Consider the following 43,565-nt stretch of genomic DNA (forward strand, 5'->3'; position numbering starts at 1 on the left):
ATTAAAACAGGGAAATCGCTCAAAAGATGTTTTCTTGTAGTCCATAACTTTCCCCTCTGACCTACAGTTCGTTCTAGGATTAAATGAGCCTTATAATACCATAAAAAAAGCCTTACAAGATTTCTTGTAAGGCTTTTTTGCTCCCCCTCTTGGGCTCGAACCAAGGACCCTCTGATTAACAGTCAGATGCTCTAACCAACTGAGCTAAGGAGGAAGGTATTTTATACCTACCTAAAGGTTACACGGTAAAGCTTTTGCTTTGCTCCCCCTCTTGGACTCGAACCAAGGACCCTCTGATTAACAGTCAGATGCTCTAACCAACTGAGCTAAGGAGGAAGGTGTGTTACCTTTATTGCGTTGCAAATATAGTGTGTTTTCTGCTTTTTACAAATCTTTTATGCAAAAAAACTGACTTTTTTCAGCTTTCTCCTTTAAGGGTAGGCAATCCTAAGCGATAACGAGTTGCTATCAAACGAATTACAAAAACAGAGGCCGCTGTAGAAACTTGAACAATTTTTGAATCTAACCCTATTGCTGCAAGGATATAGTAAATAAACACGCCAAATATACAAGCCAAGGCATACCATTCTTGTCTAAAAATGGCGGGGATTTCATTAATCAAGATATCGCGAATCATTCCGCCTACTACCCCTGTAATCGTAGCCATAATAACGACCACCCAAAACGGATAGCCTAGAGCCAGTGTTTTTTCTGCTCCAACCACCACAAACAACCCCAATCCAATACTATCAAACCAAAGAAATGTATTGTTTAAGCGGATGAGTTTTTGGGGAAACATAATCACAAGCATCATTGCAATGACGGTACACCAAACATAGACACTGGTTAGCATCCAGAAAGGAGTAACCCCTAACAACAAATCCCGAAGTGTACCACCACCCGTTGAAGTAACAAACCCTACCACAAAGGCGCCAAACCAATCAACACTTTTTGCAGAAGCCAATCGAATTCCTGAGATTGCAAAAGCAATCGTACCAAAAAACTCAATGATATCCACAAATGCAATTCCCGTCCAAAACGTGACAAAAGTGTGTATTAACTCATTCATAGACGATCCAATATACTTTATTTAATAACAACTGTTTTTTTATTTACGAAGGCAAGTAAACCTTCTTCAGACATCTCTCTGCCGATTCCAGAAAATTTGGTTCCACCAAAAGGCACACGAGGATCAGAAATAACCATTTCATTAATAAATACGGCACCGTCATCAAAATGATGTATCCACTGTTTTAACTCCTCCTTGTCTTTGCCAAAAATAGAAACGCCTAATCCAAAACGAGAATCATTACTCAATGCAACAGCTTCTTCCATCGCATCAAACCCCACAACAACTGCCAAGGGACCAAATGTTTCTTGTGTAAAAGCAGGCATTTGATTCGTAACATCCGTTAATACCGTTGGCTCAAACCAATTTTGATCTCTTTTTCCACCACAAACAATACGCGCACCTAACTGCACGGACTCGTTTAATACGGTTTCTAGCTCAATTGCGAGATCTTCTCTAGCCATCAACCCTATTCTAGTATCCAAGTCCATTAAATTGCCCTGCTTCATTTTTTTGGCTTCTTTTGCCAAACGACTCGTAAATTCTTCTTTAATCGAATGATGAACCAAAAATCGTTTGGCAGCAATACAACTTTGTCCTGTATTTTGAAAACGAGCCAATAAAGCAAGGGGGATAACCTTATCTAGATTAACATCCTGAGTTACAATAAAAGCATTGCTCCCTCCTAATTCTAAGAGTACGGGCTTAATTAAACTACCTGCTTTTTGAGCCACTGCACTCCCTGCAGGCTCACTTCCTGTGAGCGAAACCCCTTTTATAGCGGGATGCTCAATGACTTCTTCTACTTCTTTTCCAGGAATAGAAAGACTAAAATAGACCGTATCAAATCCCTCTACATCAAAACAAGAGGCCAACGCCTGAGCAGATAATGGAACATTACTCGCGTGTTTTAAAACCACCGTATTCCCGGCTAACAAAGTTGGAATTGCAAATCGAAATACTTGCCAAAAAGGAAAATTCCAAGGCATAACACCCAGAATTACCCCCAGAGGATCATGTACAATATACGTTTCTGACCATTTGGTTTGAATATGACGTCCTTCCAAGATAGTTTTACCTTCTTCGATATAATAATCAATCAGTGTTGCACATTTTTCTACTTCAGCTATCGATTGACTAATTGGCTTATACATATCCTGCGTAATCATCATCCCGTATCGTTCTTTATTACTCAAAAGTTTATCTTTTACTTTTTTGAGATACGCGATGCGAGTATCAATCGAGACAGTACGCCAATTTGAATAAGCTACTTCGGCTTTTTCTATAATACTTTCTACTTCCTTTTTCATATCAAACTAATTTTTTGTCTTATAAATTTACAACATCGGCTAAACTAATCTTAGTAATCCTTAAAAAAAGGAGCTTTTTTTTTAAAAAACACGATGAGGAATATCAATACCAACTCCTTATACCATCAATATAACACGTATCTTTGTAGTAATCAAATTCTGTAATATAATGAATAAAACAGTCAAACTATTGGGATTGGGATTAGTTCTCTTTGCACTGAGTCTCCTTTTAAAAGCCTTTCATATAATCAACAACACCGTGAGTAATGCTGTAATTTTACTAAGTTTTGTTTTTATCATTATATCGCTCTACCATCTCGTTTTCACTAGGTTGCGAAAAAAGTAAAAGGAATAAAAAGAGCGATTGAACCTGTACTTATCTATTCGTTTTCGCTATTTTACTCACAAAAAAAAACAGCAGCAAACAAAGGTTCACTACTGTTTTTCTTATTTTTTATTCGCGTATTTATAGCGAGTATCAGAAATTCTGATGCTTTTACTTCTTTAAAACGTTGCTTAGGTTTTCAAGCATCACTTCAGTCATGGCAGATAAATCGTATTGGTGTTTCCAATTCCAATCTTGCTGTGCGCTGCTATCATCAATACTTGCCGGCCAGCTATCCGCAATCGCTTGACGGAAATCAGGTTCATATTCGATTGTAAAATCAGGAATATGCTTGGTAATTTCTGCGGCAATTTCTTCTGGTGTAAATGAAATACCTCCTAAGTTATACGAAGAGCGAATCTTTACAGCTTCTTTTGGCGCTTGCATAATTCCTACCGTCGCATCTAAAGCATCATCCATATACATCATTGGCAAGCCTGTTTTTTCAGATAAAAAACAGTTATAGTGCTTATCTTCAATCGCTTTATAGAAAATATCCACCGCATAATCTGTCGTTCCACCACCTGGAGGAGTTGTCCAAGAAATTAACCCTGGATAACGAATACTGCGTACATCTACACCGTATTTATTAAAATAATATTCGCACCAACGTTCGCCCGTTTGTTTTGAAATACCATATACGGTACTTGGTTCCATAACGGTATATTGAGGTGTATTTTCTCTAGGGGTAGTTGGACCAAATACAGCAATAGAAGAAGGCCAAAATATTTTTTTAATTTTTCCTTCTTTGGCTAAGTTTAAAACGTGAAATAACGAATTCATATTCAACTCCCATGCAAAAGCAGGATTTTTTTCTGCCGTAGCAGAAAGCAAAGCAGCCATTAAATAAACCTCTTCTACTTGGTATTTTTCAATTACATGAGCCACGGCGTCGAACTCCATTGCATTGACGATTTCAAAAGGTCCTGAGCTCATTAAAGCTTCATTTCCCTCTCTAATATCTGAAGCTATAACATTCTCATTACCATAGATATTACGCAACTTTAATGTAAGCTCTGAGCCAATTTGCCCACATGCTCCAATAATTAATATTTTGGTTCCCATTAATTTTGTATTTAGTTGCACAAATATAGCCGTTGCCAGACAATAAATCAACGTAAAAATGGACAATTCTAAAACAGAATAAATAAAATAGTGGCGCCTTGACCCAAAAATGAATTGAAATTCGCTATGGTTTATCGCAAAGCAACTCAAATAAATTCAATAACATTCGTAAATTTGGGCTTTGAAATTCAAGCATATGAAAAACATTTGGATGATTCTACTCCTAGTAGTTGGTTTGAGTCTTACGTCTTGTAAAAAGGAAATTGACCAAAGTCAAATAGAACAAACAAAAATTCAACAATACAACGATAGTGTATTTACCCATTTAATGAAAGAATGGAAATTTAAGATTCCTAAACCATCCAAAGAATTAGCTCCTATTTTAGAAGAATGGAAAGCATGGACGACACTTATGAATGAATTAAAGTTGCGTCCAGTATCGACAATTGGTGCTTTTCAAAAAAAAGCAACTACCCTAACTGAAGTTGCACAAAATCTAACCTATCAAGGCTATCCAATCCAATTAGATACACCTGATATCAAAGCGAGGTATTCTACCTTGCTTACTTCTTTTCAAAATCTAGAAATGTTTATTGATTTAGACCCTGTAGATATAAAGCAAGTCGACAAATGGTTAAACAATATTCAACTTAGTTTAGATGATATCGTTCGAATGATGGAAGAAAATCTTGTCCGTCAAAATTATGTCAAAGAAGAGGGAGAAGATACCATGTTGGAAGATATGCAGGAATTTAGAAACGAAATGCGAAGAGCTAATCCCGAAGAAGAAGAATAATTTATGGAAATAAAGAAGCATTTTAATGAGGCTGTACAAACGCACAAGGTTGTACACGATTTATTAAATAGTAGACAACCTATACTTTTCAAAGGTCTTATTGGATCAGCCTTATCCTTTCAAATGGAAAGTCTATTCCGACAAACTGAACTTCCTTTCTTACTCGTTTTTAATGACAAGGAAGAAGCGGCTTATTACCTCAATGATTTAGAGCACTTTATCAACAAACAAGATGTGCTATTTTATCCAGGCTCTTATCGCCGTCCTTATCAAATAGAAGAAACAGACAATGCAAATGTACTCTTGCGTGCAGAGGTTTTAAATCGAATTAGTTCTCGAAAAAAACCAGCAATTATCATTTCCTATGCGGAAGCCATTTTTGAGAAAGTGGTCACTAAAAAGGTATTAGAAAAAAACACCCTAAAAGTACAGGTTGGCGATCAACTATCTATTGATTTTGTCAATGAGACTCTCTTTGAATACAACTTCAAACGCGTTGATTTTGTGGCTGAACCCGGTGAATTTTCTGTACGAGGTGGTATTATAGATGTTTTCTCTTTTTCCAATGACCAGCCCTACAGACTTGAATTTTTTGGGGATGAAATAGACAGCATTCGAACTTTTGATGTAGAAACCCAATTATCAGTGGACAAGCAAAAAAAAATCACGATTATTCCGAATGTAGAAAATAAATTTACAGCAGAAACAAGAGAGAGTTTTTTAGCCTACATTCCAGAAAAAACGGTGATTCTTGCTCAAAATACGGCATTTATTGTGGATCAATTGAATCACAATTTTGATAAAGCACGTACTATTTTTGAAAAATTAAACAAGGAACTTAAATATTCCAATCCTAGTGAAATGTTTTTAAACGGTACTGATTTTTTACATCAAATACCGCTTTTTAACTTCATTGAACTAACTGAAACCAAACATATTACTCCTACCAAGCAGTATGTGTTTCACACAAAACCTCAACCGTCATTTAACAAACAGTTTGATTTATTAGTTCGCAATTTAAATGACAATTCAGACAACGGGTATACCAACTATCTTTTTTGTGCAAATGAAAATCAAGCGCGTCGTTTTAAGGAGATTTTCGATGCGATGCGCGATGAAAATAAGCAGCAAGTCGTACAACAATATCAAACACTTGTGCTACCTATTTACGAAGGTTTTATTGATGATGAAAAACAAATTGCTTGTTATACCGATCACCAAATTTTTGAACGTTACCACAAGTTCACACTAAAAAATGGGTATACCAAAAAGCAAACCATCACCCTCAAAGAGATTAATTCATTAGGAGTTGGAGATTATGTAACGCATATTGACCACGGGATTGGAAAATTCGGTGGATTACAAAAAATTCAGGTCGAAGGAAAAACCCAAGAAGCCATTAAGCTGGTGTATGCCGATAATGATATTGTCTATGTAAGCATTCACGCTTTGCACAAAATTGCCAAATACACAGGCAAAGATGGGGCAATACCCAAAATTCATAAGTTAGGTTCTTCGGCGTGGAAAAATTTAAAATCAAAAACCAAAGCGCGTGTCAAGCACATTGCGTTCAACTTGATTCAACTGTACGCCAAGAGACGAACTCAAAAAGGTTTTCCATGTGCACCAGATAGCTATTTACAGCATGAGCTCGAAAGCTCCTTTATTTATGAAGATACACCCGATCAATTAAAAGCAACTCAAGAGGTAAAAGCAGATATGGAACTCGATCGTCCTATGGATCGCTTGGTTTGTGGTGATGTTGGTTTTGGAAAAACAGAGGTAGCCATACGTGCTGCTTTTAAAATGGTTGACAATGGCAAACAAGTAGCCATTCTTGTACCTACGACCATCTTGGCCTTTCAACATTTTAAAACCTTTACTGAACGTTTGAAAGACATGCCCGTTCGTGTGAGCTACATCAATCGCTTTAGAACAACGAAGCAAAAAAATGAAATTATAAAAGATTTAGAATCGGGTCAAATAGATATCCTTATTGGAACACATCAATTAGTCAATAAAAATTTTGTATTCAAAGACTTAGGCCTATTAATTATCGATGAAGAACAGAAATTTGGTGTTGCTGTAAAAGATAAATTAAAAATACTTTCTGAGAATGTAGATACGTTGACCCTAACTGCAACGCCAATTCCTAGAACCCTTCAATTTTCATTGATGGCTGCTCGCGATTTGTCAGTTATCACCACTCCTCCACCAAATCGCTATCCTATTGAAACCAATGTGGTAGGATTTAATGAAGAAATCATTCGCGATGCGGTTGCTTATGAGATTGAACGCGGTGGACAGGTGTATTTCGTCAACAATCGCATTGAAAATATTCGTGAAGTTGCTGGGATGATTCAACGACTTGTACCAGATGCTAAGGTTGGTGTTGGCCATGGACAAATGGAAGGAAAAAAACTGGAAGAGTTGATGTTAGCTTTTATGGATGGTGAATTTGATGTGCTTGTAGCTACCACCATTATTGAAAGTGGTTTGGACGTACCGAATGCCAATACGATTCTAATTAACAACGCCAATAATTTTGGCTTGTCTGATTTACACCAAATGCGTGGTCGTGTAGGCCGAAGTAATAAAAAAGCATTCTGTTATTTTATCTGCCCGCCTTATTCGGCTATGACAGACGAAGCCCGCAAGCGAATACAGGCTTTAGAGCAATTTAGCGATTTAGGCAGTGGCTTTAACATTGCAATGAAAGACTTAGAAATTCGAGGGGCTGGTGATATTCTAGGTGGGGAACAAAGCGGTTTCATCAATGAAATTGGTTTTGATACCTACCAAAAAATCATGCAAGAGGCTATCGAGGAATTGAAAGAAAACGAGTTTAAAGAGCTTTATACCGAAGACACAAAAGAAGAAAATAGAGTCTTTGTTCGCGATTGTCAAATCGATACGGATTTTGAGATTTTATTCCCTGATGAATATGTCAATAATATCACAGAGCGCTTGAATTTATATAATGAATTAAGTACAATCACGACGGAAGTTGCTTTGAAAGCCTACGAACAGCGACTGATTGATCGCTTTGGACCACTTCCAAGGCAGGCTATTGCCCTTTTAGACAGTTTGCGTATCAAATGGCATGCTACAAACCTAGGCATTGAAAAAGTCTTCTTAAAACAAGGGAAAATGGTTTGTTATTTTATTGGGGATCAAACATCCGGTTTCTATACCTCTCCAAAGTTCAGACAAGTCCTAACTTTTGTTCAACAAAGTTCGCATTTGTGCAAAATGAGGGAAAAAGAAACAAAAAACGGACTGCGTTTGATGTTGTCTTTTGAACAGGTGAAATCGATTAAAAAAGCTTTAGAATATTTGTCCAATATTGATGAATAAAATACCCCTATAACGAAGGGAATAAATAGGTGCTTTCCTCCTTTTTATCCACATAAAAAAAGCGATAACTGATTTAGTTATCGCTTTTTTTTATTTATTTTCATTCGATTAATACCCGAATAAATCTTCTAAAGTTAATTCTTTGATGGTACCGAATTTTTTAACGGCTTCCCAATCTAAGTTTTCTTTTTTACCTAATAAACCAACATTGAATGTTTTTCCTTTTACATATTGGTTAAAGAAGTGAACTAAATCCGTCATTTTCATTTCTTGCGTTTGCTTGTAAATGTCTTTGTTGATATCGTAGTTAATCCCTCTTTCTTGTAAAGACAACCAGTAATAGAAAATTTGCGCTTTCGTATAGCGTTGGGTTGCGATGTTTTTCAAAGCTGAATTCTTCGCATTCTCAAACTGATTTTGAGCTTGCGGCATATCATTCATTAATTCCATCATGGCATCAACCGCTTGTGGCAATTTATTAGCTTGCGTTCCAACATAAGCCATTACGTAGTTGTATTTATCTAATTTACCTGCATTTGCATAATACGCATACGCGGAATACGCCAATGATTTAGACTCTCTAATTTCTTGGAAAACAACAGAAGCCATTCCTCCTCCAAAGTAGCTGTTAAATACACTTGATGTTGCTAATAAATCTTTATTGAATTTCGATTCTCTACCGCGGTAAGAAATCTCAGCTTGTACCATATCATAGGGCGCAAAGTAAACCGTTCCATCTGTTGCTGGTTCAGCATACTCTTTCTTAACTGGAACCGCTTTACCTTTTCCTAAATTGTGATCGGCTACAATTGCTTTTTTCACTTTAGCTATATCATTTCCATAGTAAAATGCTTCTTGATTATAGTCAAAGAAAGTATGTAATAAACCTACTAATTCCGTTGGTTTAATCGCTTTCAATTCCGCTTCACTCAAAATATCTTTAAATCTACTCAATTGATTTCCAGATACAATGTAGCTATTTAAGGCACGTTGAATTCCACCTTTGCTTGTTTTAGCATCAAAGCGAGACTTCAAAATTTGGTCTACCAAATTATCGTATGCTTCTTGATCTGCTTTAGCATCCTTTAATAAATGCTCCAATAATTTAATACCTGCAGGTATATTTTCTTTTAATCCAGAAATAGTGATATACGATTTATCCGTTCCTGTATTCAAAGAATAGTCAATACCCAATTTGTAAAACTCTTTGCGAATATCCGCTGCAAAATATGTATTTGTTCCGATATAATCTAAATAACCTAAAGCTAAGCTCAGTTTTTTATCGTGATCTGACCCTATAGGTGTAAGATACGTTACAGTTGCTAAATCATTTGTTACGTTATCAATACTATATAAAGTAGTTTTGATTTTACCGATTTGCTCTCTTTTTAAAGCTTTTGTAAAATCAACAAATTCAGGTTGAATATCTTTTACTGCAACTTTATTTAAGGCTTTATAAAATTCTGATTCGCTATCTCTATTTAAATCAATAGGCGTAATTCCAGGATTTTCAACGCGAACTAAGTCTTTATTTTCTCCTTGACGTTTGTAAATAATTGCATAGTTATCTTTGTAATGTTCATTGGCAAAGCGAATGATATCTGCCTTGGTGATTTTTTCCATGCGGTCAATTTCACTTACAGCTTCTTCCCATGATCTACCTTGAATAAAGGTCTGATACATTTCCGTTGCCATAGCATCGTTATCTTCCAAGGCTTTCATTGAATTCTTTCTCAATTCATTGATAACTGCTTGCAATAACCACTCGTCAAATTCTCCTTTTTTGATTTTGTCGATTTGCTCTAGTAAGATATCTCTCACCTCATCCAAAGTTTGCCCTTCGTTTGGCATACCTGTTAATTGGTGTACAGAATAATCTTTCATAATCATGGGTGAACTACCCGCATAAAGTGCTCTTTGCTTTTGATTGATATCTAAATCAATCAAACCTGCTTGACCATTGCTCAATAGCATATCAATCATAGCAACATACAAAGCATCCGATGTTTTAGCTCCCCCTAAACGAAAGCCCATTTCTACGCGTTCTGCTTGTGGACTGAAAACCTCTCCTACTTTAATTCCTTGGATAGGTTGTTCAACCGCTACATATTCTTTCGGTTGAGTTCCTTTTTGCATTGCCCCAAAATATTGGTTCACCAACTGAATCGTCTCATCAAACTGAATATCTCCAACTAAAACAACGGCAATATTATTTGGTACATAATATTGGTCGAAATAATTGTGAATCGCCACCATAGAAGGATTTTTCAGATGTTCTGAAGTACCAATAGTCGTTTGTGTTCCGTAGTGTGTTGTTGGAAACAACAAAGCCATCATTTTTTCATGTGATGCCCAATAATCGTTATCCTGACCACGGTTAAACTCTTCATAAACAGCTTCTAATTCCGTATGGAATAAACGCAATACTAATTGTGAAAAACGCTCTTTCTCAATGATTAAGAATTTTTCTAATTCATTGGATGGAATTACGTTTTTATATACCGTTTCCTCAAACCACGTATGTGCATTTGTACCAGATGCTCCAATAGAAGCTACGGATTTATCATATTCATTAGCTACTGCATACTGAGACGCTTCCTTAGAAATTTCATCAATCCTTTTATAAATTGCCTTTTTCTTCTCTGGATTTGTTTCATTTTTATGTTGCTCATACAAGTCAGAAATCTTTTTGATTAACGCTTGTTCGACTTCCCAATTAACCGTTCCTAATTTAGATGTCCCTTTGAATAACATATGTTCTAAATAGTGCGCTAATCCCGTACTATCTTCTGGATCATTGTTAGAACCCGTACGCACAGGAATGTACGTTTGAATTCTAGGTTCATCGTGATTTTGTGCTAAATAAACCTTTAAACCGTTGTTTAACGTATAAATTCTAGCCTTAGCCGGATCGTTTTCTACATATTCATAGCTAAATCCATGGGCATCTGTTTTTGTAAGCGTTTTATATTGAGCGTGTAGTACTCCACTCATTGAGAATATAAAACCAAACAACAAGTATCTTTTTTTCATAAATAGAAAATTTTGTATGCCCAAAGCTAAACATAATTCTCATTTTACAAGCAAAAATAACGTATGGATAAAAAAGAAAACGCCTTTAGTTTTTCACTAAAGACGTCTCTATTTTCTTATTCTTGAATAGCTTCTTGAATTGGTGTTCCAATATTGCCATTTGGAAATTCTATTTTTAGGATTTGCGCAAGGGTTGGTGCAATATCCGTCATATGGGTTTGACGGGTAATTTTTCCAGGTTTAACTCCCCATCCCATGAATACCGCAGGAATATGAGCATCATAGGAGTTCCAGCTTCCATGTGTCGTTCCCTTTCCATCCTTACTTCCACTAAACCACTGTGGTTCTAGTATAATTTGAATGGCTCCACTTCGTTTGTAGTTGTATCCATTTACAATGCGCTCTCTTAGTATTTTAGGTACTGCTGCTCCAGCTGCATTCTTCATATCCACGACAAAAGCTACACCTTCAACTTTTTTGACCATTTTAATTGTGGCAGCTATAATTGCATCTTCATCTAAGTTATTAGCTGCAATGGCGTCATAATTAAAGTGAACTTGATAATTGGCCAAACTTCTCACAAGATCTGCTGTTCCAAATTTACTCGCCAATTGTTCATTTAAATCTTTGCGAATTGTTTTGGTTTCAAAATAGCCTGAATTTCCTTTTTGATCAGCAAAGAACTTCGGATTGTGCGCTGCTCCGTGGTCTGCACTTAAGAACAACGTGTAATTGCCTTTTCCAATAGTTTCATCTAAATAAGTCAAGAAATCCGCAATATCGCGATCTAAACGCAAATAGGTATCTTCTATTTCGATTGAATTAACAGCAAATTGATGACCAACATAATCGGTTGAGGATAAACTAATTGCTAAGAAATCCGTAACATTCAGTGGATTATTTCCCAATTTTTCACTTTCAATCGCGCGTTTAGCAAAATCAAGCGTTAAAGTATTTCCTTGGGGTATGCTCTTAATTAATTCGTATCCATTTTCTTTCTTTAACTTTACTAAATCACGAGGAAAAGTTGGTGCTTTCTCACCTTTAAACGTCTCTTCATATAGATTGTCATCCGCTGTACTCAACGCATACGTATTTAGTGGGTATAAGGTATTCCAACCTTGTTTGTAATATTTATCAACCCATTTCTCTTTGTTGAATCCTTTTACCCATTTCGGTAATTCCTTCATATAAAATGTACTCGTAATCCAATCTCCTGTACTCCCATCCAACCAATAAGCCGCATTGGCGAAATGACCTGCAGGCAAAATTCCACCTCTATCTTTTATGGCAATTCCAATTACTTTTGATTGAAAATTCGTAGCGAGTTTTAATTGATCGGTAACGGTAGATACCAATAAATTTTTCGGCGATTGTTGCCCAACTTTCCCTTCTCCACCAACTGCCTGTACACTATCATCTTGAGTACAATACATATTTTGTCCAGTTGCTTGGATGATGAAATCATTCCCTGCTATACCGTGAATGGCTGGGACACTTCCTGTATAAATTGTACTATGTCCAATTGCAGTATAGGTTGGAACATAGTCTATCAGTGTATTTTCACTTGAGAAACCTTCATTCAACAAACGTTTAAATCCATTGTCACTATATCGATCCGCATAACGATATAAGTAATCCCATCGCATTTGATCAACAACAAGACCAACAACCAATTTTGGTTTTTCTAATTTTTCACTGGCGAAAATCGCGAATGAAAACAAGCAGCTTATTGCTGTAATAATCGTTGACTTAAAATTCATTTTACTTATTTTTTGGGTGTTATTTTAGTAATTAATAGGTTCTAACAAAGCTATTAAAGTCCTTCAACATAGAAAACACCTTCTGTCTTAAAGTTTGTTAGCATATTAGACCTCCTAAAAATTTCATTTTGACAAATAAAGTCTATTTGAATTAATTTCATATTATCTAAGTATTAAATATCTATAATTCTTCCTTTTAGTTCAAAATAGATTATTTAGTTAGTTTTAACCTCTGCTTCACCTTTTCCTCGGAATAACTTATCTTTGTACTCTCTTGAGCAAGTTAAACGTCTCTCCTATATCATGAATATTGAACAAATTCTCACTGCTATTTATCCCCTACCAGAACCTTCGCTTAGTGCGTTAAAAGATTTATGTAGTGAGTTGCACTTACCTAAGGGTGAGATTTTGCTTCAAGCAGACCGGATAGAACACAGTATTTACTTTATCAAACAGGGTGTAGTTCGCGCTTTTTCAACGCATGAAGAAGGAGAAATTACCTTTTGGTTTGGTGAAGAAGGCAGTACGATTTTATCCATGAAAAACTATGTAGAAAATCAAAGAAGTTATGAAAACATTGAATTGCTTGTGGATTGTGAACTTTATCAAGTGAATTTCAATGAACTTAGTCGCTACTACTTAACGGATATCCACATTGCTAATTTCGGAAGAAAATTAGCTGAAAAAGAATTGCTTCGCGTAGAAAAACGCATCATCACAAGGGATTTGCTTTCCGCTACGGAGCGTTATAAAGATTTAATAACGAATAACCCGACCCTTATTCAACGGGTACCACTCAAGTATATCGCCTCTTATTTAGGTATTACTCAAGTAAGCTTGAGTAGAATACGCAAAGATATGTATTAATTATTGCTGTTTATCGTTTCGAAATTTAGATTAAAACCCTTCAACAAGCACAAATCTTTCCTTATCTTTAGGCTCATTCTAACCACACAACATGAATAAGATTAAAGTTGTTGCATTTGATGCAGACGATACGCTTTGGATAAATGAACCTTATTTTAAAGAAGCTGAACAACAATTTTGTATATTGATGGAAGACTACTTAACTCATCAAAGTATTTCACAAATTCTTTTTAAAACTCAAGTAGATAATCTTCCGCTTTATGGCTATGGCATTAAAGGTTTTACGCTTTCTATGATTGAAGCAGCTGAAATCATATCCAAAGGAACCTTAAATGTAAAAATTATTGATAAAATCATCCAAATAGGAAAAGTACTGCTGACAAAACCTGTTGAACTGATTGACGATGTAGAGAATATTCTCCAAGAATTACAAACAAAATATCGATTGGTTGTTGCCACAAAAGGCGATTTAAAAGATCAGCATCGCAAACTACACAAATCGGGTTTGGGTCCTTATTTTCATCATATTGAAGTAATGACTGACAAAGAAAAAATCGATTATGAAAAATTGCTAAAACGCTTAGATGTTCAACCGAATGAGTTTATTATGATTGGTAATTCTTTGCGCTCGGATGTATTGCCTGTCTTAGAATTAGGAGGGTATGCGGTGCATGTACCTTTTCATACTACTTGGTTACATGAACACATTGATCATCCTATTATTCACGAGAATTTTAAATCCATCCAAAAATTATCAGAAGTTAAACAGATTCTACTCTAATTTATTTTTGCTGTTCTTTCACAAATTTAAAAATACACAAACGATGAAAACAAAAATCTTTGTCTTAGCAACCTTCTTACTTTCAGGTTATTTCTTCACTAGCTGTAAGCAGAATGCCAATGAAGCACCTACACCTGCTCCAACTGAAACGCCTCAAGAAACGAATGTAGTAAAAGAAGAATCCATCAACCGCAATTTCGCTTCGGAAGGATATGCTAATAGAGAAAAGGGAGAAGATTGGGTAAAAATCAACATTAAAAGTCTAAAAGAGGATAAAGTAATGATTCATGTAACTTCTAGAGAAGATATTAAAAAACCTACTTGTTCCTTAGAAACTGAAGCTACTAAAGTAAAAGAAAACGTGTATCAAGCCCTTCTACAGGATATCAAAGTAAACTTTTTCATAGAGCATGAAGCGTTAACTATCGATACGGAAAATGAAGGAGATAGAAGTCTTTTATCTTACTACTGTTCCGGTGGTGGGTCATTAAAAGGAACCTATAAATCAATTGATTAAATAAAAACAAGGGACTGTATATTTCAGTCCCTTGTTTCTCTTTCATAAGCAATTCAATTCTTTTTCTAAAAACGATATCCTAGATAAATACCTATATTTTGATTGTAGATTTTAAAGTCAGTAGCTCCTGTATTTTCTTCTACACCAAACGTATTGGAGTTATCAAAAATGGACGCAAATCCTCTGGTATATTGTGCCCCTAGGATTAAACCAAATTTAAACTGATACTCTATACCTGCAGTTATTCCATAATCCATTTTTTGTAAATACTTACTATCTTCCTGATCATCTTCTGTTGAACCAAAAATACCGTGATTTTTATAGGTTTTCCCCTCTTCATCTACCGCAGTAATCGAAGAATACAGCAACATATTGATATACGGCCCTGCATAAACTTGTAATCCCCCTAGTTGAAAAGTAGGACTAATAGGATTTAGACGCAGACTGTGCATTTCTAAAGTTGCATTGAAGATGTGATCCTCTCCTTCCCGTTTGAAATCTGCTCCATAATTTTGGTAATACAGCTCGTGTTTTAGTCCGAAGTATTTACCTAGGCTATTGTCTACACTCACCCCTACAAAAAAGTGATCGCGTTGATTTACTTTACCATCTACGGCTAAATAATTTACGTCATCTCCTTTTAAGGTTGATTGTAGCCATCCTGCTTTTATACTAAACGAAGTTCTTCCCTTTAGATCTTCACTAAAGTCCTGCGCTCTCATTGAAAGCCCAGTTAATACTAGTATACTGAATATAATGTGTTTCATATTGCGCTTCTTAAAAATCAATATCCCAAATACCCACTGCTTTTTCTAGCTCTACCAATGATTCGGCATAACCGAACAACGTTTCGGCATACGCTTGTTGGGTTTCATTATACGTACGTTGAGCTTCGAGTACTTCCAATAAACTACTTGCACCTCGTTGGTAACTGTATTTTATTCCTTCAAAAACTTGTTTGGCTTCTTCCAGCATGCCCGTTTCAAAGCGTTGTATTTGTTTTTGTTTGGTCAAATAGTTTCGATACGCTTGAGCAATTTCTTTTTCTAATTCCAATTCAATCATCTCATACTCCAACTCTGCTTGTCGTTCTTCATATAAGGCTGTTTTTAAACCCGCCTCTCGTCGATTTGAAAATTTTAAAGGAACCGATATGCCTGCTTTTACAACCGTATTTCCAGGGGTAGGTGCCACAGCATTTTTGACAAAAGAATTATTTTCAACCCCCATATTTAATCCTAAATCCACCACGCGCTCTGCTCTAGCTAAGGCAACTTGCCTTCCAGCAACCACCTTATTTTGTTGTGCAACTAAATAATCTGCTCGATTATTTTGCGCTGTAACAATTAAATCGTCCAAATAAAATAAGCGAACAAATTGACTAAAGTCCCCTTCGGGTTCATACACCACTTCGTTTCTTCTTGTACTGATGATGTGTCGAATTTCCATCAAACTGTTTTCCCAAGTATCATCGGCATCTTGCAAATCATTCAACATCGATTTAGCTTCTAACTTACTTTGGATCGCATCTACTTTGCTAATCTGTCCTAAAGAATAGCGAATGCTGTCTGATTTAGCTACTTGTCGCATAGATTCATACGAATCTTTCTGAATATCATATAGCATTTTATTTTGCATCGCTTCTAAAAAAGCAACCGTCGATTCTGCGCGTAGGGTATGGAAGAACTCTTGTAATTCTAGTTCTGCCAAAACTTTTTGATCATGCGCTAAGTTTTTTCTAGCTTTCCGCTTTCCTCCTAGTTCTAAATCCCAGGATAATTCTGCTTCAAAGCCATAGCCCATTTGCAATCGTTTTTGCTGATTATCCGCCCATCCAAAACTCAATTCGGGATCAGGAAACGCTTTTGCTGCTTGCACTTCTGCTTCTGCAATATTAATATTGTATTTTTCAGCAGCATAACTCAGGTTATTTTCTACCATCTTAGATAGAAACTCCTTATAGGTAAGTGAACTTTTAGTTACAGTGGGCTCTGTATGCCCCCCTTGAGCATACAAAGCATTTCCACAAATCATAGCAATAACACTTACACTTATATATATTTTTAGACTCTTCATTTCAAGGCTAGTTTTCTTCTGTTTCTTCTACTTTTACAAAATCACTGTTTTTTCCCCATTTACGCTCTACTAAATAGTATAAAGCAGGTAATACGAAAAGCGTTAAAATGGTAGCGAATAATAATCCATAGACAATAACCGTTGCTAATGGACGCTGAACATCCGATCCAATTCCAGTTGCCATAGAGGCAGGAAATAAACCTAAGATTGCTACAGTGGCCGTCATTAATACAGGTCTAAATCGCTGTTCCGCTCCAACTAATACTGCTTCTAATAAAGCATGTCCTTTTTTCCTTAATTCATTGATATGAGAAATCATAATTACTCCATTCTGTATGGCTACCCCAAATAGGGCAATAAATCCAACGGCTGAAGATACATTTAAGGACATTCCTCTGACGTTTAAAGCTAGCATACCTCCGAATAGTGCTAAAGGAACCACAACCATCAATAAACCTGCTTGTCGGAATTGACCGAAGGCACCGTATAATAAAACAAACATCAAGCACAACGTAAGTGGAACAATAATAGCTAGACGGTTATACGCACGGTGTTGATTTTCAAACTGTCCCCCCCACTCGATGTGGAATCTATTGTGATCATAAGTAATATTCTCTTCAATTTTTTGTTGTGCTTCTTTTAAGAGAGAACCTAAATCGCGATTACGAACATTCAATTTTACAGTTAAATGACGTCGGTTCATTTCTCGGGTAATGGTACTTTCTCCTGTACTGGTTTTTACATCGGCTACTTGCGAAAGTGGGATTTTAGCTCCTGTGCTAGAGGTTAACATGAGGTTTGCTATTTTCTCAGGTGTATTTCTACTTTCTTCCGTATAACGTGCACTGATATCATATACTTTATTGCCAATAAATATTTGAGAAATTGCTTTTCCTCCAATTGCAACTTCAATTAATTCAGCTACATCTGAAACATTTAAGCCATACTGCGCAATTTTATCTCTATTGGCATGAATTTGTAGTTGAGGTAAAGGCGGTTCCTGATCAATGGCTAAATCTACGGCTCCCTCTACCGTTTTTAGTGTACCTAAAACCTCATTGGCTATACGTCTGGTTTCATGAAAATCCTCTCCATATACTTTCACCACTAATTCACTATGTGCACCAGAAATTTTATCCATCACACCGTCAATCATCGGTTGTGCAAATCCCACTGTAAATCCGGGTAAAGATTCATATTCAGCGGCTAATTCTTCAATTAAATCATCTTTTGTTTTCCCTCTAGGCCATTCCTTATAGGGTTTAATTCCGATGGAACACTCAAAGTGAGAAGGCGTAAAAGGATCTGTACCGTCATCATTTCTTCCCGCCTGAACCATCATATAAGTCACTTCCTCATATTTCATGGTTCTTGCTCGAAGTGTATCGCTCATCTCTTTTGATTTTTCCAAAGAAATACCCGGAGGCAAAGTCACTTGTAACCAAATTGACCCTTCATCTAAAGGTGGTAAAAAGTCTTTCCCTACGTGGTTTGTCAGTCCAATCGTTATAGCTAATATGAGGGCAAGTGGCAAGAAAACTTGTTTCGGCTTTTTCATAATCTTTTCAATGCGCTTATGATAGTGCCTTGTCAATTTTTCTAACCATTTATTGTGGTATATTTTTCTTGGTTTTTTATATACGGCATAGGCCAATCCAGGAATCAAGAACAGAGCCACCAAAAGAGCCCCAAGTAAGGCAAATCCAACCGTGAAAGCCATAGGTGTAAATAGTTTTTTCTCTACACGTTCAAAAGCAAAAAGAGGTAGATAAGCTGTAATAATGATAACTGTAGCAAAGAATACTGGTTTGGCAACTTCTTTTGTGCGTTGCGCGATGGATTGTTCTTTCAATTCCTCTTTGGGATTATCTTCTCGCTTCTTGAGGATGGATTCCATCATTACAATAGCTCCATCTACAATAATACCAAAGTCAATGGCTCCTAAGGACAATAAGTTGGCTGGTATATCTGTAAAATACATTAAAATAAAAGCAAATAACAGCGATATAGGGATTGTAATCGCTACTAGCAAAGCCCCTCTCCAACTACCTAAGAAAACAATTAGCACAATAATAACCAAACTAATTCCTTCAATTAAAGTCGTCGATACCGTATGTAACGTAGTATCTACTAATTCTGTACGATCTAAAAATGTATGAATTTTAACGCCTTCTGGCAGTAATTCACTATTCAATTCATCTACATATTGATGAATTTTTTCTAATACAACGGAAGGATTTTCGCCTTTTAATAACAGGACAATTCCCTCAATACTATCGGAGTAATTGCGTTCTTGATCTGAATAGCCTAAAACGCCTTTACGTTCAACATTTCCATATTTTAAACGCCCTAAATCTCGTATAAAAACAGGAATGCCATTTTCTGCCTTAACGACAATTTTCCCTAAATCTTCTAAATCTTTAACAAGTCCTATTCCTCGTATAACATAACCTAAATCTCCACGCGTTAAGACGCTTCCTCCTGAATTTACATTATTTTCTTCAATGGTTTCGGTTACATCACTTAAGGATAAATCATATTGTTCTAATTTATGAGGATCTAATTCGATCTGAAATTGAGTGGTAATCCCTCCAAAATTAGTTACCTCAGCTACTCCCGAAACTTGATTTAGTTTTGGAATAATAATAAAATTTTGAATATCCGTTAATTCGCGTAAACTATAACCATCTCCTTCAATAATGTATCGGTATACCTCTCCAATTGGAGAAGTTAATGGGTCAAGTTCAGGTACGGCTTCGTAAGGAAGTTCAACCCCGTTTAGCCGTTCTTGAATGCGTTGACGGGCAAAATAATCATCCACCCCATCTTCAAAAACAATCGTAATCATAGAAAGTCCAAAGGTACTGTTGCTACGCATTACGTGCATGCCGGGCATACCATTTAAAGCACGTTCAATGGGAATCGTTATTTGCAACTCCATTTCTTCTGCTGCTAGACCTGGTACTTGAGTGACTACTTGTGAGGTTGTATCCGCAATATCTGGATAGGCTTCTATTGATAATTGTTTCCAGGAATAATACCCAAATACACACAGTAAGCTAAACAAAGCAACCATAAGCCATCTTTTGTGTATAGCTGTATCTATTATATTTTTTTTCATTATCTACTGTTTTATTGGATTGCTACAATTGAGGTAAATAAATACCTCCTTCACTTACTATTTTATCTCCTTTTTCTAAGCCTGATAAAATAACGGTATGACTACCTGAAACGCCTCCAATCATAACATTTTTACGGCTATAAGCGTGTGGTGCTACTTCCACAAAAACAAAGGAATCGTCTTCTCCTTGTAATACCGCTCTTGAAGGTACTAAAATCACTCTTTCGGGTTGATCAATAAAGCGCACATTCACGTACATTCCGGGTTTTAAAATACGCTTGTTGTTATCTGCTTCAATTAAAACATCTATGCTTCGGGTTTCTTCATCTACAATCTCATTAACGTGATAAATAGTACCACTAATAGGTTCATTGGGATATGCAGAGAGTTCAATCTGAACTTTGTTTAGTTTGGTCAAGTGTTGAATATCCTTTTCTTTTACTTTACCAACAATCCAAATCTTGTTCAATGCGGCGATTTTCACTACTGGATCCGCATCATCGTTGATGTATTGTCCTAAAACAATATTGTTCTCAAGCACTTCACCTTCAATCGGCGAGCGCACAATCAGCGGTTGTCCTAAAACGAGAGAGGAAGGTTGAACATTGTATATTTTGATAGCGGCTGTTGCATTGTCAAAAGCAGCTTTAGCCATCGAATTTTCTGTTTCAGCTTCTTCGTATTCTTGACGAATTCCCACCCCATTTTCTAATAAATCTCCTTGTCTTTTTAAATTTAAAGTGGCTTGTTTGTATTCTTGTTTAGAATCAAAATAATCCTTTTGCGCTTCAAAATAATCGGGAGAAGAAACTTCAAACAAAGGCTGATTTACCGCCACTTTTTGCCCCAATTTAATAAAGGTTTTAATAATTCTTCCTGAAAAGGGAGAGCCAATTTCCGCATACTGATTGGGGATTGCTTTAACTAAACCCGCCGTGACCAAATCAAAAGTAAAATCTTGTTCTTCTACTTCTGCCACCTTTATTTTACTTTTTAGGTTTGAACTTTCTGTCAAAGAAATCACGTGATTATTCACTTGATATTGGGCCATATCATTGGTCTGTTCCTTTTTTTCAGAGCAAAAACTCAATAAGATACTCAAGCTCAAAACTCCTGCTATTTGTACTTTATTTACCATTAGGATTGTCTTTAAATTTTACTTACTATTATTTTTCTTAAATTACGGGATTTTACTCTATAATTTTTATTCTAAAAATAAAACATTACTGTTATTTAACAATAAAAAACACATATCTTATTCTTCACACCTTCACTCATTAAAAAAAAAAGTTGCTCTTTTTATTTTTTTAATTTTATTACCATCACTCGTACTATTCAATTCTACCTTATTGCAAATCAAATAAATAGACTGCCAAACTAAAATAAATCAACAAGCCTAAAATATTTACAATGGTTCGAATAGCAGGGCTTGCCACTACGGCAGGATCTCCACCCGATTTTTTGACAATAAGGGGTAAAGCAGCTCCTATTACAGTTGATAAAACAACTTGTAAAAACAGCGCAAATGCAATAACTAATCCTATTGAATACAAGGTAAAAGTTTCGGGAGCTTCAGTTTCCCAGCTGAATAAGACAACTTTCCCAAAGGCAAGTATACCTAAACACAAAGCCAACAGTAAGGCAATTCTCATTTCTTTCCACAACACACTCACCCACGATTTAACTGTGATTTGACCTAGAGCCATTGCTCGAACTACTACAGTTGCTGATTGACTCCCTGCATTTCCACCCGAATCTGCCACCAAAGGCATATAAAGGGCAAGAATAACCATCTGGGCAAGCGCACCTTCAAAATTGTGAATGATTAATCCTGAAATTAATCCAACAATTGCCAAGGTTACTAGCCAAAAAATTCTTTTTTTAAAGTGATCGAAGATAGAAGTATGGGTGTAATCAACATCTTCACTACTTCCCATAATTCCCATAAATTTCTCCATATCTTCAGTATATTCTGCTTGAATAATATCTAAAGCATCGTCATGCGTTACAATACCTACCAATTGTTTTTTTCGATTGAGTATGGGTAAAGCAACCAATTCATATTTGTCAATTTTTGCCGCTACACTTTCACTTTCTTCATCCAAATAGCCGAAAACAAAATCCCGGTGCAATTCCTCTTCTACCAATTGATGCGGTTCTGCAATAATTAAATCCTTCAAGGTAATAAACCCAACTAGGGTTTGATCTTCATTCACCACATAGATATAATAAATGGTTTTCTTTGAAGGGGCATCTTGTCGCACCTTGTAAATAGCTTCAAAACAAGACATATCTTTAGATACCGTTGCAAAATCCGTACTCATAATTCCTCCTGCTGTATCCTCAGGATACGAACTCAAAGCCAATACATTTTCGCGAATGGGTTTGGTCAAAAAAGGAAGTAAATCGATTTGTTCTTGTTGGGTTAGAATTTGAAATAGATCTGCTCGATCCTCAGAAGGCATGAGTTCAAATAACTTAGAGAAGCGTTTCATACTCACATGTTGAAAAATAGACAATTGCTTCACTAAAGGAAATGCGGCAAAGATTTCTGCTTGATGTTCTAGAGGAAATTCACTTAGAATAACGAATAATTCTTTGGTTTCCATTAATGATAAAGCTTCGCTTACATCAATTACTGGCATTTTCTTTAATACCGGGAGCATTTTTATCATTTGATCTAAGCCCTGAAAATCTTGTGCCATTTTTCGTAAACTGCTGTGTTCGTACTTTATTGTTTTCATCTCATTTTCCTTTTAAAATTAGTACGTTGTCAACTCCCATGAAACTTCAGAAACACCAAATTCTAGCGATACCTTTTGCGTAATTTGCTCTAAAATATCGTCTTTATGCCCAATGCAATACAGTTCAAACTTGAGATAAGAAAAGGCCGGATTTCCACCATCAGAACTCTTTAAAGAACGCATTTGAAGCTCCTTTTGTGCTTTCAACTGTTTGAGTACCATAATTCGAATGTCGTTTTCAACGGCTTCTTTGCATCCAATAATAATCTCGTAATGTACTTCTGCTGAATCGCTTTCTGTATCAAAAGACAACTTATTCATTAAATTTCCTATGGGACGTAGTAACAAATGGGCAGAAACAATTAAAACAGTCATTACAATTGCCTCTTTCCATAAACCTACGCCACTCATAGAACCCACGGAGGCGGAACACCAAATAGTAGCTGCTGTATTTAAACCTCTGATGCTAAACCCGTCTTTCATAATCACCCCCGCACCCAAAAATCCGATTCCACTAACTACATATGAAGCAACTCTACCAACAGCCGTTCCACCAATGTGATAAGCCATCAATACAAAACCTGCTGCGCCAATACAAACCAAAGTATTGGTTCTCAAGCCCGCACTTTTTTGTCTTACTTGACGCTCAGCGCCAATCAATGCGCCTAAAACAAAAGCAAGTAATAATCTGAAAATAAATACTGTAATTGCCATAACTCAAATTTTCATTCCTACTTGTTGAATACAAACGCTGTTATAAACAATTCGCAAGACCTTTAATATTCTTTACCTAAAACGGGTTCCGTGTCCATGTTTTATTTTATTTTGATAAGGCAAAATTAGGCGTTACAAGAGCTAAAGGTTATTAGAAAGTCTTTAGAAAAAAATTAGAATTCTATTAGAACAAAAAAGCACTTACCATTTCAGTAAGTGCTTTTTTATTTATAATTGAATCGTAAAAGTAGTTCCTTCTCCTACTTTAGAGGCTACTTTTAATGTGCCTTTATGTAGTTTGATAATTTTATTGGTCAAAGGCAATCCAATGCCATTTCCTTCTTTGTAATTTTGATTTTTACCACGATAAAAAGGAACAAAGATAGAGTCTAAATCTTCTTCTGCTATACCAATTCCCTTATCTATGACTTGAATGAGCAGGCGATAATCTTCATATAGCACTTGAATAGCACACGCCTTATTTGCAGAAAATTTACAGGCATTTTCCAATAAATTAACCATGGCTACTTCAAGTAAATAGGGATTCGCATTGACGATTAGCATTTCTTCATTTACTACAGATTCATCAATGATAAAATTGAATTTATAGGAGGAATCCATCTTTTGCAACTTTTGACAAGCATCTAAAATTACCTCATCTACGCGAATAGATTTAAAAACAATTTCAGTTGGATCATAACTTGCCTTAGCGAAGTCTAATAAACTATTAGATAAACGCACAATTTTTTGTGAGTCACTTAAAGCATTTTTAATGGTCTGAATATAATACGCTTGGTTTTGTTCTTTATTCAATGCTAATTCCAATTCAGCAATAATAGCAGCCAAGGGAGTTCTCAATTCATGAGATATATTAGAAACGAATTGTTTTTGGGAATCAAAGGAATTTTCTAAGCGATCAAGCATTTCATTAAACGTATTGGCTAAAGCACCTAACTCATCTTTATTTTTTTCGCTACTGATTCGCAAATCTAAATTAGTAGCGGTTATTTGATTTACTTCATCATTCATCTTTTTAATAGGCAACAATACTTTATCAGCAAAAAATAAGCCTACAAAATAGATGACTAAAAGAGAAATCACAACTAATACGAGGATCGTTACAAAAAGGTTTTGCAATTTGGTATATCCATATTCATCGTAGGCAGTTGCAGTAATGATAAACTTTTGGTCACCAAAGGCATATTTCATACCAATTACTTGCCAATCTTCTTGTGTATAATGTAAGCTCCCTTTTTCAATGATTGTATGTATCATTTCTTTGGTTTCTTTTACGCGGTCAATTTCCTCTGCATCGTGATACAACAAATTAAAATCCCAGTCGTAAACCGCTACTTCTACTTCATTTATGATTTCGCTATTATTCAGATAAATCTTGTGCAAAGTAGTCGGTTTAACTTGTGCTTCTAAAAAGAGTTTGGCTTTTGTGATGGCCTCTTTTTCTAATTCTTCATAAAACTCAACTTCTCTATTCTTTGCTGAAGACCAATAAATCACACTGGCAAATACCAATAAGATAGAAGCCACTAACAACGTAAACAGTAGGGTAAGTCGCGTTTTAATTCTCATTCTGTTTCAATATAAACCCCATCCCAGATTTGGTATGGATTAATTTATTGTTGACATCAAGTTCAATCTTCTTTCTCAGATAATTGATATATACATCTATAAAGTTCGTTCCTGTATCAAAATGGGTATCCCAAACCTTTTCTGAGATTTCTGTTCGCGACAACACGCGTTCTGGATTTTCCATCATGAATTGCATCAGGTTGAATTCTTTAGGAGTCAGGTGTATTTCTTGCCCTGCGCGTTTAAATTTTTTGAGGTTCAAATCAATCTCCAAATCTGCATATTTCAGGATATGGATACTGCGTTCAGAACTATTTTCAAAACGCTTTAATAAAGCGCGAATACGCACATAAAGCTCTCGTAATTCAAAAGGTTTTACTAGATAATCATCCGCACCCGCATCAAAGCCTTCGACTTTATCATCGGTGGTTCCCAAAGCGGTCAACATGATAATAGGTGTATTAGGTAAGGTGCGTTTGAGGTCTTTACACAAATCAATCCCGTTAATTTTGGGCAATATTACATCCGTAATAATTAAATGATATTTTTTTTGTAGTGCTAATTTCTTGCCCATATAGCCATCATAGGCAAGATCTACAGTAAAATTTTGATCTTGCAAGCTACGTTGCAGCAATTCAGCAACACGGATATCGTCTTCTATTACTAATATATGACTCAAAAGATTATTCTTTTTAAATTAATCTTTAGCAAGGTAAGTCTTTTTACAAAAAAAGAGATTATTTCTATAGCAAAACAATCTCTTTCTTCCCGTATGATTTACAGCGACTTCCTAGAATAATAACTCTGAAACGACAATCTCTGTAATATATTTTTTCTTACTTTCTTTATCTTCATATGAGCGATTCACCAACTTTCCTTCTATAGCAACTTCTTTGCCTTTTAAAACATATTTTTCTGCAATATCAGCTAATTTCCCCCACGCTACCACATTATGCCATTGCACATTTTCTATCTTTTCGCCCTTATCATTGTAATAAAACTCATTAATTGCAATAGAAAAAGTAGCTCGTTTTTTTTCTGTCCCGAACACAATAATTTCAGCATTTTGGCCTGCTCGTCCAATTAATTGAACGCGATTTCGTAATGAACTCATATAATTTACTTTTTAATTAAATATAAACTATTACTATTTTTAGCAAAAAACACGCCATATAAAGGGCTTAAGTCCCTTTTACCCAACAAAATATTTACTTATTACAAGTATTATTTGTAATTTGCAATAAAAAATTCATGGACACTACAATTAACAAGATTGAACTTCGCAACCTCAAGTTGGATGACTATTTGGAGTTAAAAAATTCAATGCTTGAATCCTATACGGGAATGGAAGACCCTTATTGGGATAAAAGTGAGATAGAAAATTTGCTAAATATTTTCCCTGATGGACAGCTAGTTGTTTTAGTAGACGATATTGTTGTGGGATCTGCACTTTCTATTATTCTCGATGAGAAAAAAGCCATGTCGACCCATAATTACGAGCAAATTACAGGTTATTCTTCTTTTAATACCCATAACCCTAAAGGCAATGTATTGTATGGAATTGACGTGTTCATTCATCCCAAATACAGAGGCTTGCGTTTAGGTCGTCGTTTATATGATGCTCGCAAAGAGTTATGTGAACAACTCAATTTAAAATCCATTGTATTTGCAGGGAGAATTCCCAAATACGCTAAGTATGCACACGAACTTACCCCAAAGCAATATCTAGATAAAGTAAGAGCCAAAGAGATTAATGACCCTGTAATGTCCTTTCAAATGTCAAATGATTTTCACATGGTTCGCTTGATGCGCAATTACTTGGATGGGGATAAAGAGTCTAAAGATTATGCGGTTTTATTGGAGTGGAATAACATCTATTACGAAAAAGATGTTCAGTTAATCAATACGCGAAAAAGCGTGGTTCGCTTGGGATTAATTCAATGGCAAATGCGTCCGTTTAATGACTTAGAAGAGTTTTTTGATCAAGCAGAATTCTTTATAAATGCGGTTTCTGATTATGAAAGTGACTTTGCTATGTTTCCGGAATTGTTTACCGCTCCTTTAATGGCGGCATACAATCACTTGTCTGAAGCAGATTCTATTCGCGAATTAGCGCGCTATACCACACCGATACGCAAACGCTTCCAAGAGTTTGCTATCTCCTACAACATCAATATTATTTCGGGTAGTATGCCTCATATCATTGATGGAACGCTATACAACGTTGGTTTCCTTTGCAAACGAGATGGTACGTACGAAATGTACTCTAAAATTCATATTACACCCAATGAAGTTCATTATTGGGGAATGCAAGGAGGTTCAAAAATTCAAACCTTTGATACCGATTGTGGAAAAATTGGAATCATCATTTGTTATGATGTCGAGTTTCCAGAATTACCGCGCTTATTAGCAGAAGAAGGAATGGAAATTTTATTTGTCCCTTTCTTAACGGATACACAAAACGGCTATACGCGTGTGCGAAATTGTGCAGCCGCACGTGCTATTGAAAATGAGTGCTATGTTGCCATAGCAGGATGTGTTGGAAACTTACCTAAAGTAAACAACATGGATATTCAGTTTGCACAAGCAGCGGTATTCACACCTTCCGATTTTGCCTTTCCTACGAATGGAGTTAAAGCTGAAGCTACACCCAATACAGAGATGACCTTAATTGTCGATGTAAATTTAGATTTATTGAAAGAACTGCACGAACATGGTAGTGTGCGTATTATGAAAGACAGACGACTCGATTTATACAACTTACAGAAAAATAAATAATTTTATTTATACCCTATACCGAAGAGCTTGAGTTAAAAAACTCAAGCTCTTTTCTTTGCAATTTGCTCTAAAAATTAGCATGTTTCGGATTTCATAACTGAAAAAACATGTGGATATTTGTTGGGTTAATGCTTCACTGTAAATCTTATCTCAATGGCTGAAAAAACATCTTTCAATTATATGCGTATCGCCGAGGCTATCGATTATATTCAAGCTAATTTTCAGCATCAACCTCGTTTAGAGGAAGTTGCTCAAGCGATGCATTTAAGTCCTGCACATTTTCAACGTTTATTTACAGAATGGGCGGGTACAAGTCCTAAGAAATTCTTACAATTTACCAGTCTTGCATATGCGAAGTGGTTATTAAAAGAAGAACAAGTCACTCTGTTTGAAGCTACGTTTGAAGCAGGCTTATCCAGTACCAGTAGATTACACGATTTATTTATAACCTTTGAGGGAATGACGCCTGCTGAATATCAAAATGGAGGACAACAACTGACCATCAATTACAGTTTTGCTCCCAGTTTGTTTGGCCAGGTTTTAATAGCCTCCACCACCAAAGGAATTTGTCATCTTGTTTTCACAGAAGATGAAACAGCGGCTTTACAAGCCCTTTTTAAGCAATTTCCGAATGCTCAATTTCACGCTCAAGTTGATGGAATGCAAACGCAGGCTTTGCAGATTTTCCAAAATTCAACTCCCGATTTAAATCAGATAAAACTCCATTTAAAAGGAACCGAATTTCAGCTTAAAGTTTGGCAAAGCTTATTGACTATTCCCTTAGGGAGATTGACTACCTACGGTGCCATTGCGTCGAACATAGACCTTCCAAAAGCTTCAAGAGCTGTTGGCACGGCCATAGGGAGTAATCCTATAGCTTTTTTAATTCCTTGTCATCGCGTCATACAATCTACGGGTGTTTTTGGCAATTATAAGTGGGGTGCCACACGCAAAAAAGCTTTAATTGGTTGGGAAGGTGCCCAAGTTTACAAAGAAAAAGAATAGGATATGGATTTATTTAATCAAGCCTCAAAGCAACAAAAAAATTATTTACCTTATGAAGGTACCGTTCACTTTTATGGCTATGTTTTAGCTAGACAAGAAGCGGCTTATTACTTTGAGCATTTATTGCATTCCATCGAATGGAAAAATGACGAAGCGCTTATTTTTGGAAAAAAAATAAGCACCAAACGCAAAGTCGCTTGGTATGGTTCTCAACCTTTTCAATATACCTATTCAAATAGTACAAAACACGCTTTACCGTGGACTCCTGAGCTTTTAGATTTAAAAACCTGCATTGAAAAAGAAACCGGAGAAACTTATAATTCTTGCTTGCTAAATTTATACCACAACGGAAACGAAGGTATGGCTTGGCATAGTGATGGAGAAAAAGATCTCAAGAAAAACGGTGCAATTGCCTCTTTGAGTTTAGGTGCGACCCGTAAGTTTTTGTTTAAACACAAATCTACCCAAGAAAAAGTGGAATTTATTTTAGAAAGCGGCAGTTTATTAGTTATGAAAGATGAAACACAGACCTTTTGGCTTCATCGATTACCACCGACAAAAGTAGTACATCAACCTAGAATAAATCTCACATTTCGCACAATTAATGAATAAAAAAACGGCTCTCTACAAAGAGAACCGTTTTAAACTAAAAACATAATAACTAAACTAATTATCCTTAAAATCAGGAATAATTATATTTATAAACAACTGAAATAATTTTTTATAACAAAGAAGTTGGGCATACAAATGCCGTTTTTTCAAAAGTAGTAACTGGCTCCAGTGCCTTAAACCCACCGATAACGTCTACTACATGTGAAAATTCATTTGCACGCAAAATAGAAGCGGCAATCATACTTCGATAGCCTCCTGCACAATATATAATATACTTTTTATCTTTTTCTAACTGAGCTAATTCTTCTTCTAATGCATTCAAGGATACCAATTGAGAATCAACAATATGTTCTGCCTCATATTCGCTTATTTTACGGACATCCAATAAAATGGCATTTTTGTCTTTGCAATACGCATCAACTTCATGGGCATCTAAACGTTCTATATGATCTAGAGGTTGATTCGCTTTGGTCCAAGTTTGAATTCCTCCTTCTAAAAAACCTACTGTATGATCATAACCTACTCTCGAGAGGCGTACCATACTCTCTTCTTCTTTTCCTGGCTCTGTTATGAGTACAAGCGGTTGTTCAATCTCTTTGATCAACTCTCCTACCCATACGGCAAAAGGGCCATTCAATCCTATATTGATACTTTTGGGGATAAATCCCGAAGCAAAATCTTGCGGAGATCGCGTATCTAATACAAGCACTTCTCCAGTAGCAACCATCGCATCAAACATAGCCAAATCTAACGGCTTGTAGGCGCGATCTAACACCTCATCCAAGTGTTCATATCCACCGATATTCAACATTACATTTTTTGGAAAATATTGGGGTGGTGTTGCTAACCCCGTTAATACTTCATCTACAAATTCATCTTCCGTCATATCAGCACGAAGAGCATAATTGGTTTTTTTCTGATTTCCCAATGTATCTGTTGTTTCCTTGCTCATATTTTTACCACATGCACTACCAGCTCCATGGTTCGGATAAACCATTAAATGATCTGGTAAAGGCATGATCTTGCGGCGTAGTGACTGATATAAATGTCTGGCTAATTTCTCTTGTGTTAATTCAGAATTAACCAATTGAACCAAATCAGGTCGACCTACATCGCCAATAAATAAAGTATCACCTGTAAGGATAGCATGTGGTTCGCCTATTTCATCAAAGATCAAATACGTAGCGCTTTCCATTGTATGTCCAGGGGTATGCAACACTTGAATTTTTATCTTTCCTACCTGAAATATTTGATTATCTTCAGCAATAATTGCTTTATATTGGGGTGATGCAGTAGGCCCAAATACAATCTGAGCTCCCGTTTTTTGCATCAAATCCAAATGACCACTGACAAAATCAGCATGAAAATGGGTCTCAAATACATACTTGATGACTGCGTTGTCATTTTCAGCTCGATCTATATAAGGTTGTACATCGCGCAAAGGGTCAAAAATAGCCGCTTCGCCATTACTTGATATATAGTATGCGGCATGCGCAATACATCCCGTATAAATTTGTTCAATTTTCATAATTCCTCTTTTTTGTTAAGTAAAAATAGTCTAAGTACAGAAAAATAAAAATGACAATTATCATGAAGATATCTATCATTTTATATTTATTTTAAGACTTACCGTGAGATCGGAGCGGCTAAAATCCATTATTTTTTTGTAAATTGGGAAAAACTAACAATTATGAGAAATTACAAAATAGCCTCACTTAAAAAGCTACAAGATGAGGGTAAAAACATGCATCGTTTGCCTTTCTCAATTCGTATCCTTTTGGAAAATGTATTGCGAAATCACGACGGGTTTGCCATTACAGATGAGCATATCGATACGTTAGTCAATTGGCAACCTCAACCTACAGACAAAGACATTCCTTTTAAACCTGCCCGTGTTTTGATGCAGGATTTTACGGGTGTTCCTGGTGTAGTAGACCTTGCATCCTTACGCGCTGAATATGTACGACAAGGAAAGAATGGAGAAAAAATCACACCTGCTATTCCGGTTGATTTAGTCATTGACCACTCCGTACAAGTGGACTATTTTGGAACAGATTATGCCTATAAAGAAAATGTAATCAAAGAATATGAGCGCAATTCGGAGCGTTATGAGCTTCTCAAATGGGCTCAACAAGAATTAAAAGGCTTTACCGTTGTTCCTCCCGGAATGGGAATATGTCACCAAGTAAATTTAGAATATTTAGCTAAAGGAGTTATCGAAAGAGACGGTTGGTTATTTCCAGATACTTTAGTAGGAACGGATTCTCATACTCCCATGGTCAATGGAATTGGGGTAATAGCTTGGGGTGTCGGAGGAATTGAAGCAGAAGCCGCCATGTTAGGTCAACCTATTTATTTTACTTGTCCTGAAGTTGTGGGATTAAAATTAACAGGAAGAATACCTGAAGGAGCAACAGCCACTGATATGGTATTATCCATCACAAAATTATTGCGCAAGCAAGGTGTAGTAGGCAAATTCGTCGAAGTATTTGGCGAAGCATTAGATTACTTATCGGTAACCGATCGCGCTACCATATCTAATATGTCCCCCGAATTTGGTTGTACCGTAACCTATTTTCCGATAGACAATCAGACGCTGCATTATATGCGTCAAACCAACAGAGAAGAAAGTCATGTTCAACTAGTTGAAGAGTACTGCAAAGAAAATCTTTTATGGCGTACTGGAGCAGAAGAGATTACCTATTCTGCCGTTGTTGAATTGGATTTAAACACGTTAGAACCGACTGTATCTGGACCTAAACGCCCGCAAGACAAAATCTTAGTGAGAGAATTAAGTGAAACCTTTTCTTCTTTATTGGAGGAAGAATATAACCGCGCTTATGTATCGGTAAAAGATAGACGTGAATCTGCTTGGCTCTCTGAAGGAGGATCGGGTACGGAATTCATTTACAAACAATTGGATTCCCCATCTCAACAGCCTACAGAAGTGGTCAAAGAAAATATGCGTGCAGTGCGCATCAAACAAAAGAACAAAGAATATGTAGTTAGCGATGGAAGTATCGTCCTTGCCGCAATTACGAGTTGTACAAATACATCCAATCCAGAAGTAATGATTGGTGCGGGCTTGGTTGCTCGAAAAGCAATACAACGCGGATTACGCACAAAATCATGGGTAAAAACGAGTTTGGCTCCGGGATCTAAAGTTGTTACACATTATTTAGATCGTTCTGGTTTATCCGAAGATTTAGAAGCGCTTCGTTTCCATACCGTAGGCTATGGCTGTACGTCCTGTATTGGAAATAGTGGTCCTTTACCCGCTCCAATTGCTGAAGCGGTTACACAAGGAGACTTAGTGGTTGCTTCCGTACTCTCTGGTAACCGAAACTTTGAAGCTCGAGTTCACCCACAAGTAAAAATGAATTTCTTGATGTCACCGATGCTCGTGGTTGCTTATGCCTTAGTAGGTCGTGTTGACATTAATTTACTCACCGATCCTCTAGATTATGATCCGAATGGAGAACCTGTATATTTGCGTGATATTTGGCCAACACACGCCGAAATTAAAGCCGTTATCAACAACTCTTTAAAGCGCGAAGACTTTGAGGAGGTTTATAGTAAAATTTTTGAAGGAGAAGAAAACTGGAAAGAATTACCCGCACCAAAAGGTGCTCGTTTTGAATGGAATCCACAATCAACCTATATCCGCCATGCTCCATTCTTTGATCAATTACCCAAAGACCCCAAACCGCTCTCTAACATTAAAGAAGCGAAAGTATTGTTATACTTAGGGGATTCTGTGACTACGGATCATATTTCACCCGCAGGAGCCTTCAATGAAGAATCTGCTGCCGGAAAGTATTTATTATCCCTTGGTGTTCAGCCTGAAGATTTCAACTCGTATGGATCTAGACGGGGTAATCACGAAGTGATGATGCGCGGAACTTTTGCCAATGTTCGTATTAAAAATAAGATTGCTCAACGTGAAGGGGGATATAGTACATACCTTCCAACCAATGAGTCCTTATCGGTTTATGATACCGCAATGAAATACAAAGAAACGCAAACTCCTTTACTTGTCTTGGCTGGAAAAGAATACGGAAGTGGTTCTTCTCGTGATTGGGCTGCAAAAGGAGCCTATTTATTGGGAATTAAAGCCGTTATTGCTGAGAGTTTTGAGCGTATTCACCGTAGTAATCTAATTGGTATGGGTATTGCTCCCTTACAGTTCTTACCTAATCAATCTGCAGAAAGTCTAGGGTTAACAGGAAAAGAAACCTATGCAATTACGGGATTAGCTGAAAACTTAACTCCTCATAAAGTATTAGAAGTAACGGCAACCGATGCATCGAATCAGACCCTTACCTTTCAAGTGATAGCGCGATTTGATTCGCTTATTGAAATTGAATATTACAAAAATGACGGAATATTACAATATGTATTACGAGATTTTCTTAAACACTAAATAAACAAAAACGGCTGTTCTAAAGAGCAGCCGTTTATACAAAACCTTGTTTGATTGCATTTTGAACTAACGTGGCAGAATCTGCTGATTCAAAAGCAATTTTCATTTTAGCAATTCGCTTCTTAATTGTTGGTGCAGATAGTGGAATATAATGTTCTAGATCAATTAATTTATGTCCTTTGGCTAGCAAACTCAATATCATACGATTGTAATCATCATACATAATTTTCTTGTAAACCATTTCTTCTAAACACTTCTTGACTAAAGGACTTTGATAACTTTCCCCCTGAAGTACCCTTCGTACAATATCAACTAACAGTTGAGGGGTTATCTCATTTTTACTGATTATTGTAGTTGGTCGAATATTTTTGACAAGCTCATAAATAACTAATATTTCTGTACGTCCCGTAACTGTAATTGTAAGACAATTAGGCATTTCCTTTTGAATATAGCGGACAATATCTCCGCCATCTTCCCAGGAAGAATGCTCTCCTTGAGGCAAAGAGAGATCAACAATTGCAAGGGTATAATTTTCCTTCTCCTCTAAGGCTTGGTCAATTTTATTTTTTGCTTCAGTACAATTGATCGCCTTTTCAAAAATACAGTCTTGCGCAAATACTTCACTACTTAACAAAGCCATTCTATATCCCTCAATAATTAAGGGATGGTCATCGATCAATAAAATTTTTTTCATACAACAAACTTTAATATCTACAGTTCAAGCTGATTGGTCCTTACACCCCCTTTTAAAACTTACTTATTTCCCCAAATAAACAATGTTTCAAAAGTACTTTTCTTAGTCAGGTATAGGGAATTTCCTTTGTTATCAGCTAATGTAAGGAAAAACCCAATGTTTTAAGCGTTCAATCATACAATTAGTTCATTTTATCTTAATAAAATTGAACATTCATTCATTTTATAACATAAAAAAAGGTCAATTATCGGAATAATTGACCTTTAAAACAAGGGGTTATTATTTTTATACTAAACCATTTGCAACTAAATATTCAGCAATTTGAATGGTATTTGTTGCAGCTCCTTTTCTTAAATTATCCGATACAATCCACATATTTAATGTATTAGGCTGTGTCTCATCCCTACGAATACGCCCTACAAATACATCATCTTTTCCTTGAGCATACAAAGGCATTGGATATGTATTGGTATCGATATTATCTTGTACAACAACTCCAGGAGTTGCATGTAAAACACGACGAATATCATCGATAGAGAAATCCTGTTCAAAAGCGATATTCACTGATTCACTATGTCCACCAACAACAGGGATACGCACAGCAGTTGCTGTTACCAAAACCGTATCATCTTCTAATATTTTTTTGGTTTCATTGACTAATTTCATTTCTTCTTTGGTATACCCATTCGCCTCAAAAACATCACAATGGGGTAAAGCATTTCGGTGAATTGGATAAGGATAAGCCATTTCTCCTTTTTCACCAATCGATTCATTTTCCAATTGTTGTACGGCTTTAACTCCTGTTCCAGTTATGGATTGATAGGTTGAAACAACCACGCGCTTTATCTTGTACTTTTTATTTAAAGGGGCTAAAGCCATCACCAACTGAATTGTTGAACAGTTTGGATTGGCAATAATTTTATCTTCTTTTGTCAGGCTGGAAGCATTAATTTCTGGAACCACCAATTTTTTAGTTGGGTCCATTCTCCAAGCCGATGAATTATCAATTACCGTTGTTCCTACTTCTGCAAATTTTGGTGCCCATTCTAAAGAAATAGATCCACCTGCTGAGAAAAGCGCAATTTCTGGTTTCATCTTTACAGCTTCGGCCATCGATTGAACTACAAACTTCTTCCCTTTAAACTCTATTTCCTTTCCTACAGACCGCTCTGAAGCCACAGGAATCAATTCTGTTACTGGGAAATTGCGTTCTGCTAAAACTTTTAGCATAACTTCTCCTACCATTCCGGTAGCGCCTACTACTGCTACTTTCATTTTTTTAAAAAAAATTATATTTTATTTATTCTATTTCTTTTTAGACCAACTGCATATCTTTAATTTGCAATTGATTGTTAATCTCCCCTTTCCATTCATTCTCCTCAATGGAGTAAACTAAATCAAAGAAAGATCGGTTCTGGATAGAAGATAAAAAATGACCAAATGAAAAGCCAATTACGCTAAATCCTTGCTCTAAATGTCCGCGTTGTCTTACATACATTTTCAAGTGTTCTTTATTCATCCCCAATCCTTTGGCATATCCCGTATCATATACATTTTTAGTTAAGAAGACGGGACTCATATTCCCAGGGCCAAAAGGCTCAAACTGTCTCAATATGCGACAGAACTTGGGTGTAATATCCGCGAAGCTTATTACCGCATCGATTTCAACTTCAGGAATTAAATCTCTATCCCTAATTGTCGTAGCTACTATTTTTTCAAATTTAGCTTTGAAGCTGGAGTAATTTTCTTTTTTACAAGTCATTCCAGCCGCATACATATGGCCTCCAAATTGAATTAACTCCTCCGAGCAAGCTTCTAGTGCAGCATATAAATCAAAATTTTTAACTGACCGCGCTGAAGCAGCTAATACATCCCCACTTTTCGTAAATACGATGGTTGGTCTATAATACGTTTCGATTAAACGCGAAGCTACAATTCCAATAACTCCTTTATGCCAAGACTGATGGAAAACAACGGTAGATTTATTGTTAATCTCTCTATTTTCAACAATCTGATCTTTGGCTTCTTCTGTTATATTTTGGTCTAATATTTTTCGTTCTTCATTAAAGGCAATTACCATTTCGGCAGTTTCTTCGGCTTCACGCATGGAAAATCGAGTTAACAAATCTACCGCATAGTTGCCGTGCTTTATTCTTCCTGCTGCATTAATTTTTGGTGCAACCTTAAATACAATATCACTAACTGTATAGTTACTTTGTTTATAGACATTCAACAAAGCCTTTATCCCTGGTCTTGGGGTACTATTCAATACTTCCAATCCAAAAAAAGCTAAAATTCTGTTTTCTCCTGTTATTGGAACAATATCTGCTCCTATAGCAGTCACCACAAGATCTAGATAGGGTTTTAAATCCTCAATTGTTTGATTTCGATTAGCTGCTAAAGCTTGAATCAACTTAAAACCCACACCACAACCACATAAGTCTGGATACGGATAAGTACAGTCAAGTCGTTTAGGATCCAATACCGCTATAGCATTCGGGATTTGATTCCCGGGCAGATGATGATCACAGATGACGAAATCAACTCCTTTTTGCGTGGCATATTCCACATGATCGATAGATTTGATTCCACAATCTAGGGCAATTATTAATTTAATATCATTATCTGAAGCATAATCTATGCCTTGATAAGACACGCCGTATCCTTCTTGATACCGGTCTGGTATATACCGATCTACTTGAGGGTAATACGATTGAATATAAGAATATACTAGGGCTACAGCTGTCGTACCATCCACATCATAATCGCCAAAAACCATTATATTTTGTTTTTTTGCAATTGCTTCTTCTATTCGCTGAACGGCTTTATCCATATCTCTCATGAGATAAGGATCGTGCAATTCGTCTAATGAAGGGCGAAAGAAACGTTTGGCTTGGTCATAGGTTGTAATCCCTCGATCAACTAATAATTGAGCTAAGATAGGATCAATATCCAATAATCTAACTAACTGATTAACACTTTCTTGATCTTTTATTTCTTTTAAAGTCCACCGCATTCTTATTGTTTATGGTAATGAATATTGGTTTCAACTTTTGCAAACTGAGTAAACATATGCATTACACCACAATATTTTTCTACAGATAAATCCACTGCTTTTTTTAATTTAGCTTCATCTAAATTAGCGCCATAAAAATGATAATCTACAAGTACCGTATGATAAACGGCAGGGTCTTCATCCGTTAAAAGCCCTTCTGTTTCTATTTTAAAATCCGCAACTTCCAATCTCATTTTTTTGATTAAAGAGGCAACGTCTAATCCTGAACATCCTGCCAATGCGGATAACATTAATGCTTTAGGTCTAAAGCCTTTGTTGTCCCCTCCATTTTCAGGTCCTGCATCAATTCGCATGGTTTCTCCACTTGGATTCGTTGATTCAAATTGCATATTCTCTAACCAAGTAGTTGTAACTTTATGTGACATATCCTTTATCTTTTATCAAATCCTATTCCTAATTTATTGCTTTTTACCAGCAACTACAACCACGATTTCTCCTTTAGGTGGTTTTTCTTCAAAGTGTCTGAGAACTTCAACAACCGATCCTCTCACGGTTTCTTCATGTAATTTAGACAATTCTCGAGAGACTGAAATCACGCGATCTCCACCAAAATAGGTTTGAAATTCACCTAAGGTTTTGACTAATTTGTGTGGTGAAACATAGATAATTAGAGTCCTTGTTTCTTCTGCTATTTGCAAATAACGCGTTTGTCTTCCTTTTTTATCAGGTAAGAATCCTTCAAACACAAATTTATCATTAGGCAATCCACTATTTACCAAAGCGGGTACAAAAGCGGTCGCACCAGGTAAACAGTCGACCTCAATATCATTTTCAATACAGGCTCTAGTCAATAAGAACCCAGGATCAGATATAGCTGGTGTTCCTGCATCTGAGATTAAAGCGAATGTTTCGCCCGTCTGCATGCGTCTTACAAGACCTTCTACCGTTTTGTGCTCGTTGTGCATATGATGACTCATCATAGGTGTGTTCACCTCAAAATGCTTCAACAGTTTACCACTATTTCTTGTATCTTCTGCTAAAATATAATCTACCTCTTTTAATACCTTAATGGCACGAAAGGTCATATCTTCCAAATTGCCAATCGGTGTAGGTACAACATACAATTTTCCCATAATCTTATTCGAAGCGCTTTTCAATTAACGCCATAAAACGTTCAGCGTATTCTTCTTTTCCGTCCCAATTATTATATTCTGGTTTTACCAAGTGCTCTACAAAGCTTCTCGCTTCATCAAAAGTACCTACGGTATTCAATTGCGATAACACGCGATTAAAGTCTTCAGAACTATTGGCAAACAAGTGTTTTTCAAAAGCAATGCGATCATTTAATCCAACCATAATTGATCCGCGGTAAATATCATTAATTGATTTTTTTACAATTCGAGGTTCTCTAACCGATACATGCTCTAAATTAAAAAGCATGTTTTGTTGGTTTTCAAGTTTTTCTTCTTGTATTGTATCTTCTTTGTGCTTTTCTGCTTCTTGTTCTGTTTTATTTTGTGCAAAGAAACTAGCCGTGTCCTGATTTTCTTCTGGTTCGGCTAAACTTGGTTTATCCGCATCTACTCGTTCAAAACTAAGATCATCTATGAGGATGGCATTTTCTTTTGACACATCTTCAATGCGAATGAATTCAATTTCACCAAAGTCAAATCCCTCAAATGGATTATCTTCTTTTTGATTCGCTGTCAAAGGTGCAAATTCTTCTATTGGCTCCTCTTGTTCTTCCTGAACAAAAACAACTTCTTCAAAACTTTCTTCCTCCTCAACGATAACTTCTTCCAGAACTTCTTCTTTCAGTTCTATTTTATCTTCTTCAGTCCAGTTCTCCTCTTCATCTTCTTCCTCTTCATTGCTCTCTTCCAGTTCTTCTTCGTCGATTTCGATTTCTTCTTCTAGGACATTATCAACTTGTATTTCCTCATCTTGCTCTTGCATTTCCTCTTCTTCCATCATCAAGATTTCCTCTTCCGTTTCCAATTCAAGTGAAAAATCAACCACAACTTCTTTTTCTGCTTCCACCACAAGGGGATAATCCTCCACCAATAAATCCGATGGAATTTGAGATCTTAGTTCCTTTTCTTCTGGGTAAATTTCTTTGCCTATCTCTGCAAGCTCTTCTTGTGCTTGTGCATGAGTTAAGGTGCTTAATTTCTCTACTAACTGGTCTTCAGTTATGTCTTTTACAAGTCCTAATGCTAGGTTATCTTGATAAAATTTTAAAATTTGAAGCTTTTCATATAATTCTTTGGCTTCAACATATAACTTATCTACATCTGTATCTTTCATCTGTAACACGCGATGAACGATGCTCAGCAACTCTCCCTCTAAGACTTTCTTCATAACTTTTAATTTCATTAGTAAATTATACAAGCTTTTTTTGATAAATTTGTCCTTTACAAAGTAACAAAAAAACTACTGGTTTCAGCCTGAAAATTACAAAATGTTTCTAGAAATTCCTGTTAATCACAAAGAACAATTTGGTTGGATAGAAGTAATCTGTGGATCCATGTTTTCTGGAAAAACAGAAGAACTGATTCGCCGATTACGAAGAGCTCAATTTGCCAAGCAAAAAGTCGAGATTTTTAAACCTGCTATTGATACGAGGTATCACGATGAATATGTGGTATCCCACGATTCGAATGAGATTCGATCAACCCCTGTTCCCACTGCGGACAGCATTCGGCTTTTAGCGAGCGGATGTGACGTTGTTGGCATTGATGAAGCGCAATTCTTTGATGATGAAATTGTCAATGTTTGCAATGAATTAGCCAATTCAGGTATTCGCGTCATTGTAGCTGGTTTGGACATGGATTTTAAAGGAAATCCCTTTGGTCCGATGCCTGCTTTGATGGCAACAGCCGAATATGTCACTAAAGTTCATGCGGTCTGTACACGCACAGGAAACTTAGCGCATTACAGCTACAGAAAGGCCGCTAGTGATGCTATCGTTATGCTTGGAGAAACGGAGGAATATGAACCCTTAAGTAGAGCCGCTTATTACAAGGCAATGCGAGAAGCTGAAAGACTCAAAAAAGAAAAACCTAAACCCTGATTATATAGATTAAACGTATTATGAGAAAGTTATACCAGATTTACCTAGACTCTTATAGAGGATTATCCTCTGCATCTTGGATGCTAGCCATCGTCATGTTAATCAATAGAGCTGGTTCGATGGTTTTTCCTTTCTTAGGCGTTTATATGACGAAAGAGCTTCACTTTACGGATGAGCAAACGGGGTATGTGTTAGCTTGTTATGGTGTGGGTTCGATGATTGGATCTACCCTGGGTGGATGGCTTACTGATAAAATAGGGAATTACAAACTTCAGTATTTGAGTTTATTGGGTAGTATTCCCATGTTCATCCTACTTCCTCATTTCACCTCTGTGGTTAGTTTAGCCATCATGATTCTCTTACAAAGTACAATCAGTGAAATGTTTCGCCCTGCCAACTCCGTAGCGATTACTAAATATGCCAAACCTGAGAATATAACGCGTGCCTTTTCTTTAAATAGAATGGCTGTAAACTTAGGCTTCTCTATTGGCCCTGCGATGGGGGGAATGTTAGCAGCAATCTCTTATGCATTATTGTTTTATATCAATGCGGGTGCCGCTTTTTTTGCTGCAGTGGTTTTTATTTATTTCTTTAAAAATAGAAAGGAAAATCCTAAACCAAAGACGATTATCGAAGAGGATGCAGATATTGAGACATCAAAATCCCCAATAATACGCAAGTCTCCTTACAAAGACGGTATGTTTTTGTTCTATAGTTTCTTTTGTACATTATACTCTATTGCCTTTTTACAACTATTCAGTACCCTTCCTATTTTTTATGAAAAAGTGGGTAAGCTGAATGAGTTTGAAATTGGGCTTGTTTTAGGCTATAGTGGCTTGCTGATTGTATTAGCAGAAATGCTCCTTGTACACCTCGCTGAAGGGCATTTATCCATCCAAAAAAGTATTTTTTATGGTGCCTTGATTGCTCCCTTTGCTTTTCTTATTTTCTTATTGGATTACAGTATGATTTCCATCTTACTATCCATCACCTTTTTGAGCTTATCAGAAATGCTTATTTTTCCCTATACTTCTACCGTGACAGCAATGCGTGCGGATGAAAACAGCAAAGGGTCTTATATGGGGGTTAATGGATTGACTTTTGCCGTTGGATTTATTATCTCTCCTATTTTAGGTACAAAACTTGTAACCTACTATGGTTATAATGTGCTGTGGATTGTCATGGGGTCTATCTTTCTAATTGCCGCTTTTGGTTTGAATTATACGGTTGGCAAGATGACGAAATCTAAAATATAGTTTTATCTCTCTTTTTTATTCCCTGTTTACAACCTCTCGTTATACCTTGATTATAAATAGGATATGAAAATAACCCAAAAATTAAATGTTAAAATTTAAAAACAAGGCTTAAAATCGAGCTTTTATGCCTTGCATTGTATATATTTTATTCTATATTTGCACTCGCATTACCAAAATAATGCAGACCAAATATTTGGCGAGGTAGCTCAGTCGGTTAGAGCGCAGGATTCATAACCCTGAGGTCACGGGTTCAACTCCCGTCTTCGCTACTACAAAGACTTAATCGAAAGATTAGGTCTTTTTTTATTTTGTAGGATTCTGATGAATCTGTCCTAAAAGTTGTATTTATGCAAAAAGCTTAGTCAGGATCAAGTACAAAAGTTGGGGGACAGTATAAAAAATAGTGTTTTTTTTAATTAGACTTTTCCGGTTCGTATGTCACCCTGAGGTAACGAAGGGTCGCATACTCTAGATCCTATTCCCCTTATCGTTTATTAGGTAAAAAGTTTAGTCAACCTAAAGAGAAAGGGATTAAACGCAAAAGTTGAGGACTAGTGAAAAAAGTATATATTCAAGGATCTTATTTTTGCGATTAGTAGGTCTCCCTGAGGGACGAAGGGTCGCATCCTATCAATCACATTTTAACTATTCGGAATAAAAAATAGACCGATGCAAAAAGTTTGGTTAATCTAAACAAGAAAAGGATTGATCTCTAACTCCTCTATACCTAATTCTAAGGTATTTAATTTTGGCATTAAAAGATTCAGCAGATGCATTGGTACTTCTATCATTAAAATAGTTAAGTACCGACTTGTGATTGATTTGACTTGTTTTAATAATGGTATAAAATTGTTTTAACCCGATTTTCCTTCCTTTCCTAACATTTAAAGTTCTTTTCTTTTTTAAAGGGTAAAAAAGAAACAAAAACCCCTTGGACTGATTCAAATAAGGGTCAATTTAATTCTTACGCCTGAGAACAAAAGAACTCGCTGCGCTCAAACACCTTTTGTTCTTGCAGTCGTTTCGAATTATTGACACTTCGTATTTGACTAACGTCCGTTTGAAATCCTCTTTTAAATGAAGTTTGTCTTTTATATCATCATCAATCCCCTCCATCAAAAAGGTATTAATCAATCAATCCCTCCCCAACTTTTGCACTTGATCCATTAGTCAATCTGTATAAACATAAATAGCTCTTACTTGGATATTCAAGCAAAAACGCAAGTATTCTTTAAGCCGTTTTATGAAATCCTTCTATAGTGGAGTATTCCAAATGTGAGTTATCTTGACTTTTTATCATAGCGAAGTTCTATATAATAAAAAATCTCCTTCACCTTATTATTGCGATTAACTAAAATCTTTCCAAAAATAAGGTCTATTTGCAGAGATTTAAAAAATACTTTCTACCACGATATTATTCCAACTATTTCCTTTTCTACTTACACTTCTTCTCCCTTTAAAGGCATCATTGATTCTTTCTTGTTCTGGAATAAGTTTTAAATAACCTTTATCAGGAAAATTAG

At 36.2% G+C, this 43,565-nt stretch carries 33 protein-coding genes and 3 tRNA genes; 12 read left to right on the forward strand and 24 right to left on the reverse strand.

The genetic code is table 11. The features are described from left to right. Window positions 1–140 precede the first annotated feature (140 nt). From ACMHJ2_RS16825 to ACMHJ2_RS16845, 5 genes are all read right to left on the reverse strand, one after another. A tRNA-Asn gene (locus tag ACMHJ2_RS16825) sits at window positions 141–214 on the reverse strand. 48 nt (window positions 215–262) lie between these two features. After that, window positions 263–336 (reverse strand) — tRNA-Asn (locus ACMHJ2_RS16830). Window positions 337–418: 82 nt separating this feature from the next. Then, window positions 419–1,069 carry a trimeric intracellular cation channel family protein gene (locus ACMHJ2_RS16835; protein ID WP_413514020.1) on the reverse strand — a complete coding sequence of 217 codons (651 nt, stop codon included), beginning with the start codon at window positions 1,067–1,069 and terminating at the stop codon, window positions 419–421. 17 nt (window positions 1,070–1,086) lie between these two features. After that, entirely contained in the window at window positions 1,087–2,379 is a 1,293-nt protein-coding gene (locus ACMHJ2_RS16840) for an aldehyde dehydrogenase family protein (RefSeq protein WP_413514021.1), read from the reverse strand. 496 nt (window positions 2,380–2,875) lie between these two features. Next, on the reverse strand, window positions 2,876–3,829 hold the full coding sequence (locus ACMHJ2_RS16845; protein ID WP_413514022.1) for an NAD-dependent epimerase/dehydratase family protein: 954 nt from the start codon (window positions 3,827–3,829) through the stop codon (window positions 2,876–2,878). Window positions 3,830–4,025: 196 nt separating this feature from the next. Between ACMHJ2_RS16845 and ACMHJ2_RS16850 the strand changes: the two genes are divergently transcribed. After that, window positions 4,026–4,625, forward strand: coding sequence for a hypothetical protein (locus ACMHJ2_RS16850; protein WP_413514023.1), 600 nt, complete (start codon window positions 4,026–4,028; stop codon window positions 4,623–4,625). Window positions 4,626–4,628: 3 nt separating this feature from the next. Beyond that, the gene (gene mfd, locus ACMHJ2_RS16855; protein WP_413514024.1) at window positions 4,629–7,982 is read left to right on the forward strand and encodes a transcription-repair coupling factor; all 3,354 of its coding nucleotides are present in this window, start codon (window positions 4,629–4,631) and stop codon (window positions 7,980–7,982) included. A 108-nt stretch (window positions 7,983–8,090) separates the two neighbouring features. Here mfd and ACMHJ2_RS16860 read toward each other — a convergent pair whose 3' ends face one another. Both ACMHJ2_RS16860 and pafA read right to left on the reverse strand, forming a co-directional pair. Further along, window positions 8,091–11,015: a M16 family metallopeptidase gene (locus ACMHJ2_RS16860; protein WP_413514025.1), complete on the reverse strand. Its 2,925-nt coding sequence runs from the start codon at window positions 11,013–11,015 to the stop codon at window positions 8,091–8,093. Between the two features lie 116 nt (window positions 11,016–11,131). Next, on the reverse strand, window positions 11,132–12,778 hold the full coding sequence (gene pafA, locus ACMHJ2_RS16865; protein WP_413514026.1) for an alkaline phosphatase PafA: 1,647 nt from the start codon (window positions 12,776–12,778) through the stop codon (window positions 11,132–11,134). Window positions 12,779–13,081: 303 nt separating this feature from the next. On the opposite strand from pafA, the gene ACMHJ2_RS16870 reads away from it, so the two are divergent. The 3 genes from ACMHJ2_RS16870 (at window position 13,082) to ACMHJ2_RS16880 (ending at window position 14,943) form a co-directional block, all read left to right on the forward strand. Continuing rightward, complete coding sequence (locus ACMHJ2_RS16870; protein WP_413514027.1) at window positions 13,082–13,645, forward strand: Crp/Fnr family transcriptional regulator; 564 nt, start codon at window positions 13,082–13,084, stop codon at window positions 13,643–13,645. A gap of 91 nt (window positions 13,646–13,736) precedes the next feature. Further along, a complete protein-coding gene (locus ACMHJ2_RS16875; RefSeq protein ID WP_413514028.1) occupies window positions 13,737–14,426 on the forward strand; it encodes an HAD family hydrolase in 690 nt (229 codons plus the stop codon). 43 nt (window positions 14,427–14,469) lie between these two features. Next, window positions 14,470–14,943 (forward strand): hypothetical protein, encoded by a 474-nt coding sequence (locus tag ACMHJ2_RS16880; protein WP_413514029.1) that lies wholly within the window; start codon window positions 14,470–14,472, stop codon window positions 14,941–14,943. 65 nt (window positions 14,944–15,008) lie between these two features. Here the strand turns inward: ACMHJ2_RS16880 and ACMHJ2_RS16885 are convergent, their stop codons facing one another. The 9 genes from ACMHJ2_RS16885 to ACMHJ2_RS16925 form a co-directional block, all read right to left on the reverse strand. Continuing rightward, window positions 15,009–15,710 carry an outer membrane beta-barrel protein gene (locus ACMHJ2_RS16885; RefSeq protein ID WP_413514030.1) on the reverse strand — a complete coding sequence of 234 codons (702 nt, stop codon included), beginning with the start codon at window positions 15,708–15,710 and terminating at the stop codon, window positions 15,009–15,011. A gap of 10 nt (window positions 15,711–15,720) precedes the next feature. Further along, window positions 15,721–17,019 carry a TolC family protein gene (locus ACMHJ2_RS16890; RefSeq protein ID WP_413514031.1) on the reverse strand — a complete coding sequence of 433 codons (1,299 nt, stop codon included), beginning with the start codon at window positions 17,017–17,019 and terminating at the stop codon, window positions 15,721–15,723. A 7-nt stretch (window positions 17,020–17,026) separates the two neighbouring features. Further along, a complete protein-coding gene (locus ACMHJ2_RS16895) occupies window positions 17,027–20,140 on the reverse strand; it encodes an efflux RND transporter permease subunit (RefSeq protein ID WP_413514032.1) in 3,114 nt (1,037 codons plus the stop codon). 22 nt (window positions 20,141–20,162) lie between these two features. After that, on the reverse strand, window positions 20,163–21,278 hold the full coding sequence (locus ACMHJ2_RS16900) for an efflux RND transporter periplasmic adaptor subunit (protein WP_413514033.1): 1,116 nt from the start codon (window positions 21,276–21,278) through the stop codon (window positions 20,163–20,165). A gap of 208 nt (window positions 21,279–21,486) precedes the next feature. Beyond that, window positions 21,487–22,884, reverse strand: coding sequence for a magnesium transporter (gene mgtE / locus ACMHJ2_RS16905; protein ID WP_413514034.1), 1,398 nt, complete (start codon window positions 22,882–22,884; stop codon window positions 21,487–21,489). An 18-nt stretch (window positions 22,885–22,902) separates the two neighbouring features. Further along, window positions 22,903–23,598, reverse strand: coding sequence for an MgtC/SapB family protein (locus tag ACMHJ2_RS16910; protein ID WP_413514035.1), 696 nt, complete (start codon window positions 23,596–23,598; stop codon window positions 22,903–22,905). A 228-nt stretch (window positions 23,599–23,826) separates the two neighbouring features. Beyond that, entirely contained in the window at window positions 23,827–25,185 is a 1,359-nt protein-coding gene (locus ACMHJ2_RS16915) for an ATP-binding protein (protein WP_413514036.1), read from the reverse strand. After that, a complete protein-coding gene (locus ACMHJ2_RS16920) occupies window positions 25,175–25,864 on the reverse strand; it encodes a response regulator transcription factor (protein ID WP_413514037.1) in 690 nt (229 codons plus the stop codon). Before ACMHJ2_RS16920 ends, ACMHJ2_RS16915 begins: the two co-directional genes overlap by 11 nt. 111 nt (window positions 25,865–25,975) lie before the next feature. Then, a complete protein-coding gene (locus ACMHJ2_RS16925) occupies window positions 25,976–26,299 on the reverse strand; it encodes a single-stranded DNA-binding protein (protein WP_413514038.1) in 324 nt (107 codons plus the stop codon). 137 nt (window positions 26,300–26,436) lie between these two features. On the opposite strand from ACMHJ2_RS16925, the gene ACMHJ2_RS16930 reads away from it, so the two are divergent. The 3 genes from ACMHJ2_RS16930 (at window position 26,437) to ACMHJ2_RS16940 (ending at window position 29,580) form a co-directional block, all read left to right on the forward strand. Continuing rightward, a complete protein-coding gene (locus ACMHJ2_RS16930) occupies window positions 26,437–27,963 on the forward strand; it encodes a bifunctional GNAT family N-acetyltransferase/carbon-nitrogen hydrolase family protein (RefSeq protein ID WP_413514039.1) in 1,527 nt (508 codons plus the stop codon). 153 nt (window positions 27,964–28,116) lie between these two features. After that, window positions 28,117–28,968: a methylated-DNA--[protein]-cysteine S-methyltransferase gene (locus tag ACMHJ2_RS16935; RefSeq protein ID WP_413514040.1), complete on the forward strand. Its 852-nt coding sequence runs from the start codon at window positions 28,117–28,119 to the stop codon at window positions 28,966–28,968. A 3-nt stretch (window positions 28,969–28,971) separates the two neighbouring features. Then, window positions 28,972–29,580 carry an alpha-ketoglutarate-dependent dioxygenase AlkB family protein gene (locus ACMHJ2_RS16940; RefSeq protein ID WP_413514041.1) on the forward strand — a complete coding sequence of 203 codons (609 nt, stop codon included), beginning with the start codon at window positions 28,972–28,974 and terminating at the stop codon, window positions 29,578–29,580. A gap of 109 nt (window positions 29,581–29,689) precedes the next feature. Here the strand turns inward: ACMHJ2_RS16940 and ACMHJ2_RS16945 are convergent, their stop codons facing one another. Then, window positions 29,690–31,108, reverse strand: a complete 1,419-nt coding sequence (locus ACMHJ2_RS16945; protein ID WP_413514042.1) for an MBL fold metallo-hydrolase — start codon at window positions 31,106–31,108, stop codon at window positions 29,690–29,692. A gap of 162 nt (window positions 31,109–31,270) precedes the next feature. Between ACMHJ2_RS16945 and acnA the strand changes: the two genes are divergently transcribed. Then, window positions 31,271–34,003 (forward strand): aconitate hydratase AcnA, encoded by a 2,733-nt coding sequence (gene acnA, locus ACMHJ2_RS16950; RefSeq protein ID WP_413514043.1) that lies wholly within the window; start codon window positions 31,271–31,273, stop codon window positions 34,001–34,003. 34 nt (window positions 34,004–34,037) lie between these two features. Here the strand turns inward: acnA and ACMHJ2_RS16955 are convergent, their stop codons facing one another. The 6 genes from ACMHJ2_RS16955 to ACMHJ2_RS16980 form a co-directional block, all read right to left on the reverse strand. Further along, window positions 34,038–34,697, reverse strand: a complete 660-nt coding sequence (locus ACMHJ2_RS16955) for a DNA-binding response regulator (RefSeq protein WP_413514044.1) — start codon at window positions 34,695–34,697, stop codon at window positions 34,038–34,040. Window positions 34,698–34,982: 285 nt separating this feature from the next. Then, entirely contained in the window at window positions 34,983–35,972 is a 990-nt protein-coding gene (locus tag ACMHJ2_RS16960) for an aspartate-semialdehyde dehydrogenase (RefSeq protein WP_413514045.1), read from the reverse strand. A 40-nt stretch (window positions 35,973–36,012) separates the two neighbouring features. Continuing rightward, complete coding sequence (recJ, locus tag ACMHJ2_RS16965) at window positions 36,013–37,713, reverse strand: single-stranded-DNA-specific exonuclease RecJ (protein ID WP_413514046.1); 1,701 nt, start codon at window positions 37,711–37,713, stop codon at window positions 36,013–36,015. A 2-nt stretch (window positions 37,714–37,715) separates the two neighbouring features. Further along, window positions 37,716–38,138 (reverse strand): OsmC family protein, encoded by a 423-nt coding sequence (locus tag ACMHJ2_RS16970; RefSeq protein WP_413514047.1) that lies wholly within the window; start codon window positions 38,136–38,138, stop codon window positions 37,716–37,718. A gap of 33 nt (window positions 38,139–38,171) precedes the next feature. After that, on the reverse strand, window positions 38,172–38,846 hold the full coding sequence (gene rsmI / locus ACMHJ2_RS16975) for a 16S rRNA (cytidine(1402)-2'-O)-methyltransferase (protein WP_413514048.1): 675 nt from the start codon (window positions 38,844–38,846) through the stop codon (window positions 38,172–38,174). Between the two features lie 4 nt (window positions 38,847–38,850). Then, on the reverse strand, window positions 38,851–40,074 hold the full coding sequence (locus ACMHJ2_RS16980) for a hypothetical protein (protein ID WP_413514049.1): 1,224 nt from the start codon (window positions 40,072–40,074) through the stop codon (window positions 38,851–38,853). Window positions 40,075–40,174: 100 nt separating this feature from the next. On the opposite strand from ACMHJ2_RS16980, the gene ACMHJ2_RS16985 reads away from it, so the two are divergent. From ACMHJ2_RS16985 to ACMHJ2_RS16995, 3 genes are all read left to right on the forward strand, one after another. Continuing rightward, window positions 40,175–40,786 (forward strand): thymidine kinase, encoded by a 612-nt coding sequence (locus tag ACMHJ2_RS16985; protein ID WP_413514050.1) that lies wholly within the window; start codon window positions 40,175–40,177, stop codon window positions 40,784–40,786. A gap of 20 nt (window positions 40,787–40,806) precedes the next feature. Next, window positions 40,807–42,042: an MFS transporter gene (locus ACMHJ2_RS16990; RefSeq protein WP_413514051.1), complete on the forward strand. Its 1,236-nt coding sequence runs from the start codon at window positions 40,807–40,809 to the stop codon at window positions 42,040–42,042. Window positions 42,043–42,237: 195 nt separating this feature from the next. Beyond that, window positions 42,238–42,311 (forward strand) — tRNA-Met (locus tag ACMHJ2_RS16995). A gap of 415 nt (window positions 42,312–42,726) precedes the next feature. Here the strand turns inward: ACMHJ2_RS16995 and ACMHJ2_RS17000 are convergent. Further along, window positions 42,727–42,987, reverse strand: a complete 261-nt coding sequence (locus ACMHJ2_RS17000) for a transposase (RefSeq protein ID WP_413514052.1) — start codon at window positions 42,985–42,987, stop codon at window positions 42,727–42,729. Between the last annotated feature and the right edge of the window lie 578 nt (window positions 42,988–43,565).

Origin of the sequence: Myroides odoratus, assembly GCF_965118575.1 — a bacterium.
Lineage (GTDB): Bacteria > Bacteroidota > Bacteroidia > Flavobacteriales > Flavobacteriaceae > Flavobacterium > Flavobacterium odoratum_B.

What these genes read in the sequence shown, in the direction of transcription:
- ACMHJ2_RS16835 (WP_413514020.1), bottom strand. Translation starts at nt 1,069, where the DNA reads ATGAATGAGTTAATACACACTTTTGTCACGTTTTGGACGGGAATTGCA.
- ACMHJ2_RS16840 (WP_413514021.1), bottom strand. Translation starts at nt 2,379, where the DNA reads ATGAAAAAGGAAGTAGAAAGTATTATAGAAAAAGCCGAAGTAGCTTAT.
- ACMHJ2_RS16845 (WP_413514022.1), bottom strand. Translation starts at nt 3,829, where the DNA reads ATGGGAACCAAAATATTAATTATTGGAGCATGTGGGCAAATTGGCTCA.
- ACMHJ2_RS16850 (WP_413514023.1), top strand. Translation starts at nt 4,026, where the DNA reads ATGAAAAACATTTGGATGATTCTACTCCTAGTAGTTGGTTTGAGTCTT.
- mfd (WP_413514024.1), top strand. Translation starts at nt 4,629, where the DNA reads ATGGAAATAAAGAAGCATTTTAATGAGGCTGTACAAACGCACAAGGTT.
- ACMHJ2_RS16860 (WP_413514025.1), bottom strand. Translation starts at nt 11,015, where the DNA reads ATGAAAAAAAGATACTTGTTGTTTGGTTTTATATTCTCAATGAGTGGA.
- pafA (WP_413514026.1), bottom strand. Translation starts at nt 12,778, where the DNA reads ATGAATTTTAAGTCAACGATTATTACAGCAATAAGCTGCTTGTTTTCA.
- ACMHJ2_RS16870 (WP_413514027.1), top strand. Translation starts at nt 13,082, where the DNA reads ATGAATATTGAACAAATTCTCACTGCTATTTATCCCCTACCAGAACCT.
- ACMHJ2_RS16875 (WP_413514028.1), top strand. Translation starts at nt 13,737, where the DNA reads ATGAATAAGATTAAAGTTGTTGCATTTGATGCAGACGATACGCTTTGG.
- ACMHJ2_RS16880 (WP_413514029.1), top strand. Translation starts at nt 14,470, where the DNA reads ATGAAAACAAAAATCTTTGTCTTAGCAACCTTCTTACTTTCAGGTTAT.
- ACMHJ2_RS16885 (WP_413514030.1), bottom strand. Translation starts at nt 15,710, where the DNA reads ATGAAACACATTATATTCAGTATACTAGTATTAACTGGGCTTTCAATG.
- ACMHJ2_RS16890 (WP_413514031.1), bottom strand. Translation starts at nt 17,019, where the DNA reads ATGAAGAGTCTAAAAATATATATAAGTGTAAGTGTTATTGCTATGATT.
- ACMHJ2_RS16895 (WP_413514032.1), bottom strand. Translation starts at nt 20,140, where the DNA reads ATGAAAAAAAATATAATAGATACAGCTATACACAAAAGATGGCTTATG.
- ACMHJ2_RS16900 (WP_413514033.1), bottom strand. Translation starts at nt 21,278, where the DNA reads ATGGTAAATAAAGTACAAATAGCAGGAGTTTTGAGCTTGAGTATCTTA.
- mgtE (WP_413514034.1), bottom strand. Translation starts at nt 22,884, where the DNA reads ATGAAAACAATAAAGTACGAACACAGCAGTTTACGAAAAATGGCACAA.
- ACMHJ2_RS16910 (WP_413514035.1), bottom strand. Translation starts at nt 23,598, where the DNA reads ATGGCAATTACAGTATTTATTTTCAGATTATTACTTGCTTTTGTTTTA.
- ACMHJ2_RS16915 (WP_413514036.1), bottom strand. Translation starts at nt 25,185, where the DNA reads ATGAGAATTAAAACGCGACTTACCCTACTGTTTACGTTGTTAGTGGCT.
- ACMHJ2_RS16925 (WP_413514038.1), bottom strand. Translation starts at nt 26,299, where the DNA reads ATGAGTTCATTACGAAATCGCGTTCAATTAATTGGACGAGCAGGCCAA.
- ACMHJ2_RS16930 (WP_413514039.1), top strand. Translation starts at nt 26,437, where the DNA reads ATGGACACTACAATTAACAAGATTGAACTTCGCAACCTCAAGTTGGAT.
- ACMHJ2_RS16935 (WP_413514040.1), top strand. Translation starts at nt 28,117, where the DNA reads ATGGCTGAAAAAACATCTTTCAATTATATGCGTATCGCCGAGGCTATC.
- ACMHJ2_RS16940 (WP_413514041.1), top strand. Translation starts at nt 28,972, where the DNA reads ATGGATTTATTTAATCAAGCCTCAAAGCAACAAAAAAATTATTTACCT.
- ACMHJ2_RS16945 (WP_413514042.1), bottom strand. Translation starts at nt 31,108, where the DNA reads ATGAAAATTGAACAAATTTATACGGGATGTATTGCGCATGCCGCATAC.
- acnA (WP_413514043.1), top strand. Translation starts at nt 31,271, where the DNA reads ATGAGAAATTACAAAATAGCCTCACTTAAAAAGCTACAAGATGAGGGT.
- ACMHJ2_RS16955 (WP_413514044.1), bottom strand. Translation starts at nt 34,697, where the DNA reads ATGAAAAAAATTTTATTGATCGATGACCATCCCTTAATTATTGAGGGA.
- ACMHJ2_RS16960 (WP_413514045.1), bottom strand. Translation starts at nt 35,972, where the DNA reads ATGAAAGTAGCAGTAGTAGGCGCTACCGGAATGGTAGGAGAAGTTATG.
- recJ (WP_413514046.1), bottom strand. Translation starts at nt 37,713, where the DNA reads ATGCGGTGGACTTTAAAAGAAATAAAAGATCAAGAAAGTGTTAATCAG.
- ACMHJ2_RS16970 (WP_413514047.1), bottom strand. Translation starts at nt 38,138, where the DNA reads ATGTCACATAAAGTTACAACTACTTGGTTAGAGAATATGCAATTTGAA.
- rsmI (WP_413514048.1), bottom strand. Translation starts at nt 38,846, where the DNA reads ATGGGAAAATTGTATGTTGTACCTACACCGATTGGCAATTTGGAAGAT.
- ACMHJ2_RS16980 (WP_413514049.1), bottom strand. Translation starts at nt 40,074, where the DNA reads ATGAAGAAAGTCTTAGAGGGAGAGTTGCTGAGCATCGTTCATCGCGTG.
- ACMHJ2_RS16985 (WP_413514050.1), top strand. Translation starts at nt 40,175, where the DNA reads ATGTTTCTAGAAATTCCTGTTAATCACAAAGAACAATTTGGTTGGATA.
- ACMHJ2_RS16990 (WP_413514051.1), top strand. Translation starts at nt 40,807, where the DNA reads ATGAGAAAGTTATACCAGATTTACCTAGACTCTTATAGAGGATTATCC.